The sequence below is a fragment of the Schaalia sp. HMT-172 genome (genome assembly GCF_030644365.1).
Lineage (GTDB): Bacteria > Actinomycetota > Actinomycetes > Actinomycetales > Actinomycetaceae > Pauljensenia.
In genome coordinates, this window is the sequence record NZ_CP130058.1 from 749729 (window position 1) to 806490 (window position 56762).

Consider the following 56762-nt stretch of genomic DNA (forward strand, 5'->3'; position numbering starts at 1 on the left):
CGCAGTCCGGAGACCGGGGCGCCGCCCAGTCCACCGGCACCAGCCCCTCCACCCCCGGCGCCGTCACGGTGACCGTTGGCGGACGCACCGTGTCGATTGCCCCCGGAGTGCCCACTCTCGTCGAGCTGCCCGAGGAAGCCGCTCAGATCAACGCCGATTCCCCCATCCAGGCCGCCGTCGTCGTCTCCGCCGACACGGCAGTCGGGCGCATGAGCACGACCTGGAACGTGGGCACCGAAGGCATCAGCGCGGTGCACGGATCCATCCGCACCAACAACTGACCAGGTCCGCGCCCCTCCTAGCGAGGCCCGCGCGACGGGGAACCGACGGGGCCACTGGCGAGGCCCGCGGCGCCAGCGCCTCAGCGCATCGCGTCGTCAATCTCGTCGGGCGGCAGCGCCAGGATGTGACTGATCCGCTCCACCAGGACCCGGCGGGTCACCACACCCACCTCCTCGAGCGGACAGCGCAGCGTAATGGGCAGGCGATACACGACGATTCGGTCACGCAAACCCCGGCGTCGATCCGCCGGAAAAATGCGGGCCACGACGACGTTGTGAGACTCCCAGGACGCGGGATTCGACGGGGGAACGTCCTCGACCGCGAACTCGATCGTCGCGACCTGCGGCCAGCGCCCGATCAGCTCCGACACGAGCTCGCCGACCATCAGATCAAAGTCCTCCCGGCGCGTGCGCCAGGCAGGGGTCCCCGGGAAAAAGAGGGGACCGCGAGGACCGCGACCGTGCCGGTCGCGGCTCGAAACATAGCGTCGGCTCGCACACACCCCACCAGCGTAGGACCACGGCGTGCTGGAGCGCGCGATGCGGGCACAGAGTGTCGTACTCTTAGGGGCGTGATTGCCCAACGACACTGCTCGAAGCCCGGCTGCTCCGCCGTCGCCGTCGCCACCCTCACCTACGACTACCGTGACTCCACGGTCGTCGTCGGCCCCCTCGCCACCGTCGCGGACCCCAACTCCTACGACCTGTGCGACGAACATGCCCAGAACCTGAAGGCGCCCCTGGGCTGGCAGGTCGTGCGCCTGGCCACCACCTTCGAGCCCGCCCCGCCCTCGGGCGATGACCTCGCTGCTCTGGTCGATGCCGTCCGAAGGGTCGCCCAAGAAGCCCAGCAGGCCCCGGCCTCGGCCCCAAACGCGCGCACCCCACGCACCGGGCCCTACGCTTCGGCGCGCTCCGTGGGAAACCCCGACACCTCCAGCCCCCTGGATCCCTCCAGCCCGTATGCGCGTCGGCGCGCCCAATTCACCGTCGTCGACGGCGAGGAGGGGGCCGGCCGGGACTGAGCGCTACAGGCCGAAGCGGGGCTTGGTCGCCTCGTGGAAGCGTTGCGCGCCCCGGTGACGCCGCTCGATCTCGCGCCACCACTCCCGATCCCTGCGTGCCACCAGTACGGCGGCAATCACGAGCTCAGGGTGAAGCCCCTCGGGCAGGGGAGTCTGCACGCGCCGGGAGAGGCGATCCGCCAGTGAGGTCGCGACCTGGATCCTCAGCGCCCTGTTCAGGGAGCGGTTCGTGCCCAAGAACGCGCGAGCCTCGGCGACGAGCTCATCATCCAGGGGCAGGATCGTCGCAGTGGCAGCCCACACCTCAAGCCCCGGGGGCATCACGAGCGGCGGATAGAAGACAGCGGAGCCCTGCGAACACACCATCGTCCCGGCGGCCAGGTCACCCAGACGCTTGCCCTTGGAACTCAAAAACTCCGACGCGAGGGCGATGGCTCCGAGGGACAACCAGTTTTCCACGATCCCCACCCCGACACGAACCGCACTGTGGCGCGCCGTGATGGGGCCACCGTCGTCGCGCACGACGCGCAGGTTCATCGCCCACTTGCCCAGCGAACGCCCGCCGGTGGCAACCTCGACCGCGAAGGGGACGAAGAACAAGGTGGAAGAGGTGAGGGCAATGATGAAGATGCGCAGAGCCGATTCTGAGTCGCCCGACCAGGTCTTGGTCGCGATCAAGATGAGGATGAACATGGCGCCCACATACGTCGTCCCGTCGATCGTGGCGGAGGCGATCCTCTCCATCGGAGACGCGGGGGAGACGTCAAGACTCACCGCCTCGCCAGTGCGGACGTAATCATCCTGAAAGTCGCTCGACTCGATGCGTTGCGCGCTCATATGTGACACGCTAGTCCAATGGACATCGATGTGCTGCGGGTAAGCGGAAAAAACCAGTGGAAACGTCTCGATGAGCTCACGCGCGCCCGCGTACTGAGTGGCGAGGACATCGACGAGCTCGACCGCCTCTACCGCAGCGCTACCACGGACCTGGCGCGCGTGCGCACGGTGAGTCCCGACCCCGACGTCATCGCCGAACTCTCGCGCATCCTGTCGGCCGCGCGCGGGCGCCTGGCGGGCACCGGCGGCCTCACGGGCGCCGTCATCGCCCGCTTCTTCGTCGTCTCCCTGCCGCTGGCCCTGTACCGCATCCGCTGGGTGATCCTGGGGGTGATGGCCGTCTTCATCGCGCTGTGCGCGATCCAGGCCCACTACATGATGACAACCCCCGAGGCCATGAACGAGCTGGGCAGCCCCGAGAGGCTACGCACCTACGCGCAGTCCGAGTTCGTCGAGTATTACAGCCAGGACACGCACGCGGAATTCGGCGTGTCCGTGTGGGCGAACAACGCCTGGATCACCCTGATCAGCATCGGAACCGGCATCACCGGCTTCTTCCCCCTCAAAATACTGTGGGACAACGCGGTCTCACTGGGGACCTCCGCCGCGGTCGTCATCACCTATGGGGGCGCGTGGCACTTCTTCCGCTTCATCCTGCCCCACGGCGTGCCCGAGCTGACCGCGGTGTTCATCTCGATCGCGGCCGGGCTGCGGATCTTCTGGGCGTTCCTGGTCCCGGGCCCCGCGTCGCGCTTCCAGGCCGTCGGGCAGGCGGCGCGAGCCGCGATGACCGTGGCGGTGGGGTGCGCGATCCTGCTGGCGGGTAGCGGATTCCTGGAGGGCTTCGTGACGCCCTCCGAGCTGCCCGACGCCCTCAAGATTTCCCTCGGCCTCCTCCTGACGGCGGCGGCCTGGGCCTACATCCTCCTCCTCGGGCACCGCGCCGATCGGGCCGGGCTAAGCTCCGACGTCGGCACCGACGCCGGCTACTATCAGCCGGTCTCCGGCTAGGTCCCCGCTCGCCCGCTAGAGGCGCCCGCTAGAGGCGCCCGCTCTTCTTCAGCTCGATGTAGCGATCAGCCGTGCGGGCGGGCAGCAGGTCGGCGGAGGCCTGGAGCGTGAGGGCGCCGGCGAGGCGCACGTCGGCCGCCCCGGCCTCGTCCGCGCGCTGGGAGAGGGCTGCTGAGGCCGCCAAAAAGACCTCCTCGGCGTCCGCGCGGCCACGGCGCGCGCGCAGCTCGTCCGGGTCCGTCGCCGAGGCCACGAGCACCGTGTGACGCTCGGTCAGGCGCGACAGGGCATCCGTGAACTCTGTCTCCATGCCCGCGGGTGGGATCTTCGTGGCGATAACGACGAAGGCCGAATGGTGCACCGTCTGCTCGACGGTGGCCGCGACCTGCGACCAGTCGGTCACGTCCAGGCGCGCGGAGATGTCCGTGAAGGTGCGAGCGAGCGTCTCGATGATCTTCGGGCCGCGCACTCCGGAAACGCGGGCACGAACGTGTGAGTCCACTGCCAGGACGTGGACCTTGTCGCCCGCGCGGTCGGCGAGCGCAGCGAGGAGGAACGCCGTCTCGATAGAGGAGTCCAGGCGCGGCGCGCAGCCCAGGGCGATGGAATCCACCTCCATGCGCTCGGGGGCGCCCAGCAGCGCCGACGCGGCACGCCCGCAGTCCACGACGATGACGACGTGGCGGTCGCGTTCGGGACGCCACTGGCGCACCATGAGTTCGGGCGCGCGCGCCGAGGCCCTCCAGTCGATGTCGCGGGGGTCGTCGCCCAGGACATAGGCGCGCAGCGAATCGAACTCCGTTCCGGCCCCGCGCAGCGTCGTCGGGGTGGTGCCCTCCAGCTCGTGCAGTCGGGCCAGGCGCGAGGGCAGCAGGACGCGCGCCTTGAACTCGGGCAGGACCGACAGCGTCAGGGGCGCCGCGATGGATACCTGTCGTGCGCCCAGGTGTAGCGGCCCCCAGGAACGGATCGTGACCACGTCGGCGTGACGGGTTCCGCGGCGCGTCGGCGACAGCGTCGTGGAGATCTTCTCGGCGCCTCGCCCACCGATGGACACGCGTCGGCGCGGCGGCGAGGGGCGCAGGGAGGGCGGCCACGCGTCGCGCACGTCCAGGCTCATGCGCCGCTTCGTCGTGTTGGACAGGCGCAGGGTGGCCGTGGTCGTCTGGTCGGCGCGGATCGGGCCGGTCACCTCGCGCCGCAGGCGCAGGGTGCGCGGCGAGGGGGCGCCGAGCGCGTCGAGCACGCAGGTGGCGACGATGATGCCAAACCAGCCCCACGCGAAGGCCCGCGAGGGGGCGAACGCGAGCGGGATGAGCCCGACGAGGACGAGGAGCGCGCTGCGCGCCGAGACGATCATGGAGGCCTCAGCGGGGGACCGGGGTCGCCGCGAGGACGCCCGAGACGACGTCGGTGGCCGTGATGCCCTCGAGGTTGGCCTCGGCACGCAGCCCCAGGCGGTGCGCGAGCGTCACGGGCGCCATCGTCTTGACGTCGTCGGGGGTGACGAAGCCTCGGCCCTGCAGGAACGCCCAGACGCGCGAGGTGCGCAGCAGGGCGGTGGCGCCACGCGGGGAGACCCCGAGGCGCACGGCGGGGGAGGTGCGCGTCGCGCGGCACACGTCGACCAGGTAGGCCATGACGGCGGGCGCGATCTCGACGCGAGAGGCGGCCACGGCGGCGGCGTGGATGTCGGCGGCACCCGCGACCGGGCGGATGCCGGCCTCGGCCAGGGACATGGGGTTAAAACCCGCCTGATGGCGTGCGACGATGTCGATCTCCGCCTCACGCGAAGGAAGGGGCAGCTCGAGCTTGACGAGGAAGCGGTCCAGCTGGGCTTCGGGCAGCGGGTAGGTGCCCTCGTATTCGACGGGGTTCTGAGTCGCGATCACCATGAAGGGGTCAGGCAGCGCGCGGGTCGCGCCGTCGATGGAGACGGTGTGTTCCTCCATGGACTCCAGGAGCGCGGACTGCGTCTTGGGGGGCGTGCGGTTGATTTCGTCGGCGAGGAGGAGATTCGTGAAGACGGGACCTTCGCGGAAGACGAACTCGGAGCGCCCCGCGTCCCACACCATCGAGCCGGTGATGTCGGCGGGCATCAGGTCGGGGGTGAACTGGATGCGCGCCATCTCGACGTCGAGGGCTCGCGCGAGGGTGCGCACCAGGAGGGTCTTGGCGACGCCCGGGACGCCCTCCAGCAGGGCATGCCCGCCCGCGACGAGGGCCACGATGAGGCCGGTGGTCGCCCCGTCCTGGCCGACAACGGCCTTGCCGATTTCGGCCTTGAGCGCCAGGAGCGCCCCCTGCGTGTTCTTCTCGGCTTCGCTCAGGGAACGGCCCGACCATCCTTCGCCCGTGGGGGCAGTGAACGAGGCCGGGGCCCCCTGGGCGGGCGCGGCCAGGTTGGCGCCGCCGCGGGGCGCGTACCCGCCGGGAGGGACTGCGCCGGCCCCGGTGGGACCGTACTGCGGGGTGGGCATGGGGCTAGTCATGGCGTATCTCCTTCTCGAGGGCGTCGAGGTCGTTGGCGAGTTGGACGAGGTCCGCTTCGGAGGTCGGGGGAGGTCCCCACAGCAGCGTCTCGTAGCGGGAGGGGGGCAGGCCTCGCGCTTCGATGGCGCGAACCAGCGCCTCGCGGTCGGCGCTGTGTGCGACGCCGAGCGTGGATGCGATGCGCGAGGCCGTGGCGGAGCGCAGGGCCGTGGCGGCGTGCGCGTAGGAGCGCTGGGATCGCATGAGTCGCGCCTTACCAACGAGGGTTTCCGCCGCCGGAACCTCGATGGGCAGGCGCTCCGGTGTTAGGGGGCCCAGGCGCTTGCCGCGCGCCAGGGAGGCCAGCAGAACAGCTCCGATGACCATGAGGAAGGCGGGGGCCAGGTAGGGCGACTCAGTGAGGACGGGGTCTTCCTGCGACATGGAATCGTCGGAGGTGACGACGTACCAGGCGACCTTGTCGGTGCGGCCGATCGCGTTGAGGGCGAGCGCGGCGTTGCCCTCATCCAGGATCGCGCGGTTGCGCACGCGCAGCGAATCGGGGATGACGGCGCGGAACCTGCCGGGCTCGGAACGCTCCGCGTAGGCGTATTCCTGTCCGTCGGCGGTGAAGCACAGCTGCCAACCGGAGCCGCCGTTCGAGACCGTGTAGTTGGAAGACGTCAGGGAACGGGCGCGGTTGGCCGCCTCGGAGGAACACCCCGGCGAGGTTCGTTCGGGTGCCTTCCATGCGCGCGAGGACGTGAGGCCGTCCAGGTAGGAGGGCGAGGACCCGTATTCCTGCTCGAGCCCGATGTAGACGACGTTGGCTCGCGTCGAGATCCCGGCGCGCACGGAGGGTGACATGCGGGAGGGGAAGACGACGACGAGGGTCGTGTGCTCGTCCACCGTCGTCGCCTCACGCGCACCGACCTCGCGCACCGAGACCCCGTGGCGCTCCAGCACCTGCGCCAGGGCGCGCGCACCGTCCCCCAGGGGGTTGCGTATGCCGACGGGCGTGGAGTCAAAGCCCGCGCGGGGAAGAAAAGCAATCCCGATGCACACGAGGAGGAGGAAAACGACAATCATGATCGCCGGACGCGCCGCGCTCACGCGCTCGCGGGCCGTGGGGCTCACGATCTGGACCTGCGTGGCTTTCATGCGTTCTCCTGGGCCCGCTGGCAGGCGTGCACAACGAGAGGCGCGAGTTCGCGCAGCGCGTCCACGTCTTCACGCGACACGGAGGAATGACCGTAGCGGACGCGGTCGAAGGTGCGGGCGTGGTGCCCGAGCTGTTGACCGTACTCGGTGGCGAGTCGCGTCGCCGCATCCGCGGCTTCTTTCGCCGTCAGGCCGGGCGTGGAGGAGACGACATCGGCCGTGTCCAGTCCCAGGACCAGCAGGCGGTAGGACCACACGTAGGCCAGGTTCCAGTCCCCGGCCGCCACGGCCTCGTCCAGGGACGCGCGCACGTCCTCCGCGGTGGTCTCCTCCTCGAAGACGGAGTGCGAGGCCCGCGACCGCAGGCGAATCGGGTTGAGAATCAGTGCGATGATGATGGCCGCGAGCGCGATGATGCCCAGGATGATGAGGACCAGCGAGATCGGAGGTGCGCCGGTGCCGCTCCAGGAGGTGGCCTTCGAGAGGCCATCGAGGAAGGACTGGATGAAGCGCGCGATGGGATTCGAGTCGGCGTTGTATTCCGCGCGCGACAGTTCCTCGCTCAGCCAGGACTGAGCCTCGTCGTTGTCGGGCGTCAGGGGAGCGCCGCACGCGAGCACGTGAGTCACCCCCGACCCTGGCTTGCCTGCGCGAGGACGATGGCGAAGTTTTCCTTGCGGATCTTCTGGTCCACGTACATGAGCGTCTGATACGCCGACATGATCGGTAACACGAGGCTGTAGACAAGGGTCTGCAGGGCGCTCGTGATGATGAGGAGCACGACAAAACTCCACGCAGTGTTGGGGTCGTCAAAGGACGCGGAGCTGAGGAACGCGAAGCCGGCACCCATGACGATGACGCTGATCAGCGTGCTGATGATATTGATGATCACGCCGCACACAACGCCGATGAGGAGCACGCGGCCGAGCGTCATCCAGAAGGCGCCGGAGGTCAGGGTCCACGAGCGCTTGAGGGACTGAATGGGGCCCTTGTGTTCGAGGACCGCGCAGATCGGCGCGTACAGGAAACGCACGCTCAGCGAGTACAAGGCGAGCAAGAGAGGCAGTCCGATCAAGAACATCACGCCGGCGAGCGAATACGCGATATCGGATTCGATGCCTTGGATCAGCATGGCCAGGAAGCCTACGGCCCACAGGATCATGGGGATGGCGATGATGAGGAAGAGGAGGAAGGACGCCCCGATCATTGGCAGGAGGCGGCCCCTGACCATGGACCATGCCTGGCCGAAGGTGATCTTCGTGCCGATCACCATCTGCGAGACCGTTACCGACAAGACTCCGTTGATGAGCGCTGCTCCGAGGAAGGTCGCCAGGAAGAGGACCACGTAGCCCAGGAGCATGGAGATGAGGGACAGGGAGGACGATGCGAGGACGTCGCTGTACGAGGCCTGCGGGTCAGACGTGGACTCGCTCAGTGACATGAGCGAGTAGAAAGGTATGAAAACGGCCAGGCCGTTCACGAGGGCCACGATCGCCATGATGAGGATCGTGTAGCCGAAGAGAACCTTGGGGTTGCGGCGCAGCGCGGCGAAGGAGCCGCTCATCAGATCCGAGAGGGTCAGCGGGCGCAGCGCGATGATGCCGGGTTTGGCGGCCCACGCCCAGGAGGTCGATTGGCTGTAGCCGGAGGCGCCGGGTCCCGCATCGGGCCGCGGCTGCCCGTTCTGAGGGGAGGGGAGGGGGGAAACGGGCTGGGTGCCGGGTGCGACGAAGCCGGGCTGGCCGGGCTGGGTGGGCTGGGTGCCGGGTGCGACGAAGCCGGGCTGGGCGCCGGGTGCGACGAAGCCGGGCTGGGCGCTCGACTGCTTGGAGCGCTCCCGGGCGGAGTCGGTCGGATCGGGGGACATCCACGGCGAACTCATCATTGCCTCCAGCATCTCGGTGTTGTACTAGTCTCAATCCTGCCATAGCAACGGATGGGGTGACACCTCTTGTCGGTAAAAAAATGCGGCGGCGCCGGTCGAATCTCCTGCATCCGTGACGAATTCGTGACACTATCGTGACATGAGTTCGCGCATCCTCGTCGTCGACGACGACGTCGCCCTGGCCGAGATGATCGGCATCGTCCTCGAGAATGAGGGCTTTCGCGTCGCCTTTTGTGCCGACGGTTCACAGGCGCTGACTCGGTTTCAGGAGAACAACCCGGACCTGGTCCTCCTCGACGTTATGCTCCCCGGCATGGACGGCTTCGACGTGTGCCGGGCAATCCGTCGCGTCTCTGACGTGCCGATCGTTATGTTGACCGCCCGCTCTGATACGTCCGACGTCGTCACCGGGCTCGAAGCTGGCGCGGACGACTACGTCCCCAAGCCCTTCAAACCCAAGGAACTCGTCGCCCGCGTGCGCGCGCGACTGCGCGGCCGCGAGGACGCGCAGGCCGACGAGGGCCTGACCCTGCAGGACCTGTCAATCGACGTCGCCGGCCACATCGTCAAACGTGGGGCCCGCGTCATCGCGCTGACCCCCCTCGAATTCGACCTGCTCGCCACGCTGGCGCGCTCCCCCTGGAAGGTCTTTTCCCGCGAGGAGCTCCTCGAGCAGGTGTGGGGATACCGCCACGCCGCCGACACCAGGCTCGTGAACGTCCACGTGCAGCGCCTGCGCTCCAAGATCGAACGCGACCCGGAAAAACCCGAACTGGTCGTCACCGTCCGCGGAGTGGGCTACCGTGCCGGCGCGGGAGCGTAACCACCCCCTGCGTCTCCTCACCGGGGCCGTGGCCTCGTCGAGGCCGTGGACGTTCCTGCGTTCCTCGCAGATCGTTCACCGCATCCGCCATTCCCTCTCGGCCAAGCTCGCCGTCGCGATCACGCTCGCGGCCCTCGTGCTCCTCCTCGTCTTCGGCATTATCGTCGCCTCCCAGCTGCGCTCCTCGATGTTCGAAACCCGCAAGGATGCGATCCTGGCGGACGCGTCGCTGCGCTTCTCCTCGGCCCAATCCGTCTTCTCCTCCTCGACCGCCACGTCCCCCGACCAGGTCCAGGAATCCGCGCGCGGCGCCCTGGCCTCGCTCAAGGCGTCGGCCGCCGGCGCCGGCGCGACCAACGTCGCCCTCCTGCGCTCGGAGGGCTCCACACCCTCGTTACGCATCAACCAGATCGAGGACGAACAGATGCGCGGGCTGATCACGCCCCAGATGCGCGAGGCCGTGGCTCAGGGAGGCGCCCAGTGGCAGTCCGTGGGCATCAGGGCCTCCGACTCCGACAAGGTCTCTCCCGGCATCCTCGTGGGCACACAGGTTCAGCTGCCCCGCGCGGGCACCCACGAGCTCTACATCCTCTACTCCCTGGCTGCCGACCAGCGCCAGGTCGACGTCGTCCTGCGCGTCCTCGTCCTGTCCGCCCTGCCGATCATCGTCACCCTGCCCATCGGCGTATTCGCCCTGCTGCACCGCCTCCTCCTGCCCGTGCGCCTGACCGTCTCGGCCGCCACGAAGGCCGCGGAGGGGGACCTGGACGTGCGCGTCGAGGTCCACGGCGCCGACGAAATGGCGGCCCTGGGGCGCGCCTTCAACGCGATGACCTCCTCCCTGCAGGACACAATCTCGCGCTACGACGAACTGGCCAAGCTCCAGCAGCGCTTCGTCTCCGACGTCTCCCACGAGCTACGCACTCCGCTGACCACCATCCGCATGGCCGAGGACATCGTGTGGGACAACCGCGAGGACCTGCCCGCGCACGCGCGCCGCTCCGCCGAGCTCCTACACGATCAGACCGAACGCATGGAACAGATGCTCGCGGACCTGCTCGAAATCTCGCGCTACGACGCCGCCAGCGCGCTCCTGGACGCGGAGGAACGCGACCTGCGCCCGATCGTCACCCGCGTCGTCGAGGCCTGCGCCGAGCTCGCGCAACGCCAGGGCGTCCCGGTCGAGGTCGTGGCCCCCGCCCGGGCCGCAGCCGAGATCGACGAGCGGCGCATCGAGCGCGTCATCCGCAACCTCGTCGTCAACGCCATCGAGCACGCGGACGGGACCCGGGTGACCATCACGGTGGCCACTAGCGCCACTGACGTGGCCTGCCGCGTGCGCGACCGAGGCGTGGGCATGACCCAGGAGGTCGCCGACCACGTCTTCGACCGTTTCTACCGGGCCGACACGGCGCGCGCTCGCACGACGGGCGGCACTGGCCTGGGGCTAGCCATCGCGACGGAGGACGTGGCGATCCACGGAGGCCGCCTCCAAGCCTACGGCGAGCCGGGCAAGGGAGCCTCGTTCCTGATGACCCTGCCCAAGCACGCCGGAGACGAGATCGCCAGCCGGCCGCTTGCCCTGTGGGAGGACGAATGAGGAGACATCTCGCCCTGATCGCGTGCGCCGCGCTGGCGCTCGCGGGCTGCGCGTCGCTGCCCACGTCCTCGCCGCCCGCGCCCTTCGACGTGTCCGCGCGCGACGGCAGCGGCGTCCAGTTTTCGGCGGAGGGCCCCTCGGACGGGTCGGATGCCGCGACCCTCGTGTCGGACTTCCTGCTGGCGTGCGCCGCGGGACCCCAGGACGACTACGCGACCGCGCGCCTGTTCCTGACGGCGGCCTCGGCGCGCTCCTGGCAGCCCGAAACCGAGATCCTCGTCTACGACACGGACACGGCGCCCGCCGTCAGCGCGACCTCGGAGAATGCCTCGCGCTCCGAGGTGACGGTGTCCGTCCTGGGGGTGGCGAGCATCGACCAGGCGGGCGTGCTGACGCGCTCGAACGGGGCGACAGTTACGCGCACCTTCACTCTCGTCCGCGAGGATGGGCAGTGGCGCATTGACGCTCCCGAGAACATGATTCTCATCAGCCGGGCTGGCCTGACGGCCTCGTACTCGCTCGCGAACCTGTATTTCCCGAGCACTGATGGCACGGAACTGGTCGCGGATCCGCGCTGGTACCCCTCCCGGCGCCTGGCCTCCCACCTGCTGGCGGGCCTCGTCAACGGGCCGCGAGCCGACCTCGATTCCGTGGTCGCGAACGCGATCCCGGCGGGGGCGACGCTGCCCTCCCACGGCGTGGAGGTCAACGACGGGGTCGCTCGCGTCGAGCTGAACGCCTCCATGCCGCCGGGCGAGTCCGCGCGAGAGAGCCTGCAGTGGGAGCTGACGCGCACGCTCACCCAGGCCGCCGACGTGTCGCAGGTGAGCGTGTCCCTGACGGGCGAGGTCATGGAGGTGGCTGCCCTGCCGACGCCGCCCTCGTACTCTCTCGATACGCTGGTGGGCGCGGGGAGCTCGGGCGTGGGTATCATCTCCTCCTCGGGCGTGGCGCCCCGCGCCTCGGCCACCGACGCGTTGAACCCGACCGCGTCGCCGGTCGATTCGTCCCTGGTTGCCTGGAGTGGCGCCGACGGCGTCTACGCGGAGCGGGCCGGGACCGCGGTGGCTTTTCTGCCGGGCCAGGCCCCGCTGGGGCCCTCGATCGATCGCTACGGCTGGGTGTGGGGGCCGGCCACGTCCGCGTCGACGCTGAGCGTGGGCGGGGGAGCCGATGGCGCCTTTGATGTCGCCATCGAGTCGGAGAGTGCGGGGGAGATCCGCGCGGTTCGTGTCTCGCCCGATGGCTCGCGCGCCCTGGTGGTTCGCGGGTCGACGCCGAGCGCGTGGGTGGGCGTCATCGAGCGCGGCCCGGGCGGGCGGCCGCAGGCGGTGCGATCCTTGGAGCAGGTGTTTCTCGACGGCGCGGTCATCGACGCCTCGTGGACGACGTCGACGGGCCTCGCAGTCGCTGTGCGCGGGGGGAGCGGTGAGGACGATCAGCTTGTCACGATGACGCTGGGTGGACTGCCCTCGAGCCTGCCGCTGCCGATCCGCGTGTCGTCGATGAGCGCGGGGGCCTCCTCCGCGTCGGTCGTCATCGTGGGGACGGACGACGCGGGAAAGAAGCAGGTGCTGGTGCGCTCGGGTGCCCTGTGGCAAAACGTCGTCGTCGACGTGTCGTCCGCGCGATACGCGGGGTGAGGATCGTGGTTGGCTCGCGCCCTGTGGGTGCCCTCGTCGAGGGTTTCCTCGGCGCGGTCCTGCCCGTTCAGTGCGTGGGGTGCGGCGCCTGGGACGAGGTGTTGTGCCCGTCGTGCCGCTCGTGGGCGTGCGCGCAGCCGCTGCCTACGAGCCTGGAGGGCGCGCGCGGGGCGATTCCCGGACTGGTCCTGGGGGAGTATTCTGGAGCGCTGCGCAGGATCATCCTGGGCGCCAAGCACGCGGCGCGCACGGATGTCAGCGATTTCCTCGACGAGGCCGGGGCTACCCTCGGCGCGTCCCTGTGGCGGGTGGTGGGCGGCGCCAGCTCGCCCGCGTGGGTGCCGGGCTCGGGTCGTGGGAGGGATCGCCGGGGTGGGGCAGCGGCGCAGGTGTGGGTTGTGCCGGCGCCCTCGTCGTGGGGTAGGCGCCTGCGGGGCCGCCAGGTGGCGCTTCCTCTCGCACGCGGGGTTGCTCGGGGGCTGGCGCTGGGCTCTCCGCCGGGTGTGCGCGTGCGCGTCGTGGACGCGGTGGCCTTGCGCGCGGGCGCGGGTTCGCAGTCGGGCAAGGCGGGGGCGGCGCGCACGGTGGGGCGGATGGGGTCGATGCGAGCCCGCGTCGTGGCGCCCGCGGGCGCACTCGTGATTGCGGTGGATGACGTCGTGACGACGGGGGCGACGATTCGGGAGATGGAGCGTGTGCTCGGTCGCCTGGATGGGATCGCGGCGTTGGCCCGACCGGGGCTTATCTCATGACGCAGGTCACCGGTCTGGGGTATGCTGTAGGCACGGACTTTCGATAGCGCGATGGGCACAGACGCCTGTCACGTCAGTGCGGGAGGTGATAGCTCAGACCACGGTTCGGGCAGTGAGCACCGAACAATCCCCACCCGCGGGCAACGATGCCCGCCGCACACCATGGAGGAAACACATGGACATCACCGTCGTCGCACGTAATGCCGAGATTCACCCGAATTTCCGGGCATACGTGGAGGAGAAGGTTTCGAAGATCACCCAGTTCTACCCGCGCGCGCAGCGCGTGGACGTTGAGCTGACTCACGAACGTAACCCCCGCCAGGCCGACACCGCTGAGCGTATCGAGCTGACCGTCTACGGCAAGGGCCCGATCATCCGCGCGGAGGCTCAGTCTGCGGATCGCTACGCGGCCGTCGACATCGCCGCCGGGAAGCTCTACGAGCGCCTGCGCCGCCTGCGCGATCGCGTCAAGGACCACCGCCGTCGCTACCCGCGCGACCTGGTCGAAGCCGAAATCCTCGAAGTCGCTCCTGTCGTCGAAGAAGTCGCCGAGCCCGAGCCTGAGGCCCCCAAGCCGCTGCGCAGCGCGGAGGATCTAAAGGTCGGCGAGGCCCGTGAGGAGCAGTGGGGCGACACGCCCATCATCGTGCGCCAGAAGGTACACGAGGCGCCGCCGATGAGCGTGGACGAGGCCCTCGATCAGATGATGATGGTCGGCCACCCCTTCTTCCTCTTCGTCGACAAGGAAACGAACCAGCCGTGCGTCGTCTACCACCGTCACGGGTGGACGTACGGCGTGCTTCGCTTGAACACGACGATCTGACGGTTCACTGATGCGGCTGTGCCCCGGGCCTTGGGCCCGGGGCACAGCCGCATGTTCGCTCTGAGACGTTAAATTCGTCCATGTTTGCGCGGGCGTTTCCACTTTGGGCAGTTAGTTCGTAAACTAATGGGTGGATTTGACTGTTCGCTCTACAAGGGGGCGGGCTATAGACGTCAGGAGCTATTCGTGTCGATTATTGACAAGATCCTTCGCGCGGGCGAAGGCCGGATGCTGCGCAGGCTGGATCGTCTCGCGTCGCAGGTGGATGCCTTGCAGGAGGACTTCGAGGCGCTGACGGACGAGGAGCTGCAGGCCAAGACCCAGGAGTTCAAGGACCGCCTCGAGGAGGGCGAGACCCTGGACGACATCCTGGTCGAGGCGTTCGCGACGGTCCGCGAGGCCGCGTGGCGTATCCTGCGCATGCGTCCCTTCCATGTCCAGGTTATGGGCGGCATCGCCCTGCACCAGGGCAAGATCGCGGAAATGAAGACTGGTGAGGGCAAGACCCTGGTTGCCACGATGCCCTCCTACCTGCGTGCGCTGACCGGCAAGGGCGTGCACGTCGTGACGGTCAACGACTACCTGGCGAAGTACCAGTCGGATCTGATGAGCCGCGTGTATAACTTCCTGGGCATGACGTGCGGCTGTATCCTCGTGGGCCAGACGCCGGCCGAGCGCCGCGAGATGTACGCCTGCGACATCACCTATGGCACGAACAACGAGTTCGGCTTCGACTACCTGCGTGACAACATGGCGCAGGTTCCCGAGGACGTGGTCCAGCGCGGCCACGCCTTCGTCATCGTCGATGAGGTCGACTCGATCCTCATCGACGAGGCACGTACCCCCCTCATCATCTCGGGTCCCGCGGACGGTGACCTGAACCGCTGGTACGTGGAGTTCGCCCGCATCGCGCGCCTGCTCACGCGCGACGAGGACTACGAGGTCGACGAGAAGAAGAAGACCGTCGGCATCCTGGAGCCGGGCATCGATAAGGTCGAGGATCAGCTGGGCGTGGAGAACCTCTACGAGGCGGCGAACACCCCGCTGATCGGCTTCCTGAACAATGCGATCCGCGCCAAGGAGCTGTTCTTTAAGGACCGCGACTACATTGTGGACGGTGGGGAGGTCCTCATCGTCGACGAGCACACGGGCCGCGTCCTGCCGGGTCGGCGCTACAACGATGGCATGCACCAGGCGATCGAGGCCAAGGAAGGCGTGGAGATCAAGGCCGAGAACCAGACGCTGGCCACGATCACGCTGCAGAACTACTTCCGCCTCTACCCCGAGGGCTCGCGCTCGGGCATGACCGGTACGGCCGAGACGGAGGCCGCGGAGTTCGCGTCGACCTACAAGATTGACGTCGTCCCGATCCCCACGAATAAGCCGATGATCCGCAAGGACCAGCCCGACCTCGTCTATCCGACGGAGAAGGGCAAGCTCAACGCGATCATCGAGGACGTGGTGGAGCGCCACGAGGCCGGCCAGCCGGTCCTCATCGGTACTGCGTCGGTCGAAAAGTCTGAGCTGCTCTCCCAGATGCTCACGAAGAAGCACATCCCGCACCAGGTGCTCAACGCCAAGCAGCATGCCCGCGAGGCCGCCGTCGTCGCGATGGCGGGTCGCAAGGGCGCGGTGACGGTTGCTACGAACATGGCCGGCCGCGGTACCGACATCATGCTGGGCGGTAACTCGGAGTTCATCGCCCAGGCGAACCTGGCCGCCGAGGGGCTCGATCCCAAGGAGAACCCGGAGGAGTACCGCGAGGCGTGGCCCAAGGCCCTGGAGGCCGCCGAGGAGGCCGTGGAGGCCGAGCGTGACGAGGTGCGCGAGCTGGGCGGCTTGTACGTGCTCGGTTCGGAGCGCCACGAGTCGCGTCGTATCGACAACCAGCTGCGTGGTCGAAGTGGCCGTCAGGGTGACCCGGGCGAGTCGCGCTTCTACCTGTCGATGGAAGACGACCTGATGCGCCTGTTCAACTCGGGCATGGCCCAGCGCATCATGGCGTCCGGCGCCTACCCGGAGGACATGCCGCTGGAGAATCGTCTGGTGTCGCGTTCGATTGCGTCGGCCCAGCACCAGGTGGAGGCTCGCAACTTCGAGATCCGCAAGAACGTCCTGAAGTACGACGACGTCATGACGGGTCAGCGTGAGACGATTTACGCCGAGCGCCGCAAGGTGCTTGAGGGCGAGGACATGGGGCCGCAGCTGCGTTCCTTCGCGGAGTCGCTCGTAACGGGCCTGGTCGACGAGGTGATCGCCGACAAGCCGGTGGATGAGTGGGATCTGTCCTCCTTGTGGGAGAACCTGCGTGGCTACTACCCGCCGTCGGTCACGATCGAAGAGGTCGAGGAGGAGCACGGCGGCAGGAATTCCCTGGTCCGCGACGACCTCGTGACTGAGCTCGTGGGTGACATCCACGCAGTGTATGAGGACACGGAGGAGCGCCTCGACGAGAATCCGCTGGCGCAGGCGCAGCTGGGCGATGAGCCCATGCGCACGCTCGAGCGCCGCGTCGTCATCTCCGTGGTGGATCGCCTCTGGCGCGAGCACCTCTACGAGATGGACTACCTGAAGGAGGGCATCGGCCTGCGCGCGATGGGTCAGCGCGACCCGCTCGTCGAGTACAAGGACGAGGGCGCCCAGATGTTCCAGGCGATGGTCGAGCGCATCCGCGAGGAGTCCGTCCAGCAGGTGTTCAGCTTCGCCAAGCAGTTCGAGCGCGCCTTGGCCTCGGCGGAGGAGCAGGCGGGTGGCGCGATTACGCGCGCGACCGTGGCTCCGGCAGACATGGGGGAGGCGGGCGAGCCTCGTCGCGAGGCTGACGCCGAGCCGAGCGTCGAAGAGGTGGCTTCCGCCGAGTCCGCGGCCTCCGAGGCCGCTCGCGAGGCCGTGGCGCACGCCCGCTCGGTCATGGGCACCGTGGGCCGCGAGAAGGCGCCGAGCCGCGTGAGCTACAGCTCCGCGGAGGGTGCGTCGGCCCCATCCGCAGCCGGCGGTAACCGCGCGGAGCGTCGCGCGGCGGCCAAGAAGCGTCGCCGCCGCTGACGCGCGTCGTCTCAGTGGGCGAGGGGGTTCCTGCGGGAGCCCCCTCGCTCCTTTACGGGGGTGGGGTCAGGCGAGCTCGAGGGCGGTCGTCATCCACCGTCCCCGGTACTCTTCGAGGCGCAGGGCGAGCGCGTAGGTGCGCGTCGCCGTGGCGACGATGACGGCCACCTCCGTGTGTTTCTCGTCGATTGCGCAGGTGCGCACGTGGATGGGGGTGGTGCCGCGGGCGCAGGGGGAGAGGTGGACGCCGACGAGGGCAGCGTAGAGGTCGGGGAGGAGCCACCTGCGTAGCTGGGGTGCCTGGCGGGCTCCGGTGACGACCTCGACGATGGCGCGGGCGAGGAGGGCGGCCCAGGGGCCCGGATCCGGCAGGTCGGTGCGCAGGACGTCATGTTCGGGCATCGGTCTGAGGGCTGGCCTGGGGGAGCGCGCGAGCTGGCGAGGGGTGGACCATCGGAAAGGGGCTGCGGGCGCGGGGCGTGAGGGGGTAGGCCCGGTGTGGGGGCGAGCGGGCTGCTGCGTGCGTTGATGAGTCCGGGGGTGGATGGGGGTGCTCATGGCAGGTCCTGGGGGATGGATAGTTGCTGTCCGGGGTAGATCAAGTGCGGGGTGGCGATGGCTTGGGCGTTCGCGACGTGGATGGCTTGCCAGACGCGGGTGATGTGGGCGTCGTCGGAGCCTGGCCGCAGGGAGGCGGCGATGGACCAGAGGGAGTCGCCGGGGGCGACGGTGACGGTGTCGGGCAGGTCGGCCTGGCCGAGGGGTGGCGGATCCTGGGATGTGCCTTCCCGCGGGGCCGAGGCCGGGGTCGCCTCCGTTGCGCCCGTTTGCTGCGGCGTGGGGGCGCCGGGTGCGTCCGCCCACGTGAGTGACACGCCTGGGGAAGCGGTGTCCTGCGGGGCAGCCTGGGCGGCGCCGAGGGGCGCGGAGGTGATGAGCGCGGACCCGATGAGGGCACCCGCGCCCGCCCGGGAGAGCAGGGATCTCGACAGTCGCGTGCCGTAGCGTGAGACGAGGGCGTGGGCGCCCCGGCGCAGCGTCGGTGGCGCCAGGCGCAGCGTGGCCAGGTGGGCGACGGCTGAACACAGGAGGTTCCAGAACAGGAGCGCGAGGGCGAGGATCGCGAGGATCCACACGACCAGCGTCTCGGGAGCGTTGGGCGCCAGCGTGGGCGCCGCGTAGGCGAGGTAGAGGGCGTCGAGGGCGGCCGCCGGCGCGCCGACAAGCCACAGGAGTGCGTCGGTCAGGGGCGCCTGACCGCGTAATGAACGTGAATCGTGTGTCATGGCGAACTCTTCATTGAGGAGACGGATTCGATGGATAAACTATCCGCTTCATGCAAGCAGATGTCAATCCGTATCAGTTAATACGATTAAAGTGTGATGTGCAGCGCTCCAGCCGTCGTGTGTGGCATGGTAGGTCCATGGATATGCATGCCTTCATGGACGAGCTAGAAGCGCGCTTCGACGAGGAGAGGGGGCGTGAGATCGACGAGCTCATCGATGAGCTCACCGACGCCGAAAGAGCCTCCATCACGCTGTCCGCACGGCTCGCGGGCGCCGACGGGAGCGTGAGCCTCGCGCTGCGCGGGGGGAGCGTCGTCGTGGGCGAGGTGCTCGACGCGACCCGCTCGTGGGTGCTCCTGCGAGAGGGCGCCGGAGATAGCCTCGTCATGCTGCCCGCCGTCGTCGGCGCGTGGCCGCTCGGCCGCAGCGTCGCGCGCGAATCGTCGATTCGTGGCGGCGTCGGCGTCGGACACGTCCTGCGCGAGCTGTGCGCCCGCGCGGTCAGCGTCGCCATTGACTCGGACTGTGGTGACCACCGGGGAGTCATCGACGCGGTCTACGCGGACCACGTCGATGTCACCCTCAGCGGAGCGGCCCTCGGCTATGACGGCCGCGATGAACAGGAGGGGCAGACCGTCTCGCTGGCGCTCGCGGGGCTTCGTCGACTCCGCGTGCTCGGCCAGCGCTGGTCGCCTGCCTACTGAGCGTGCTCCGCCTTCTGACGCTCGCGCGTCGCGGCGTACTGGTCCTGGATGAACTGCTCCAGGACGGACTCTTCGACCCGCCAGACGTGCTTGCCGCCCACCTGGATGGCCGGAAGCTCGCCGGAGGAAACGAGGGCGCGGGTGGCTGACATCGTGAGATTCAGGGTCTCGGCGACGTCAGCGAGAGTGAGGAATCGTGTTGCCATGGCAACATGGTATCAGTTGAGATCGTTTCGTTTGAATGGTTTGAGTCGACAATTTTTCGCTTGTGAATCCGTCGATCTGATCGGTTGGTGACGATAGATAGTCGACAACCTACCGCTTTTCGGCGGAAGCGTGCATCATGGAAGGGTGAAACGCGTCTCAGCTTCAGTGTCGATTCCGGCGCGCGCCCCCGGCTTAATGGACCGGCGACTCCTCCTCGGCGTCGTCCTCATCATCGCGTCCGTGATCGCTTTCAGCTTCCTCGGCGGCTTCCTGCGGGGAGGAAACCGCGTCTACACCGTCACGACCAGCATCGCCCCGGGAGAGGCGATCACGGCCGACAACGTCCGTGAGGTCGTCGTCCACGTCGACCCGACCGTCTACGCTCCGACCACCGAAACTCCCCTGGGCACGCGCGCGACACGCCTCCTCACCCCCGGTCAACTCGTCATGCGCACCGACCTGGCCACCGGCTCCCAGGCGGGCGCACGCGACCCCGACGGCATGTACCGCGTCGCAATCACCGTCACCGCGGGACTGCCCGACGGTGTCGCCGACGGTACGCCGATACGTCTGTGGACCGTGCCCACCCGCTCCGCCTCACCCACAGAGACGAGCGCGCGCGAAATCGAGGGCACCTTCACCTTCGTGCGCACGGTCGACACCTCGGGTTCCCAGGCGCGCAGGGGAACACGCATCGAAATCATGGCGAACGCGGCTGCCCTGCCCACGCTCCTGGCCTCCCAGACCTCGACCGACGAGCTCGCCGCCGTCCCCGTGGGGGCGCCGTGAGCGCCGTTCACGGGGTCGTCATCCTGGCCGATCAACGATACGAGGCCCCGATCATCCAGGCGATCCAGTCGCGCGCAGACGCGCTGGCCATCGTGCGACGCTGCGCTGACCTCGCCGAGGTCATCGCCGCCGCGCGTGCCGGCGTCGCAGACCTGGCCGTCATTGACGGAGCCGACCCGGACCTGACGGCCGAGGCCGTGGGCGCCCTGCGCGAGGCCGGCATGGAGGTCGTCGCACTGGCTCAGCACACCGAGCGCTTGCGCCTGTCAGCCCTCGGCGTCGCCTCAGTCGCCGCGCCCGCCAGCCCCGAACAGGTCGTCAACTCGCTCATCGCCGCGACCCGCACGCGACGCTCCCAACCGGCCACGGCCTCGTCCCCGCCACCGCCTCCCCCCACCAGCGCGGGCTCCGTTCTGGCCGTGTGGGGGACATCGGGGGCGCCGGGGCGCACAACCCTGGCCGCGGGCATCGCGACGATGCTCGCCGCGCGCGCCCCCACGATCCTCATCGACGCCGACACCTCCAACCCGACCCTCTCGCACCTGCTCGGGCTGCCCGTCTACGCCTCCGGCCTCTCCGTCCTCGCGCGCGCCGCCTCACGAGGGGCCCTGACCCCCGAGGACCTAGTCGGCGCGTGCACGAGACGCTCCGAGGGGCTGCGCATCGTCACCGGCCTGGTCACCCCCCACCGGTGGCGCGAGGTCAGCCGCACCAGCATCGAGGCGATCATCGCGCAGGCCCGTCTGTGTGCGCGCTACAGCGTCATCGACCTGGCGGCAACCTCCCTCGAGAAGGCCTCTCGCGGCGCGAACCGGGACGATGTCGCCCTCGGCGTCCTCGCACGGGCCGACCGCCTCGTCGTCGTGGCGCGCGGGGACATCGTCGGCGTCAACCGGCTCTCCTTCCTGGCGCGCTGGTGGGAGGAACACGGGCGCGACATCCCCGTCGACATCATCGTCAACCGCGTCACCTCAGACGCGATCGGGCCCCGCCCCGTCGCCGCGCTGCAGGCCGCCATCGGCGCGTTCATGCCCGGGCACATCTTCCACACCGTGAGCGAGGACGGCGGGGTGGGACGGGCGTCCCTGCGCGCCAAGGCGCTGGGAGAAAGAGGCACGGGTTGCCTCGCCGCCGACGAGTTGGAAGCAATCGTGGCCCAGTGGGTGCCTACACTGTGAGCATGCGCGTCTACATTCCCGCCCTCTTGTCCGACCTGTCCGTCCCGCTGCCGCCCGTGCGCGGCGGCGTGCTGTGCGTGCCCGACGGCGCGATGAGCGGCGAGGACGTCGAGGTTCTCGAAGACGACGCGATCACCGAGGCCGCCCTGTCCTGCCTGGAGCTGGCCCGCGAGAGTGCGGGGGCCGCGCCCGCGCGCCTCGTCCTGGCCGTCGACACGCCCACCTCGACGACGCTGACCCCCGGCGATCAGATCGAGCCCCACATTGTCGCCGCCCCCGCCTTCGAATACACGTGGTCGGACGTCGCCGCGATCCTCGCCGACCTGCCCGACGCCGCTCCGGCCGTGTCGGCCGTGCTGGAGGCTTCCACCCAGGAGGAGGCCGACGAGGCCGTGGCAGCCCTGTGGGAATCCTCCCTGGCGTGGTTCGACCGCTCCGAGCGGCCCGCCGTCCTGGCCATGCACAGGGGCTGAGATCTAGGCGCGCACGCGCAGGGTCGATCCTCCCTCCGCCAGTGGCCGCACCTGGATCTGGTCGGCGATCTGGGTCGCCATCTCTTCGACGTGCGAGATGACGCCCACCGTGCGCCCGGCGCAGCGCAGAGCCTGGAGCTGCTCCATGACGAGCGCGAGGGTGTGCGAGTCCAGCGAGCCGAAGCCCTCGTCGATAAACATCGTGCGCAGCTCGACCCCTCCCGCCTCGGCCGTCACGACGTCCGCCAGGCCCAGGGCCAGGGCCAGGGACGTGTAGAAGGTTTCCCCGCCCGAGAGCGTGCGGGGGCTGCGCACGGCATCCGTGTCGTGGTCGACGATCGCCAGGCCCAGGCCCGACTTACGCGAGGAGGTGCCGTCGTCGGAGACCGCCACGAGCTGGTAGCGGCCCGACGAGATGCGCTCCAGGCGCGGGTTTGCGGCCGCGAGCACGTCCTCCAGGCGGGTGATGAGCACCCACGCGGCCAGGGGAGTGGACGCCAGGTTCTCCGGGCCTGAGGCCGCCGCGATGTCCGCGAGGCGGCGGATGGGACCGGCCTGCTCCCTGGCGCGGGCGAGGGCGTCGAGCGCCTGCTCGAGGGACGTGCGGGCCGCGTCGAGCTGCGCGCAGTACTGCTCGAGGATGCCCGATGCCCGGGCGGCCGAAGCGGCGTCCTCATCGGCCCGGCGCGACGCCTCAGTGAGGGCCTCGACGTGGGGAGTGGGCGCCGATGCGGCGCGGGTCAGCCGCTCGGAGGCGAGGGCCTCGCGCGCCGCGAAGAGCGCCTTCTCGTGCTCGGCCACGCGCGTTTCGAGTGCCTCGAGACGGGGCAGGGGAAGCAGGAAGGAGCTCCAGGAGTCGGCCTGAAGCCCCTGTTCCTCAAGCGCGTGCGCCAGGGAGCGTTGCGCCTGCGCGTGCGCGGCGCGGGCGTTGTCCCAATCGGCGCAGGCCCCGGCCAGTGCCGCCGCCCGGTGTGCGTGCTCATCCAGGGCTGCAGCGCGCTCGGTGAGGGACGCGAATCCGGAGCGTTCGGCTTCCACGCGGGCGAGCGCGCCGCTCAGCGCTGATTCTCGTTCCTGGAGGGTGGAGGCCAGGGACGCGGCCTCCTCGCGGGCGCGAGTGAGAGCATCCGTGAGACCGTCGAGGCGTGAGCGCTCTTGCGCAAGGGCCGCCTCGATCTGGGTGATCTGCGGGGAGAGGGCCTCCAGCGTCGCCACGAGCTCGGCGGCACGATCGCGCTCGGTCTCGAGCGTCGGTGTGGGCGCGCCCGCCACCTCGTTGAGCTGGGCGATACGCCGCACGAGGTCCTGGTGGCGCGCCTGGGCGTCGCGCAGCGCGGCCTCCGCGCGGTCGCGCGCCTGGTCTAGTGCGGCGACCTGCTCGCGCGTGATCTCCCCGTCCGCGGTCGGCGCGGGGGTGGGATGGGTGGTCGAGCCGCACACGGGGCAGGGTGTGTCTTCTTCGAGTTCGCGGGCGAGGGCCGAGGCGCTCTGGGCGATCCACAGGTCGTGGCCGTCCGCGGCCGCCGCGTTCGCGAGCTTCGCCGCCGCCGTGGCCTCGCGCAGCTCGTCCGACGCGCCGAGCAGGGCGGCGCGCAGCAAGTCGGCCTGCATGGAGGCGTCCAGGCGCTCGTTGATGGCTCGCAGCGCGGACGCCGCCTCAGGCAGCGTGTCTGCGTCCGCCCGCATGAGGCGCAGGGCCTGGGCCCCCTGCTCGATGCGCTGGGGCAGTTCCTCGCGCTCTGCCTCGATGGAGGCGATGCGCGCCGACGCCTGCTCGCGCTCGGCACGCAGCGACTCGATGCCTGCGCGTGCCTCGGGCAGCGAGCGCTCGAGGGCCAGGGCCTCCTGAAGAGAGCCGCGCGTGCGCGTCGCCTCGTCGCGCATCTCCTGCGCCCGCTCGCCGAGATCGGTCACGGCCTGGGGCGTCAGGCAGGCCGGGTCGATGGAGAGCTGGTCCCCGAGGGCGGGGGACAGGGCCGCGACCTGGTCTCCGGCGGCCTCCAGGCGAGCCGAGGCCTCGGCCTCGGCCGCGTCGAGGGGCGCCACGGCCAGGGCCCGGCGGGCCTGGCGCGCGAGCTCCCGGTCGGACGCAATCGACTCCTGCGCAGTGGTCAGCTCAGTGAGCGTCGCGCTCACACGCGCGTGCTCCGCCTGCGCCTCTGCCAGGGCGCGGCCCTGTGCCAGGGCGCCCGCGGCCTCGCGAGCGGATGCCGTCGCGGCCTCGGCGAGGCGCACTGTCTGCGCGTGCGCCTCGTGTGCACGCTCGCACGCGCGGCGCGTCCACGAAGTCACGGCGCTGGAATCCTCCGCGCCCGCGTCCAGCCCGGCCTCCTCCTCGGCGGCGGCAGCCACGCCGTCGGCCTCATCCGTGGCTGCGTCATCGCCAAAGGCCGCGTCCAGCGAGCGCACCCGCTCGAAGGCGCCGAGCGCTCTCGTGCGCCGCTCCTCGATGCCACGCTTCGACGAGGCGGCCGCATCGGTCAGCGCCTTGGTGAAGTCGGAGTAGATCTGCGTGTCGAAAATGTCGCGCAGGATCTGCTCGCGCGCATCCGAGGTGGCAGTGAGGAATTGGGAGAACTTTCCCTGCGGCAGCACGATGGTCTGGAGGAACTGGTCCTTGTCCAGGCCCACGATCACGGGGATCTCGTAGCCCACGTCGCGTGGCCCCGACGCGACCGCCTCGATGGTGCGCCAGCCGTCCGGAGCGTCCGGATCTTCCACGACCCGCGCGAGCGTCGACTTCGAGTTACGCTGCGACTTCTTACCCGCCGGCGTGTACGCGGGTGTGCGCGTCACCCGGTAGATGCCCGTGGCGACCTCGAACACGAGATCCACTTCGGAGGGGTCTGAATCCGAGATGTGGTTGGAGCGCAGGCGGTCCTTCGACGCGTCCTTTGTGCGCGCCACGTCCCCGTACAGGGCGAAGGTAATCGCGTCGATGAGCGTGGACTTGCCCGCGCCCGTGGGCCCTTCCAGTAGGAAGAGCCCAGAGTCCTCAAACGACGAGAAATCGACCGTGTGTGCACCGGCGAAGGGGCCGATGCCCACAATACGTAGCCACCGAATCTTCACTGCATGTCCTTTCCTCGAAGCCCGGCCCACACATCCTGGGCGAGCTCGCGCTCCCGCTCCGACAGGGGCCGCCCGCCCACGGCCTCGTAAAACTCCTCCGTGACCTCGCGCGGATCCCTCGAGGGGCGCACCGCCCGCGTGGGCTGAAGCGAGGGGGCCCGGGCGGGGCGGTGCACGACGACCAGGGCGTGCGGGTAGGCCTCCCGGATGCGCGCCACCATACGCTCTGGGCGCGCGTCGTCCGTGACCGTGATCGACACGTACGAGGCCGTGGTGGCCTGGTCGGGATCGGTGAGCAGCTCATCCATGGTCCCCTCGAGCACCGCGATGCCCCGAAGCGTCGGGATGGGCACCACCTCGATGCCGGTCACCGAGGTGGCGTCCGTGGTCACGAGGGTGACGGACTTGGTGGCCCCGGCCTCGGAGAACGAGTACGCGATGGGGGAGCCCGCGTAGCGGATCGGGACGCACGCCCCTGACACATCCTGTGGGCGGTGCAGGTGCCCGGCCGCCACGTAGTCCAGGCCGTGGGTCAGGGGGGCGGCGCCCCCGAGCGTGTCGAACAGGTCGGCTGACACGGAGGGGACGCCGCCCACCTGGATGTCGCGTTCGGAGTCCGAGGGCTGCGCGCCCGTGATGAAGGCGTGCGGCATCGCGATGGCCGGGCGCTGGTCGCCCGCGCCGCGCCGCGCCTCCAGGTCCTGACGCAGCCTGCGCAAGGCGGCCGCCAGGACCGCCTGATGGGAACGGGGCAGGGGAGCGGGCAGAGCGGATTCCCCCTGCGCAGGCAGGTCCGACAGCGCCTGACGCACGAGGTCGGGCTCCAGGTAGGGCATCGGATACACGAGGGCGCCCCCGGCCTCGACGGGCGTGCCGATCGCCTCCGGATCCGTCACCACGTGCAGAGAAGGAGCCAGCATGTCGGCGAAAAGCCCCAGGCGCGCCGCCCCATCGTGGTTCCCCGACGTCAGGATGACCGTCGTGAGCGCGGTCAGCTCGCGCAGGGCGCGGCGCATCCGCGCGAGCGCATCAACGGGCGGAACCGCGCGGTCGAACACGTCGCCCGAGATGAGCACGGCATCCACGCCGCGCTCACGCACCAGGGCGACCAGCCACTCGATGAACGCGTCCGCGCTGTCGCCCAAAGACGCGCCGTGCAGCGTGCGCCCCAGGTGCCAGTCGGAAGTGTGCAGAATCAACATGCTCCCAGTGTGGCAGAGGGCGCCCACATCTGCGTCCGTCACACACGCTTAGAGGGCGGACACCTTCTGCATGCGCGCAGGTAATCGATAGCATGGAGCCATGACCAAGCCCTTCCTCATGCTGACCTCCCGCGACGACGGCCCGGTCCTGGCCGCGGAGAGCGCCGACCTGCCACGCTTCTCGGGACTGAGCCCCGACCAGGTGCGACAGGTGCGCATGGAGAGGGAGCTGCCCGACCTGGACCTGTCCGAGTACTCGGGCGCCTTCGTGTGCGGGTCGCCGTGGGACGCGAACGCCGACGACCACCTGAAGGACGAACGTCAGGTGCGCGCCGAGGCCTGGCTGCGTTCCTTCTACGACCGGGCGCTGGGCGAATCCTTCCCGATCCTGGGCCTGTGCTACGGGCTGGGCACCCTCACCCTGCACCTGGGCGGCGTCATTGACACCCACCACGGCGAGGAAATCAGCGGCATCGCTCTGACAAAGACTGACGCGGGTCGCGACGACCCGCTCCTGGAGGGCACTCCCGACCGCTTCCACTCCTACGTCGGCCACCACGAGGCCGTGCGCGAGCTAGCCCCCGGCATGCAGGTTCTCCTGGCAGGCGATGACACCCCGATCCAGATGGTGCGCGTGGGCGAGGCCGCGTGGGCGACCCAGTTCCACCCCGAGATGGACTTGGGCGGCGTCAACGTGCGCATCGACCAGTACGCGGGACGCTACTACCCGGCCGACAAGGCCGAGGCCATCCGCGCCCAGGTCGCGACCGTGGACACGGATCACTCGCGCGTCATCCTGCGCAACTTCGTGCGCCGCTTCCAGCGCTGAGCGCCCGCGCGCCTGACGCGCGGGCGACCGGCCCATGCCCGGCTCTAGCGGGCTGGTGGCATCTGTCCGCGGCGGCGCGCCTTCTCCTTGGAGACCAGGAGAATCGTAAAGAAACAGACGGTGGCAAGCTCAGCGCCCACGGCAACGTTCCGCGGCATGTTGTAGGGGTCGGGGCGGACTCCGTGGTCCGTGATGTCACCGACGATGACCGCCGCGGTGGACACGAGCGCGGCACCCATCACCACCCACTCGCAGGCCCGAAGGGCCCGTCGTGCGCCAGGGATTTGACGCGAATAGCCAGGGGCCATGGAAGCGAGGAGCAACGCGCTCTCGGCGACCGTGTAATCAATCAGGCGGTTGTCCCTCCCGACAAAGGTGCCGCCAATCGAATAGACGACCGCGCCGATCAACAGCGCGAAGAAGAAGTAGCGAAGGACCTTGTCGACCCGCGAAAGCCCCGCGGTGTTGCCGATAAGGTTCTGCTCAATGGTGGACATAGCGGTCACGACCTCTTGAATCAAAATAGCGACCATCGCTATTCCTCAATTATCCGCGCAGGGGGGGCTCTGTCAAGGACTTTCGACACGCACTATTCTCAGCGGGCGGCCTTGCTGGCGGCCTCCGCTGTCGCCACGGCCTCCAGCAGCCTGCGCACCGACGCCACGCGGGAGGCACGCTCGGAGCGCACCCGATCCGCATTGCCGTCCCCGGCCTCGTCAATCGCGAAGGGCCCGGTCGCGCGCGCGTAAGTGTCAAGCGCGCACGAGGGCTCCTCCTCGCCGTGCGAACACAGCGGCAGGCACCAGGCGGCGGCCTCCGCGATGTCTGGGAAGACCCCGAGCACGTCGGCGACGCTCACGTGCCCCAGGCCGAAGGATCGCACGCCGGGAGTATCCACGATCCAGCCGCCCTCATCCAGCTCGAAGGCCTCCGAGGACGTGGAGGTGTGGCGTCCGCGCCCCGTCACCTCGTTGACGTGCCCCGTCGCCCGGCCCGCGCCCGGCACCAGCAGGTTGATGAGCGTGGACTTTCCGACCCCCGAATGCCCGACCAGCACCGACCAGTGGCCGGCCAGGAGGGCCCGCAGTTCGGCGACTCCTGGGTCGGCCTCCCCGGCCTCGGCGCTGGTGAGCACGACGCGCACGTCGAAGTCCTGGTAGGCGGCGATCAGCTGGTCCGCGCTGGCCAGGTCCGCCTTGGTCAGTACCAGGACAGGATCGAGGCCCGCCTCGTAGGCGGCGACCAGGCAGCGGTCGATCATGCCGGTGCGCGGGGGCGGATCCGCCAGCGCCACGACGATGCACATCATGTCCGCGTTCGCGACGATCGCCTTCTCGCCGCGCTGATCCGGCGCGTCCTCGAGGGAGCGGCGCAGCACCGAGGAGTGTTCCTCGACGGCGACGATGCGCGCGAGCGTGTCGGGGCGCCCGGACAGGTCGCCGGTGAGGCGCACGCGGTCGCCCATGATGACGGAGCCGCGCCCCAGCTCGCGCGCACGGACTGCCACGACGCGGGTGCCGTTTTCCTCCAGGCTCACCTGGTAGCGGCCGCGGTCGATGCCGATGATGCGGCCCAGCGGCTTGGAGGACCAGTCCGGCCGGTCCTTCGTGCGCGGGCGCGAGCCCTTGCCGGCGCGCACGCGCACGCGCGGGTCGTCGGTTCCGGTGTCGCGCCGGGCCATCACTGCTCCTCCTCGATCGGCGAGGCCGGGGTGGCCAACGTGGTCCTGTGATCATCGGCGTGTGCCTGGCCCTCGGAGCTTCCCCCAGCGTCAATGCTTCCCTGGCCGTCATCGCCCACGAGCGAGGCCCACATGGCCTCGAAGGTGGGCAGCGTCTTGGAGGTGCACGCGATGTCGTCAACCGTGATTGCGGGGGTGACGAGGCCCAGGATCGCGCCGAAGGTCGCCATGCGGTGATCCGCGTAGGAGCAGATCTGCGCGGCGTGGAGCGGGCGCGGCGTGATGATCAGGCCGTCCTCGGTCTCCTCGGCCTGCCCGCCTGCGCGGTTGAGCTCTGCGGCCAGGGCCGCCAGGCGGTCCGTCTCGTGTCCGCGCAGGTGCGCGATCCCGCTCAGGTGCGACGGGCTCGAGGCGTAGGCGCAGATCGCGGCCAGGGTGGGGGTGAGCTCGCCGACCTCGGCCATGGTCGCCTTGATGCCCGGGTAGTTGCCGGCGCCCGGACCGGAGAGGGTTAGGCCCTCCTCGTCCAGGGTGATGGTCGCGCCCATGTGTCCCAGCAGCGCCCGCCAGGCATCTCCCGCCTGCGTCGTCGCCCCCGGCCACGCCGGAATCCGCACGCGCCCGCCCGTCACCATCGCGGCGGCCAGGAAGGGGCCGGCGTTGGACAGGTCCGGCTCGACGGTGATGTCGCCGCCGCGGGGACGCGACGGGAAGACGTGCCAGGTCGAGAGATCCGCGCGGCCCTCGTCCACGACCTCCAGGTCGATGCCAGCACCCGCCAGGGACTCGAGCGTCATCTCCACATGCGGCATCGACGGGACGGCGCCCGGAGCCGACACGAAGAGGGGATCGCCCACGAGGGGAGAGACGAGCAGCAACGCGGAGAGGAACTGCGAGGAGGACGAGGAGTCCACCCACGCCTGCGCGCCCAGCGGCGTGCGGATCGGGCCTCGGATCGTGAAAGGCAGGTGCCCGCGCTCACCGTGATAGGTGACGGTCGCGCCCATGCGCACCAGCGCGTCCAGGAGCGGGCCGAGCGGGCGCGCGTAGGCCTGCTCGTCCCCGTCGAAGAGGGTCTCCTCGGGGGACAGTGCCGCCAGGGGCGGCAGGAAACGCATGACGGTGCCGGCCAGGCCGCACTCGATGCGACCGCCACGCGGCGGAAGTTCCATCGGGGTGACGCGCAGGATGCCCGCGCCCCCGTCTTCGATGCGCGCGCCCATCACCTCCAGGGCGGCCGCAAAGAGTCGCGTATCGCGCGCGTCCAGGGCACCGCGAATAACGGAAGGGGAATCGGCGACGGCCGCCAGGTACAGGGCGCGCGCCGTGATCGACTTCGAGCCCGGCACCTCGACCGTGGCATCCACGGGGGAAGCGGCCAGGGGCGCGGGCCAGGGGGCGCTCACGAAGCGGCGCCGGTCAAACGCTCCGCGACGGCGGCCTCGGCCGCAGCGATCGCGCGGCGCTGATCGCGGCGCATTGCGCGAGCCACGAGAGCCGACGGCTGGCCGACGCGGTCCGTCGACGCGAGGAGGACGCCGGCAGCCAGGCCTACCTTGTTGAGCGTGCGGTAGCGGCGGCGCTTGATCTGCTCCTTGGACAGGCCGTCCGTCGTGCCCGGCAGGGGAGCGCTGACGAGCGCCATGGGCGCGCCGATCGCGGCCAGGGTCAGGGCTGCGACGCGGGGCCTGCGGCCCAGCGCGAAACGCAGGCCTGCGACGACGCTCACCGCGCCGGTCACGCGGGTCGCCAGGGCCAGCTGCTCATCCGTCAGCGGCTCCAGGCCAACAGCGTCGGTCGCCTTATCGATGAGGGGACGAACCCCCGCGGCGCGCTCCACGTGGACACGCGGATGCGTGAGGGCATCCACCCCATCGGCGATGAACGGGGCGGCGAGCAGGGGACGGGCAACAACGCGCAGCAGATTCATACCCCTATTGTTCGATACCTTTGCCCCCGGGGGAAGCCGAACTGCCCCGTCCCTCCCAAACAACGGGCCAAAAGTGGTGCAACGCACACTTATTGTGGTTGTGGAATAAAGTGGCGTGTGAGGCGTTGCCCTCAGTATGAGTGTTCGTCCGTCCCATCTTTTCGCGCTGCCCCCGCGCGCGACTACCCTGGGATGCGATGGACACGACAACCCCCCAACCGGCGGCGCAGGCGCCCGAGCCTGCCCCGGCCTCGTCGACCCCGGCCTCGTCGACCCCAGACGACGCTGCGCTGCAGGCGCGCTTCATGGACGAAGCGATGCCCCTCATGAACCAGTTGTTCGGCGCGGCCCTGGGCATGACCCGCAACCGAGCCGACGCGGAAGACCTGGTCCAGGAGACCTACCTCAAGGCCTACCAGAAGTTCCACCAGTACAAGCCCGGCACCAACATCAAAGCCTGGCTCTACCGGATCCTCACCAACACCTACATCACCAGCTACCGCAAGGCGCAGCGATCCCCCAAGCGTGCCTCCACCGACACCATCGAGGATTGGCAACTTGCCGACGCCGCCTCCCACGCGGAGGTTGGCCTGAAATCCGCCGAAGTCGAAGCCCTCGAGTCGCTGCCCTCCACGCAGCTACGCGAGGCCCTCGATTCGCTCTCAGAGGAACACCGGATGGTTGTCCTCATGGCTGACGTTGAGGGAATGAGCTACAAGGAAATCGCCGAAGAACTAGGAGTTCCCATGGGGACCGTCATGAGCCGACTGAACCGGGCGCGCAAGAACCTGCGCTCCGCGCTGGCCGACGTCGCCGCGGAATACGGGATCGGAGGAACCAAGTGAACACGCGCGTCACCTGCCAGGACGTCCTGGACGCCCTGTACGAACTGATCGACTGCGAGGAGTGTGACCGCCGCAGCGGCCTCATCGACGCCGGGTCCGTGCCCGGGCCGAACGCCCGCGCCCGAGCCCTCATGATCCAGCACGTCGCCACCTGCCCGCACTGCGCCGACGCCCTCGACGCCGAACGCCACGTCCGTGCCCTCATGCGCGGCTGCTACGAGTCCGAGCAAGCCTCGGATGCGCTGCGCGCTCGCGTCGCTGCCTCCATCATGAGTGTGTCGCTCACCTGGCGCTGATCGCGGCCTCGCGCGTGTTCGCTCCCTGCGCTCGTCGCCGAGGCCGGGGGACGCCTCCCGTTTTTCGGTGACCTTCGTCGCCGCGGTGGCGTTGTGCCTTGGTGGTTTGGGTCAATGTGTGCAAAAATGCTTCAGTCTAGACAACAAACCCAAGGAGAATGACATGTCGAAGCGGGGTCGTAAGCGTCGCGATCGTCGTAAGAACGGCGCGAACCACGGCAAGCGTCCTAACGCCTGAGCCGATTTCGTTGCGCGCCCGGACCGAGCGGTCCGGGCGCGTTTTGTATCCGCTGGTGGCAGCAACCAGCCGCAGCGGTGCGGGGTGCACGCCTGGTGTGTGGGATTCTGCCGGGGTGTCGGGTGAATACTTGCGGGGCAGTGGAGACGTCGAGGGGAATCCCGGGCATCGGACGGTGAGCGTTTCCACGAGGGGCGCTACATCTGGCTGATGTGTGCCCACCCGCGGGCCCAAGTCGTGAAGTGCGTGACGGGCCGAGGTGGGGTTTCATTGCGCTGCATCTGCATAGGAACGGCGCATCCGGATAGGAACGGCGCATCCGGATAGGTTATTAACCTATCCGCGTGTTCGTATCCTATCCGGATGTTGCTTACCTATCCGCGTGTTCGTAACCTATCCGGATGTTGCTTACCTATCCGCGTGTTCGTAACCTATCCGGATGTTGGTTACCTATCCGCGTGATAGCGTCCGATGGGTGTGATCCGTGAGAAGACGTGAGGTCAGTTGATTTTCCGCATGCGAGACGGCGTGAGCCTGGCGGTTGGTGGACTCGTGGCCTCGCATCTGGATAGGAACGGCGCATCCGGATAGGTTATTAACCTATCCGCGTGTTCGTAACCTATCCGGATGTTGCTTACCTATCCGCGTGTTCGTAACCTATCCGGATGTTGGTTACCTATCCGCGTGATAGCGTCCGATGGGTGTGATCCGTGAGAAGACGTGAGGTCAGTTGATTTTCCGCATGCGAGACGGCGTGAGCCTGGCGGTTGGTAGACTCGTGGCTGGGCGTGTTTAATTGTCTGTGTATCCGTCTTTTGTTTGAAAGGATTGATGCATGATGAATGATGATGATGTTGTTGTGGCTCGCGCTAGTGGGCGTGAGACGGTGGAGGAGCTTCGTCGCTCGGGGGCGTTGGATGCGTTGTTTGAGCGTCTTGATGCTGGCGAGGTCGAGATGACGGGTAGCGAGGGCTTGTTGCCGGCGTTGCTTAAGGAGGCGTTGGAGCGCGGGTTGGCCGCGGAGCTGACCGAGCACTTGGGGTATGAGAAGGGCCAGGCCAGTGGGCAGGCTCGCTCGAACACGAGGAACGGCACGACGAAGAAGACCGTGATGTCGGAGGTGGGTGCCTTCGAGATCGAGGTTCCCCGGGACCGGGCGGGCTCGTTCACCCCGCGCCTGGTGCGTAAAGGACAGCGGCGCCTTGATGGTTTGGATTCGATGATTATCAGCTTGTATGCCGGGGGGATGACGGTACGCGATATCCGCCATCACCTGGCCTCCACCCTGGGCGTGGAGGTCAGCGCTGGGACGATTTCTACGATCACTGACGCGGTGTGCGAGGCCGTCTTGGAGTGGCAGCACCGCCCCTTAGAAGCGTTCTACCCGGTGATCTACCTGGATGCGATCCGCATCAAAGTCCGATGCGATCACAGGGTGGAGAACCGGGCCGCTCACCTGGCGGTCGGAGTGGACATGGAGGGGGTCAAGCACGTGCTGGGCATCTGGGTCCAAGCCGATGAAGGCGCCTCCTTTTGGGCCCACGTGTGCGCCGAGCTGGCCAACCGAGGCCTACGCGATGTCCTGATCGTGTGCTGCGACGGACTTACTGGCCTGCCTGAAGCCATCGAAGCGACCTGGCCCCAGTCCATGGTCCAAACCTGCGTCGTTCACTTAATCCGCGCCTCCATGCGTTTCGTGTCCTACAAGGACCGCAAGAGCGTCGCCGCGGCTCTCAAGGCCGTGTACAGCGCGCCCAACGAGGAAACCGCCCGAGGGGCGCTGGAGGACTTCGCGGCCAGCGACCTGGGAGCGCGCTACCCCCAAACGGTTGCCACCTGGCAGCGCGCCTGGCAGCGCTTCACGCCGTTCTTGGCGTTCCCGCCCATGCTGCGCCGCGTCGTGTACACCACCAACGCTATCGAGTCCTTGAACTACCAGCTACGCAAAATCACCAAGAACCGCGGGCATTTCCCCAGCGAAGAAGCCGCCGTCAAACTCTTGTGGCTCGCCATCTGCAACATCGAAGACAAAAGAGCCGCCCAGCGCCTCACAGACGCTGGCAAACCCCCCAACAAACGAACAGGACACACCCGCCTCATCGAAGGACACACCACCACCAACTGGAAACAAGCCCTCGCCCAACTCACCACCGCCTACCCCGACCGAATCACCCCCTACCTCTAACCCCCATACACAGAAAAATTGACAGGCTCTCGTGGCTTCGCATCTGGATAGGAACAGCGCATCCGGATAGGAACGGCGCATCTGGATAGGAACGGCGCATCTGGATAGGAACAGCGCATCCGGATAGGAACGGCGCATCTGGATAGGAACGGCGCATCTGGATAGGAACGGCGCATCCGGATAGGTTATTAACCTATCCGCGTGTTCGTAACCTATCCGGATGTTGGTTACCTACCCGCGTGGTGGTGTCCTATGCGTCGGGTCCATGAGTAGAAGCGCCGCAGAGGGCCATCGCAACGTTGTGTAGGTAGCTTCCACAGGAGACGGCATTCTGGCGTGGGGTTGATCGGTCCCAGGGTTCGGCTCAACCTGATACGCAGCTGTTCCCAATCATCGTAGTCCGGCCAGCTGACTCGAAGAACCCTCCATCCCGCATCTCGCAGGTTCTCATCGCGCAATACCCAGTCGCGCTTGGCTTGTTCGAGCTCGGCGCGAGTTTCTCCGAGTTTTGCAACTCCATCGAATTCAATGATGAGGTGCAGGTCTTCAATGAGGATATCGATGTAGTAGTGGTGGCCGCGTACCCCAATATGCACCTGCGTTTTGGCTGCGAAGGGGCAGATGGATCGTACCAGCCAGAGAAGCGCAGCTTCAGCAGGGTTGGTGCAGCCTGGATCGATGGCTTTGAGGATCGCGCGAGCACGTCGGTAGCCGCGAACGTGGCCAGCTCGGTCGAGGCGAGCAAGCAGCTCGGCGCGGATCTGTTCAGCTCGCTGGCGGCCCTCATCCTGATGGAACATTGAGAATTGACTCCATGCGTTGAGTGCCATGCACCCAAGGACGAAGGACTCTAACGGCTCCTCATGAAGCGCGCATTGGACGAGAGCATCGTAGGGATGTTCCGTGATCAGGCCGTCGATCCTGCTCCGTTCTTGCGACAGAGGAGGAAATTGAGAGCATGAAACAGACGTAGGCGGAACCGTCGTGGAGCCGACGCTACACGAAGGCAGAGAAGAGGTACACCTCCGGTGTTCGCGGTAGATGGTGACAGGAGGGTTTTGGGACCACCCGTGGATCCCCAGGAGTCTCAAGCAGCTTTGCCCGACAAAGATCGGGGAGTGCTCGTGGGAATTGTTGACGGCATGCATGCGCGCGCGGGTAACGGCATCCCATACCTCCCAGGGGTCGGCATTGGTTGAATCGAGGGGTAAAACTGCGCAGACGCCACGCATGATGTGAACCGTTGTTGATGTCGACTGATTGCGAGGTAGGTCTGCTGGAGGGGCGATGATGATGGAAGTCTGTGTCATAGACGAAGTTTCCTACCATCAGCAGCGGCTAGGAAAGTGCTAGGCGAAGGCCTGTGGACACGTCCGACACGGGATATTGCCCTGTGGATAACTGTGCTTGAGGATGTGGATCGGAACTGCCCTTGTGGATAGGGGCCGCGCAACCGGATGTTGGTTACCTATCCGCGTTATAGCCCCGGTGGGTGGGATCCGTGAGAAGACGTGAGGCCAGTTGATTTTCTGCATGCGAGACGGCGTGAGCCTGGCGGTTGGTGGACTCGTGGCCTCGCATCTGGATAGGAACGGCGCATCCGGATAGGAACGGCGCATCTGGATAGGTTATTAACCTATCCGCGTGTTCGTAACCTATCCGGATGTTCGTTACCTATCCGGATGTTGGGACGGGGTGTGGCCCGTGGTGTTGCATCTGGATAGGTTCGGCGTATCTGGATAGGAACCGCGTATCCGGATAGGTTATTAAGCTATCCGGATGCTGGTTACCTATCCGCGTGATGGCCGAATCTGCTGGGTCTGGGAACAGTATGGACGCCAGTGGATTCTCTGCTCGGGAGGCGACGCGGCTGCCGGCGGGAAAGGTGAATGCGTCCTATCCTGGTGTGTGCTGGCGCGCCGGTGCGTCCCGCGCGCAGACACTGGTTCGTCGAGACGAAAGAGGCCGTCATGTCCCTTCAGATGCGCCTTGTGCACGTTGGCTTGGGGCTGCTCCCTCCGCTGCTGCATAGCGAGGAAGTGACGGAGCAGATGGCACGTCATGCGCCGCAGCCGAGCCCCATGCCCGCGCGCATGCGCTCCCGATTCACAGCGACCATCGACGCAGGAGTGACCCGCGTGTTCCCGAAGCGGGGCCAGCGCGCGGGCGGCGCGCTCATCTATCTGCACGGCGGAGCCTACGTGTACCCGATGGTCGCCGGGCAGTGGGGCGTCGTCGAGGGCCTCATCGACCGAACCGGCCTGCCCGTCATCATCCCTGACTACCCGATTGCTCCCGCGCACACTGCGACCGACGCGTTCGACGTCGTCCAGCCCATCATCGACGAGGCCCAGGCTGAGTTCGGCCGCATCATCCTCTTCGGCGACTCGGCGGGAGGCGGACTGGCCCTCTCCCTCGCGATGCAGCGACGCGACGCGGGTGTGCGGCAGGTGGACGGCCTCGTCCTGTACGCCCCGTGGGTGGACGTGACCATGACGAATCCGCGCATCGAGGAGGTGCAGCGCCGCGACCGGGTTCTGCGCGTGCCCGGGGTGGCGTGGGCGGGCCGCGCGTGGGCCGCAGACCTGGATCCGACGGATCCGCGCGTCAGCCCCCTGTACGGAGATCCGGCGGGCCTGCCGCCGATACGCGTCTTCCAGGGCGACGCGGACATACTCGGCCCCGACGCGATCGAGTTCGCCCACAAGGCCGATCGCGCCGGGGTGGACGTGCGTCTACGCGTGGAGCCGGGCGGTTTTCACGTGTATGTCCTCGGTGTTCCCACCATTCCCGAGGCCGAGGCCGCCCTCGACCGCAGCGCTCGCTTCATCTCGTGGATCCTCACCCAGGGCTGATCTGTGTTTCACGCGGCGTTTCACGACCTCGCCGATGAAGGACGAGGCCTGCGCGGGGCAGCGCCCGCCAGCGCGGGGCGAGTGTCGGTCAGTGTGCGGGGGCAGCGCCCGCCAGTACGCCCACACGGGGACAGCGCCCGCCAGCGCGGGGGAGTGTCGGTCAGTGTGCGGGGGAAGGTCCGCCAGCACGCCCGCGCACCTCAGGACAGTCGCACGTCCTCCAAGACCATGCTGTGCATGTACACGTCGATGGTGAGGGGAGTCTTGTCCGGGTTGAGGACGCACGCCTGGTAGAGCGGCTGCATGATTCCTGACAGCCGGGAAATGTCTCGGCTTTGCGTCCTGATGGAGAAGGTGTGGCGGGTGCCGTCCTCGAAACGCATGTGGAAGTGATTGTTGAAACTGGTGTCGTCGCGCGGAATCCGGGACCTGCTCACGATGTCTTGGTCATAGCTGCAGGAGGTGACCGTGCGCGTCTGCGACCCATCGAACAGGTCCCAGGCGGCGGGAACCAGGTAAAAGAAAGTGGGCGCCGCGATCATGAGAACGCCGACCGTGGCCCAGCCCATGGAGTCTCGTTTTTTACTGTAGGCGCGGCGGTCGCCGGATTGTTTCGCGGTGCGCAGGTCTCCCAGGGACGCGACGATCGCGACGATCCCGCCGACCACGATGACGAGCCCGACACAGCACAGGAGGATGATGCTTGTGAGCATGCCGGTGCCGTAGGCGTCCATGTTGGACATGATGACGTAGATGGCGGCGAACGCCGCCGGGATCGCAATAAAGGAGTACGAGGCGAGACGCCGGAGGGCACCGCGCTTGGGAGCCCCCGAGGGCGCCCCCGGAACCGAACTGGCGCCCGGCAGGGAACCGGCGCCCGGCAGGGAACCGGCGCCCGGCACCGAACCGGCGCCCGGCACCGAACCGGCACCCGGCACCGAACCGGCGCCCGGCACCGAACCGGCGCCCGGCAGGGAACCGGCACCCGGCAGGGAACCGGCGCCCGGCAGGGAACCGGCGCCCGACAGGGAACCGGCGCCCGACACAGAACCGGCCCCCGGCACCGAACCGCCAGGCGGGCCGGGGATGGGAGGCTGGGAGGGAACGTTGCGGTAGGGATACTGGGAACTCATGCGGATCCTTTGACGGGGTACAGTCGTGTTGGCGGGCGCGTCGTCAGTCGAGGCGCGCGGTCAGGATGGTCCAGGAGTGGGGCATGATCTCCAGCGTCATGCCGGTGGTGCCGGGGTTGGTCACGCAGGCCTCGTAGAGCACGTCGTAGACTGCCTGGCTGCTAGCAGTTTCGTTGTCCCGGGGGTGCAGGCGCATGTCCTGCACGCGGGTGGAGCCGTCGGCGAGCTGCATCGTGATCTCGTAGACCTCGTAGTTGATGACGCGGCTCCGTCCGCGGCTGCCGGTGCGCTGCTGCCTCTGGGCGACCGTGTTCGTGCAGCTGGTGACGGTCACGTTGCGTGAGCCGTCGGTGGCGTCGCGCACGAGGGGAGTGAGGTAGGCGATGCTGGACGCTCCGAAGGCGAGGCTGATGGCGACGCGGCCCGCCACCTTCCACAGGCGACGGCGCGGGATGGCTTTGTCGACCCCGCGTTCTCGGGCCTCGCGCGCGTCGCGGATCATGACGGGGATCGCCAGGGGGACGGTCAGGCAGGTGGCGAGGACACCGACGTTCATGGCGACGCCCGTCAGAAAGTGGAGCGGCCCGTAGTCCGCGTCCATGTACATGGAGACGGCGACGATGATGAGCGGAAAGAACGTGAAGGCCCGGATCAGGTAGTGGTGCTCGATGAGATCCCGGTAATCCTCCTTCGTGGGCGGGTAGGAGGGTTCCTTGTCGGGCTGGGGAACGCTTTCGGGCTGGGGAACGCTCGTGTTAGTCACCGGTGTGTCCTTCGGGCGTGGTATCGACGAGGCGATGGCCGGCTCGCGCGGGCACGCGGGCTCGCGTCGGCCTGGTCGCCGTGTGCCTTGCCAGGATAGACCCGTGTGCCCACGGGGTAGTCACCGTGTCCACGCACTGGCGGCCCGGTGTTGACGGGGCGTCGGTGTCGCGTGACAAACCTCCGTGCGGCGTTGCGGGCGGGGCTTGGCGGCGCCTAGTTGTTGAGCCGGGCATCCGCGATGACCCAGGTGTGAGTGTAGTAATCCACGGTCATGGACGCGGTTCCCGACCGCAGATGACACGCACGATAGAGGACACCGACCGCGCCGCCCTCATGCTCGATATCCTCTGCGCTGTCCATCTCGATGGTCGTCGTGTGGACGGTCCCGTCGTCGAAGGTCATGGTGAATTCGTTTTCGTACACGGTTGTGCTCCCGCTGCGGTAGCCCGATTTCTCCATCGAGTACTGGTCGAAGGTGCACGACGTCACCGTGAATGGCTGTGGCCCGTCGGCGAGGTCGAGGGCGGCGGACACCCCGTTGGACAGAGCGAAGTACCCGAGCAGCAGCCCCACAATGCCAACCACGACGAGTCCGGGCCGTCGTGAGACGGCGTCAGTCTCGTTGCCCTGCGCCCTGGATGCGCGCATGCGGCGCAGCACGATGACCGCGAGGGCGATGCACCCGAGCACAGCGATGAGAAGCACGCCGCTCTTGATGAGCGTCCACTGCAGCACTTCCGGGCCGACGGTGAAGGACTCGCCGATCATGTACACGAACGTGGCGATGAGGATGCCCAGCGTCGCCAGGATGCCCCACAGCCAGAAGTGTCCCTTGGGCTCTTTCTTCGGCTCGCGCGGCGCGCCGGTCGGGGATGCGCCCGGGTAGGAGCTTGCCATCGTCGAGGCCTGGGTGCGGCGCGCTTGCCCGTTGGGGCCTCCCTGCCCGCCCGCGCTCGGGGCGGTTGGGTCTGCCTCCCATGCGCCCCGGTTGCTCGTGATCGGTGGTTGGGGGACGCCGCTGGAGGGCGCGTCCTCGCGCGGAGACCACGGGTCGGGCGCCTGGGCGGGGGAGCGGCGTGCGGAGGCAGACCGGTCGAAGGCAGACGGATACGGGTTCTGGTTGCTCATGGTGGACCTGAGGGGAGGGGGAACGAGGCTGGGGCGAGTTCGTTCGTGTGTCAGTTCAGGCGGGCGTCGACGATGATCCAGCTGTGCTCGTAGACGTCCAGGGTCATGGACGCGTTGCCCGATTGCACTTTGCAGGCTTGGTAGAGCACCTCGTAGGTGCCGCCCATGGTCTGGATGGTCGTGGGCTGGTTTGTCTCGATGGTTGTCGTATGCAGCGTCCCGTCGGCGAGGATCATCGTGAAGTAGTTGTCGTACACGGTGCGCCCGCCTCCGCGTCGACGTGACTTTCGATGTGAGCCCTGCTCGTAGGTGCACGAGGTGACGGTGACGGTGTGGTGGCCTTCGACGAGGTCTTGGGCAGCCGGGACGCCGTAGGTGACGGAGAAGTAGCCGCTGAGGGGGAGGATGATGATGGCGAAGAACAGGGCGCGAACGCGCATGCGGCTGGTTGCGATGTCGCCGGCGGCCTTGGCTCGCCGCAATTCGCGGAAGGAGCGGGGGATGCTGACCAGGCACCCGATGGCGACGATGAGCCCGAGCCCGCTGGCCGCGGCCGTCCAGGTGAGTCGTTCCGTGCCGAAGTCGTATGAGCCTCCCACCACGGCGTAGATGACGATGGCCAGGACGGCCAGGACCGTGAGGATGGTCGTCGCGAGGGAACGCTTCTTCTGTTGGGTGGGGGCAGTGGCCTCTTCGTCGGGCGAGGGTTCGGGTTGGGCGTACCCGTAGGAGGCGTCGCCCGCGGGCGTCTGGTTCTGCGGGTACTGGTAGCCGGCGTGCGGGTTGTGCTGGCCCTGATACGCGCCGCCGTAGCCGTCGGGTGACGCGGCGCCGGGTGCCTGGTAGGGCTGCCCGTACTGCGGGTACTGGTATCCGGGGGCCTGCTGGGAGTCGGCGCCCTGGTTGGAGGGGTAGTTGTACTGGGAGGGACCGACGGGGGGAATCTGTCCGGGGCCGGAGGGGTTCTGCGGGGAGTTGAACTGGTTGGGGTTGCTCATGTGGGGACCTATGCTGTGAGGGGTGTGTGGCGAGGCTTGGGCTAGGAGGGTGCGCCCGCCGTGGTGGGCAGGCGCGCGGTGAGTGTCCAGCTGGCAGCCTGGGTGTCTGTGTCTACACTACCGCCCACGCTCGTCGCGAGGGCGCGGATCTCACCCATGTGTCGCGCGCCCAGGACGGGGGCGCGATCTGTGAGCGCGCTGATGGTGAGGGTGAGGGCTTCCTCCGTCGCCGAGCCGGTGACGGTGAGCGAGGCGTTCTTGTCGAGTTCGGCGATGTGGGAGAAAGCCAGGTAGAGGATTTCCGCGCCGATGGCGTCCCTGTATACGCTCAACGGCGCGTACTCGTTGAAGAGGTTGATGATGGTGAAACCGGATTGCTGAGCGTAGGTGATGGCTCCGTCGATGCTCGCGAAGTCGCTGGGCGGCTGGGGGTGGGTGGGAGGCATGGCTGTGGTGGCCCGGGGGAGTGTGGGTGTTGCGGGTGGCGTGGCGAGGTGGGCGGGTACCTCCGGGGAGGGGCGCCCGGCTGCGTGCCGCGGCGGGGTCTTCCAATCCCTGTACAGGAATCGGATGCCGGCAAAAGTAGCGACCACGATGAAGACAATCAGATAGGAGGCCGCTGCGGTGACGACGCTCGGCGACCATGAGCCAGGTGAGAAGAAAGAGCCTAGGACGATATTGAGGGACAAGAACGCGATGATGAGTGCAAAGACGAGGAGCTGCTCGCGCGCGGTGGCTTTCTGCTTGTTCATGTGCCGCTCATTCCACTCGCGTCGACGAGGACCCGGCTGTGGCGATAGACGTCCACGCTGAGGGGCGCGGAGCCGGATCGCCTCTCGCACGCGGGAATGAGTCCCACCGACAAGGCGATGCGCGTTTTCGTGCGCCCGCGAGGGGACGTTTTCTGGGGTTGGGTGGTCATGATCTCCTGTTGCGGGTGTTCGGGCGGAGGTGGGCGAGGCCTGGGCTAGGAGGGCGCACCCGCCGCGGTGGGCAGACGCGCGGTGAGTGTCCAAGTGCCGACTTGTGCGTCGGCGTCCACACTACCGCCCAGGCTCGCTGCGAGCGCCTGAATCTCATCGATGGGACGTGCCTCAAGGACGGGGGCATATGCGGTGAGCGCGCTGATGCTGAGCGAGCATTCCGATGGAGTGGATGATCCGGAGACGGTGATGGATGCGGTCTCGTCCAGCGCGCTGATGTGGGAGAGGACCGCCTCAACGATGCGTGCTCCGAGCGCTTCAATGTCGTCGGGCAGTGCGACATCGGGGATGAACAGGTTGATGACGAGGCAACCGGACCGCTGGGCGCGCGTGATGGCGCCCGCGATGGTCGCCTCGTCGCTGGTGCGCGTTGGCGTGCCCGTGAGGCGGCTGCGAGCCTGGCCCAGCCAGGAGGCCGCGCCTTCCTGAGAGGAGGGGTGCTGCGCGGAGCCCTCCCCGGCCTCGTGCTCGGAGTTCTCGGGTGGGCGCTCTGGGCGTTCCCCGGCGGACGGGGGAGTAGGGGTGGCGGAGCGTTCCTGAGCGCCGTTGTCGGACGTTGAGGAGACGTGGCGTGCCGCGTAGTACGTGGCGATGAGGATGATGCCTGTGGGGGCGAACCTGATGAGGGTGGGGATGGGCCCGGGGATGTCCAGGTCGGACACGAGGGATATGACGACGAAGCAAAGGAGGAAGAGCCCTCCCATGATTCCCAGGGTCCTCATCTGCTGGGGGCTCAGGCCGCCCGGATCGTTGTTGCTCATCTCGTCGCCTCCTCCGTCACGCGGTGTCTAGTCGACCCACATGTCGACGATGATCCAGCGGTGCTCGTAGACCTCCGGCGTCATCTCGAAGTCGTTGTCGACGTGACGGAGAATTCTATCAGTGATGTTCCGCGACGAGGAGTCACGAACGACGCGCGCGCCGGCGATGCGCACAGGGCAGGCGCGGCGTGCTCACATGTCCGTGGGGGTCGCGCCCGTCCACTCGTACCAGCCCTGATGCTGGACGATCCACGCCATGAGGGCGTAGCCGGCCTGGCCTGGCAGGGTTTGCCCGTCCGCGCCGCGCGCCATGGAGGCCGCCATGTCCTCGAACCACTGGTCGTGGGCGACCAGCGGCGTGTAGCAGTCGACGAAGGGGATGCCTCGGCGCGCGCACACTTCGGAGCACGAGGAGGCCAGCGCCTTCAGGGACCCGGAGTCGACGCCGGCCAGGGGCGGGGGACCCACCACGAAGCTGGGGATGCCCAGCGACGTGGCCCGGTCCGTGATGTTGGCGAGGTTCAGGCGCGAGCGAGCCGTCGAAATGCCCGCTGCGACGTCGCCGGGGCCCACGCCGATGACGAGGCCGTGGGGCTCTCCGTCGGCCAGGCGCGGCAGGACCTCCGCCTCCCATCGCGCGGCCATCTGCTTCGTTGTCTCCGAGGGGACGGCGAGGGTGAGGAACGTGGCGGGCAGATCGAACGTGGAGTGGGCGTTGACGCGGCCCACCCAGCCCAGGCCTCGGGGGTCGCCGACGCCGGCGACGAGGTCGTCGCCGATAAAGCAGATGCGCATGGTGGTCCTTTCCGGATGTGCCTGCGCGCGCCCGGATCGCGGGCGCGCGCAGGGAGCTCGCTAGCCTTCGAAGGCCTGCGCAATAAGAGTAGCTGCCTGCTCCTTGTGGAGCGACGCGCGTCCAGCTGCCGTCGTGGCCGACTCGGGGCGCGAGACGAGACGCACGGGGCGTCCCAGCGAGGGGAACAGGTTGAGCGCCAGGTACGGCCAGGCACCCTGGTTGCGCGGCTCGTCCTGCGCCCACGTCACCGACGCGTTCGGGTACTGGGCCAGGGCCTGGGCCACCTCGGCCTCGGGCAGGGGGTAGAGCTGTTCCAGGCGGATGATCGCCGTCGACGTGTCGCCTCGGCGCTCGCGCTCCTTGGCGAGGTCGTAGTACAGGCGTCCCGAGCACAAAACGACGCGGGTGACGGAGGCGGGATCGAGCCCAGCGGTGTCACCGATGACGGGCTGAAAGCCGCCGGAGGTGAACTCGTCGAGGTGTGAGGACGCCGCCGACAGACGCAGCAGCTGCTTGGGCGTGAAGGCGACGAGCGGCTTACGCGGGCGCTTGTAGGCCTGGGTGCGCAGCAGGTGGAAGTAGTTCGCCGGCGTGGAGGGCTGAACGATCCACATGTTGTCCTGGGCGGCCAGCTGGAGGTAGCGTTCGATGCGTGCGCTCGAGTGGTCGGGTCCCTGGCCCTCGTAGCCGTGGGGCAGGAGCATGACGAGCGAGGAACGCTGGCCCCACTTCTGCTCCGCGGAGCACACGAACTCGTCGATGACGGTCTGCGCGCCGTTCGCGAAGTCGCCGAACTGGGCCTCCCAGATGGTGAGCGTCTCGGGGCTCTCCAGCGAGTAGCCGTAGTCGAAGGCCAGCACGCCGTACTCGCTGAGCGGGGAGTTCCACACGTCAAAACGAGCCTGGTTTTCCGTCAGGAAACGCAGCGGCGTGAACTCGCGCCCGTCGTCGGCGTCGTGCAGGACCGCGTGACGCTGGACGAAGGTCGCGCGCGCCACGTCCTCGCCGGACAGTCGCACGCCGGTGCCCTCCATGAGAAGCGTGCCGAAGGCCAGGAGCTCCGCGAAACCCCAGTCGATCGGCTTGTTGCCGAGCGCCATCTCGAGGCGACGCTCGCACAGCTGACGGAGCTTGGGGTGGGGAGCGAAGCCCTCGGGGAAGCGCGTGTGCGCGCGGCCGATGCGGCGCAGCTGCTCGGCGGGGGCAGCCGACGTCCAGCCGATCATCATGCCGATGCCGGGCATCTGGGACTCCGGCATGGTCCATTCCTCGTCGGGGGACTCGCCGGCCTCGCCGACCCCGACGGTCAGGGCCGGATCGTGCGTGCGGCTGCCCGGGTTGATCTCGGACACGGAGGACGCGCCTCCCGCGCGGGTCTCCTCGAGGATGCGCCCGAGCTCCGCCTCATACTGGGTGATCGACTGGCGGGCCTCGTCCTCGGTGAGCTGACCGCGACCCACCAGGCCACGGATGTACACCGCGCGGGTGGAGGGGATGCGGTCGATGAGGGAATACATGACCGGCTGGGTCATCGACGGGTCGTCGCCCTCGTTGTGGCCGCGGCGGCGGTAGCACACCATGTCGATGATGACGTCCTTGTGGAAGGCGTTGCGGTACTCGAAGGCGAGGTGCGCGCAGCGGATGACGGCCTCGGGGTCGTCCGCGTTCACGTGCAAGATCGGGATCTGTAGGCCCTTGGCCAGGTCGGTGGCGTAGCCGGTTGAACGCCCCTGCGTCGGGCCGGTCGTAAAACCGATCTGGTTGTTGACGATGATGTGGATCGTGCCGCCGGTCTTGTAGCCCTCCAGCTGGGAGAGGTTGAAGGTCTCCTGGACGACGCCCTGGCCGATGAAGGCCGCGTCGCCGTGGATGAGGATCGGGATGATCGGCAGGTCCGGGTCGCCCAGAGCATCCTGCTTGGCGCGCACGATGCCCTCCAGGACGCCGTCGGCGGCCTCCAGGTGCGAGGGGTTGGCGCCCATGTAGACCTTCGTGGCCAGCCCGTCGTCCAGGGAGTACACGCCCCACGTTCCCAGGTGGTACTTGACGTCGCCGGACCCCTGGACGGAGTTAGGCATGTAGTTGCCCTCGAACTCGTCGAAGATCTGCGCATACGACTTGCCGGCGATGTTGGCCAGCACGTTGAGGCGGCCGCGGTGGGCCATGCCGATGGCGACCTCGTGGATGCCGCTGCGCGCCGAGTCGGCGAGGATGTGGTCGAGCAGCGGGATCAGGGACTCGCCGCCCTCGAGGGAGAAGCGCTTTTGGCCCATGAACTTCGTTTGGAGGAACTCCTCGAAGGCCTCCGCGCGGATGAGGGTGCCCAGGATGTGGTGCTGGGCGTCGGGGGAGAGGGCCTCGTAGGGGCGTTCGATGCGGCGCTGGACCCAGGCGCGCTGTTCGGGGTCCTGGATGTGCATGTATTCGATGCCGACGGTGCGCGTGTACGTGTCGTGCAGCTGCGTGAGGATGTCGCGCAGCAGCATCTGGTCCGAGCCGCCGAATCCGCCGGTGGGGAAGGGACGGTCCAGGTCCCACACGCTCAGGCCGTAGGAGGCGATGTCCAGGTCGGGGTGGCGGCGCACGCGGTAGGCGAGCGGGTCCGTGTCGGCCGCCAGGTGTCCGCGCGAGCGGTAGGCGTGGACGAGTTCCGCGATGCGCGCGGGCTTGCCTTTTTCACGGTTCGGGTCGTACTCGTAGTCGGCCTCCCACGAGTAGGGGCGTGTGGGCACGTGCAGGGACGTGAAGACGCGCTCGTAGAAGCCGTCGCGGCCCGACAGCTTCGCGTCGACCAGGCCCAGGAGGCGGCCCGACGCCGCTCCTTGGATGATGCGGTGGTCGTAGGTGGAGGAGAAGTACATCGTCTTGCCGATGCCGAGGGATGCCAGCCGCTTGGGGGAGACGCCGCGGAATTCGGCCGGGTAGTCGGTGGCGCCCACGCCGACGATGAGGCCCTGACCGACCATGAGGCGCGGCACGGAGGTGGTGGTGCCCAGCGTTCCCGGGTTCGTCAGGGTGACAGAGGCGCCCTGGAAGTCCACGGTCGTCAGCGTTGCGTTGCGGGCGCGCGCAACCAGGTCCTGGTAAGCGTCGACGAACTCGGAGAAGGTCAGGGTGTCGGCGTCGTGGATGACGGGGACCTTGAGGGAGTGATTGCCCTGCGCGTCTGCCACGTCGATCGCCAGGCCGAAGCCGATGTGCGCGAGCTGTTCGACGGCGGGCTTGCCGCCCTCGAGGGTGTAGCGCACGTTGAGGTCGGGCATCTCGCACAGCGCCTCCACCAGCGCGTAGCCGATGAGGTGGGTGAAGGAGACCTTGCCGCCGACGGTGCGCGCCAGGTGGGCGTTGATGAGGGCCCGGTTTTCGATGAGGAGCTTGGCGGGGATCTGGCGCTGGGAGGTGGCCGTGGGGATGGACAGCGAGGCCTCCATGTGCTTGGCGGTCGCGCGGGCGGCGGACTTTAAGACGCGGAGCTCGTCCTGGGTGGGGGCTGCGTGTGAGCGGGTGAAGGCGGCTCGTCCGTGCTGCTGGCGCGTGTAGGGGCTGGTGGCCTCGGCGAGCGCGGCGGGCGGGGCGGGGGGCAGGTCGGAGCGCGTGACGGAGACGACGTGTGTGGGTTCCTCCGGGGCGTGCTGAGCGTCCTCCTCGATGTCGAGGGTCGGCGGCGTGACCGATGCGGGGATCGCGTGATCAGCGGGGGCCGAGGCCTCGGCATGCTCGATGGACGAGGCCGACTCGGGCGTCGCGGGAGCGCCCTCGGGGATGTGGGGACGCTTGGCGCGCAGCTGCGGGGGAGCGGACTCGGTGGAGAAATAGGCGCGCCAGGAGGGATCCAGGAGCTGGGGATCACGGTCGTAGAGGTCTCGCATCTTCGCGATGTACCACTGCGGATCGGGCTGGGAAGCGGTGGGAGTGGGCACGTATTCCTCCGTAAGTGTCGCGCCGCGCGCGTGGGCCAATTCCCGCGCGGCCATACCTCAGCGATTCTACCGCCGCGTGATCGTCTTCACGAAACCTGGTACAACTTTGGTGTGTTTTTCAAGGGCCTTTGGTCCGTCATAGGGAGAGTGTTGGCACTGCTGCCCTTCTGTGGGGACGCGCACGCGAGGAGTTCGGCCCAGGAACGCTAGACTGGAGACACCATGGACTGCGACACTGTCGGCTCTCCCGCCGCTCTCTCCCACCCCCTGCCCGCGCGCGTGCGCCTGGCCTGCCCCGGCCTCGTCGAGGGGGCCACGCGATGACGACCGCGCTCATGCTCCTGCTCGGCGTCGTCCTCACCGCTGGCACGTTCGTCTTCGTCTCCGCCGAGTTCTCGCTGGTTGCGGTCGACCAGGCCGTCCTCGACAAGAAAGCCGAGGAGGGGGACCGCGGCGCCGCCTCCGTCCTGCGCGCCACTCGCACCCTGTCCACCCAGCTGTCGGGCGCCCAGGTCGGCATCACCCTGACCACCATCCTGCTGGGCTACACGACGCAGAGCGCGCTCGCGCAGCTGCTGGAGGACCTGCTCGGGTGGGCGGGGCTCGCGTGGGGCTTGGCCACGGGCATCGCGGCCTTCGCCGCTGCCGTGTTCATCAACGTTTTCTCGATGCTCTTTGGCGAGCTCGTGCCCAAGAACCTCGCCCTGGCCCACCCGATGTCCACAGCCAAGCGCGTCGTCCCCTTCCAAATGGTGTTCACCGCCATCGCCCGCCCCATCATCTGGGTGCTCGGCGGAACCGCGAACTGGGTGCTCGCCCGCATGGGCATCGAGCCACAGGAGGAGATTTCGTCGGCGCGCTCCGCCTCCGAGCTGGCCGCACTCGTGGAGCATTCCGTCGAGGAGGGCACCTTCGACATGTCCACGGCGGACCTCTTCGTCAACACGATCCGCATGAGCACGCTCAGCGCCGCCGACGTCATGACCGACCGCGGCCGCCTGCACACCCTGAGCGAGGGCGACAGCGCCCAGGACGTCCTCGACCTGGCCCGTGAAACCGGTCACTCCCGATTCCCGGTGATCGGCGACGACTCCGACGACATTCTCGGCCTGGTGTCCCTGCGCCGCGCGGTCGCCGTGCCCGCCGAGCGCCGCGCCGACGTGCCCGTCGTCTCCTCCTCGCTCATGACCGACGCGCCCTCGGTTCCCGAGACCGTGCCGATCGGCCCCCTCATGGTCCAGCTGCGTGACGAGGGCCTGCAGATGGCCGTCGTCGTCGACGAATACGGCGGCGTGTCCGGCATCGTCACCCTCGAGGACGTCGTCGAAGAGATCGTCGGCGAGGTCTCCGACGAGCACGACCAGCGTCGCCTCGGCATCCGGCCACGCCCCGACGGTACGTTCCTCGTGCCCGGAACGCTGCGCCCCGACGAGCTCGCGCGCCGCACCGACATTCACCTGCCCGAGGACGGCCCCTACGACACGATCGGCGGCCTCGTCATGAACGAGCTGGGTGAGATTCCATCCGTCGGCTCGCGCGTGAGCGTCGACGGCATCGGCATCGAGGTTACCCAGATGCAGGGCAGACGCGTCGCCCAGGTGGCCATCACGCCCGCGCCCGTCGGCGGCGAGGACGAGGAGGTGTCGCTGTGAGCGTCGGAGTCGGTCTCGCCATCACCGTTGCCCTGCTGGCCGTCAATGCGTTCTTCGTGGCCGGCGAGTTCGCCGTCACCTCGACGCGCCGCTCGCAGGTCGAGCCGCTCGCCGACGAGGGGGCGCGTGGAGCCAGCGCCGCTCTCTTTGCCCTGCGGCACGTCTCGCTCATGCTGGCGATCTGCCAGCTCGGCGTGACGGTCGCGTCCACGACGCTGGGCGTCGTCGCCGAGCCCGCGATCGCGCACCTCGTCGAGTCTCCTCTGGAGCGCCTGGGTGCTCCCGAGGCAACCAGTCACGTTGTCGGCTTCGCGGTGGCCCTCGTCATCGTCCTCTTCTGCCACGTCGTCTTCGGCGAGATGGTCCCCAAGAACATTTCGATCGCCGCACCCGTGCGCATGATCCTCATCCTGGCCCCCGTCCTCGTGCGCCTGGGCCACGTCCTGCGTCCCATCATCGAGGCCATGGACCACTTCGCGAACTGGTTCGTGCGCCGGGCCGGCTACGAGCCGCGCTCGGAAATCTCCGCCACCTACACGGTTGAGGAAGTGGCATCCATCGTCGTCGCCTCCCAAGCCGAGGGTGTGCTGACCGACGAACTCGGGCTGCTCAGCGGCACCCTCGAGTTCTCCGAGGAGACCGCTGGGTCGGCGATGGTGCCCCTCGACGACCTCGTCGTCCTGCCCGCGGGCGCAACCCCCGCCGACGTCGAAGAGCGCGTCGCTCACACCGGATACTCGCGCTTCCCGATCGCCGGAGAGGACGGCGTCATCGTCGGCTACGTCCACCTCAAGGACGTCCTGTACGCCTCCGGCGAGGAACGCGACCAGCCGATCACGCCGTGGCGCATTCGCCGCCTCGAGTCCGTTTCCTCCTCCGACCAGGTCGAGGATGCTCTGCGCCACATGCAGCGCACCGGCGTCCACTGCGCTCTCGTGCGCGACCAGGGCGACCTGGTCGGTATCCTCTTCCTGGAGGACATCCTCGAGCTGCTCGTCGGCGAAGTGCGTGACGTCCTTCAACGGCCCTGACGAGGCAGCGGTTGGCACAGCCCACGGCGGCGTTGCTAGAGTGGAACGATCAGAAAGCGAGAGGGGAGAGAGCGTGAGCGAGAACGAGTGCCCGCTGCCTAAGCGTTCGCAGCTGCGCGCCGCGCGCTCCCAGGGCGGCGAGGACTACCCGATCACGGGTGCCATCCCGCTCGGTGTTGAGCCGCCCCCGCCCCCGCCCGCCCGCCGCGTCGCACCCTCTCCTAAGCCCGCCGAAACCCAGGAACAGTCGCCCGTTTCCGAGGTCGATGACCCGACCCCCGTGCATGGCACCCCCGCCTTCGGGTCCGACGGCATGGACGCCATCACCGACGCCCCTGACCCCGACGCTTCCGACGAGGAAACGCTCGACGCGCACGACGAGCCGGCCTCGTCCCCGGGGAAGCGCGGACCCAACGTCCACCCCGTCGGCTACCTGCTGCGCGCCCTCCTCGTCCTCGGCCTGGCGGGTTCGACGATCGCCGTGCCGATGACCGGGCGCGTCGGATCCGACTCCTCCCTGACCGTCCCCGCGCGCACCTTCGGCACGTCCGTGGGCGGGGGCAGCTGGGCCTCCTCGCAGATCCTGCCCCAGGCCACCGCCCTGGATGCCACGCTCACCGCGAATTCACGCGCCAAGACCAAGGCTCCCGTGTCCATCACCGGCTGCGCGGTCGGCACCGGCGCGGACGGCAACCGCAGCGTGAGGGTCGTGGCCGACACAATCTACTGGCCACTGGCCGAGGGAACCTACACGATCACGTCGCCCTTCACGATGCGTATTTCGCCCGTCTCCGGGCAGCTGCTCGCGCACGAGGGCATCGACATGGCTGCCCCCCTGGATACGCCGATCACGTCCGTGTACGGCGGGGTCGTCGAGGAGGTCGCCGAGAATTCGCGCTCGGGCGCCTACGTGCAGATCAAGCACACGCTGGCGGACGGCACGGTCTTCCACTCGGCCTACCTGCACCAGTACATGAACAAAATCAAAGTGAAGGTCGGTGACACCGTCACCGCCGGGCAGGTCATTGGCGCGGTCGGCTCCAACGGCTGGTCCACCGGCCCCCACCTGCACTTCGAAATCCACGACTCCTCGGACACGCCCGTGGACCCGGAGGCGTGGATGGCCGCCCACAAAGCCGTCTATCTCGGACAGGAGTCTTGCTCATGATGCCCGTGACCATGCGTCAGGGACCCATCGTCTTCGCCCATCGGGGCGGAGGCCAGGAGGCTCCCGAGAACACGATGAGCGCCTTCGCTCACGCCTACGAGGCCGGGGTGCGCCACATCGAGACGGACGCCCACCTGACCGCGGACGGTCAGGTCGTTATCTGCCACGACGAGACCGTGGATCGCTGCTACGACGGGACCGGCGTGATCGCGCAGATGACGTGGCGGGAGCTGTCCAAGCTGCGCCACCGCGATTCGGGCGAGCAGCTGCCCCTCCTCGCGCAGGTGCTGGAGGCCTTCCCGGACGCGTACTTCAACATTGACGTGAAGGAGGCGGGCGTCGAGGGGCCGCTCCTCGACGTCGTGGCCGACCACGGTGCCGCCGATCGCGTGCTCGTGGCCTCCTTCTCGGAGCCGCGCCTGCGCGCCGTGCGCGATGCCGCCGCCTCCGACCCGGCGCGCGCCGTCGCCACGTCGTTGGGGACCGAGGCCGTGGTGCGCCTCGTGGGCGCCGCGAAGACCGCGACGAACCCCGCCTGGTGGCACGTGCCCGGCCCGCGCCAGGGGGCCATCGCCGCGCAGGTTCCCATGCGTCAGGGCCCCGTCCGCGTCGTGGATGAGCGTTTCGTGGCTACCGCCCACACCCTCGGCTTGGCGGTGCACGTGTGGACCATCAACACGGTGGCCGACGTGCTGCGCCTCCTCGAGGTCGGCGTGGACGGCATCATCACCGATCGCCCCGCGTTCCTGCGGGACTTCCTGGAGGCGCGCGGCCTGTGGACCCCGCCTCCGGTGCCCGGCGCTGTCTCGGGGCCCAGAGACTAAGGTTGTTGCGTGAATTGGCGGGCGCGCACCGGAGGGTGCGCGCCCGCCTTTTTTGTGTCCTTGAAGCGTTGACTCTATTGTTGGACGTGCAATATTCTGGCGTGTTACTGCTTACTGCGGCGTCAGGAGAAAAATTGTCCGCTTTGATCTCAGGGAGACCGGGGAGGAACTGGTGAATTCGGGTCCTACGTCACACCCGAACGGTTTCTTGCTCTTCTTCGGAGTAGCGGGGATGGCCTGCTGGTATTACAAGATGTTTCACGCCAGCGAGGACACGGCTGCGTCCAATCATTTGAGTTTCCACTGGCTCCCCAAGAATTTCTACTCCATCATGCTGCCCTCATATTCCACGTTGCTGATCCTTGTGCCAGTGGTCGCATGGTTTGGTCAGTTTGATCCTCCGAAGTGGTTGTTCACATGCGCGTCTGTTCCAGTATTTCTGCTCCTGATACTGTGCGTCGTTGGTTGTTTTCCTTTCAAATTCCCCGATTGTCTCTACCCTGAATGGCAATATGCCAAGAGACACGGTCTATTAGAAGAAGGGAAAAGCGGTAAGAAATCTCCTGGGAACCAGGGGCCCGGCGGGGACGGGAGTCTTGTGGGCACAGGCGTGACGATGCGTGTGGCTCCTGGTTGGAGGCAACTGTCGGAGGAAGAACGCGGCGAGCTCGGGGATCTCGGCCAGGATGAGAGTATTCGCTTCATTGTCGTCGGGGAGGCGACGGAGGGGTACGTGCCGAATATCGTCATCACTGAAACTGAGGTCTTCAGCGGCAAAGGGGAGAAGGAGATCCTCGACGACAGCGCTCGTCGCCTGGCTGAGCCGCATCCTGGATGCCGCCTCATTGACGACACTGCCGCGCCGTATCCCACGTCGCGCACGCGCTTCATTACGGCGGTATACACCCTCAACGACACCTCGATGACCGTCTCGCAGCTCGTGTGTCTCACCCGGCATAGAAACGAAGGGGACGAGGAGTCCCGCCGATTCCTGTGGGCTGCGACATGCTCGTGTCCGAGCCTCGCCTGCCCGTCAATCATCGAGGACTTCATGACAATGGCACGCACCCTGGAGGTGGAATCGTGACCGCCGAAGGAACCACGGCCTCGTCGCCAGAGGAGCTCGTCGTCTCCGTCGAACAGGCGAATGCGCTGATTGACCTCATTGGTATAAGGGAAGGGCACAACGCTCTATCGAGCGTGATACCGGTCAGTGGACTTATTAGCGCTGGCCTCGGCGACTCCAATGGCCTCGTGGGTGACGTCGAGGCGATCCTGGGTCCCGCGCGCACGGTCGACTCGCGTCTCGCCATCCGCGTCGTCTCGCCGAGGCCGAGCATCGGCGTGCGCAATGTGCGGATCTGGCCCTCGCAGCCGCGCTCGGTCGTCATGCGCGCCGAGGATGACGGCGTTCACTTCACCCAGGTTGATTTCTGCGACGTCCCACATATCCTCGCCGAGGAGAGCCTCCTGGCGCCCGGGCCAACCATCCATGACGGCCCGCCGTCGATCTCGGTCAACTTCGTGCAGGCAGTGCGTGACGTGGACCTTGAGAGGGCGCAGTCAGCCCTGATTGATGTGGCCGCTCAGGGGCCCAGCGAATCGCACTTCTCTCAGGACTGCTGGCACAAGCGGTGGTGCGTCGTGCTGTGTGTACGGGAAGAACGGACTCGGGACCGGTGGAAGGACGCCGGGCACGTCGAGTGCTTCGTCACCGACCACATGCATGCGCAAATACACGCACCCATCGATCCTCGCGCACTCGCCCTCATGCGGGAGCGGAACGCACCCACCCTGGACGCCCCGCCGCGCACGGCGCTGTGGGGGTTCTTGATGGAGCTGCTTGCCAAGTAGTGCCGCCCTTGGGTGTTGTTTCCGTATGACAAAACGAGGGGGCGGAGCCGGCCGGCTCCACCCCCCTCGATGCGTCCGTCAGGACCGCCCGCTCACTCGTTGCCGCTGAAGTCGGCCACGGCCTCGTCCAGGCCCGCGCGGCGGATACGCACGAGCGACAGGAACACCAGGCCGGCGGCCAGAGCGATGCCCAATCCTCGAACCAGCCACGACTCGCCCACGAAGATCATCGCCATGGCGGCCAGGACCGGCACCAAAAGCGTGAACGCGTAGCCGATGTAGCGGCCAAACGACGGCATCGGCACGCCGTCGGACTCGGCGACCGACTTGACCATGAAGTTCGGGCCGTTGCCTATGTACGTGATCGCGCCACAGAAAACGGCGCCCAGCGAAATCGGGATCAGATAGTACTCGGGCACGCCCGCGATCAGCGTGCCCTCGCCGCCCGACGCCTTCGCCATCTCGAAGAACGTCATGTACGTCGGAGCGTTATCCAGGATCGAGGACAGGCCGCCCGTGAACACGAAGTACGTCATGCGGGTCAGCGGCAGCGACGGGGCGATCTGCTCCAGGTAGCGCAGCGCCGGCGCCATCGTCGAGAAGATACCGATGAACAGGGTCGCGACCTCCATGATCGGAGCCCACGTGAACGCGTTCTCCTCGAAGCGCACCTTCTTGTCCGAGAGCTTGTAGGACAGGCCCGCGACCGTGAACATGATGATCTCGCGCCACGGAACAAAACCGGTCCAGGAGTGCACGTGGCCCTCGGCCAGCGCCTCGCCGTCCCACGACGGAGCGAAAGCGACCGACAGGATGATGATCGCGAAGAACAGCAGGTTGATTGTGCCGTGCAGGCGCAGGGGCTTGACCTCGCGGTCGTCGGCCTCGATGGAGGCCGTGTCTTCGGACGCGTAGCGCACGCGGTCAATCGAGTAGTACGACAGGAGCAGCAGCACCAGGACGAACAGCCACTCCTTCCACAGCGCGAACGTCCACGTGAAGGGCACGCCGTGCAGGTAGCCGAGGAACAGCGGCGGGTCACCGAGCGGAGTCAGTATGCCGCCACAGTTGGCCACAATGAAGATCGTGAACAGGACCGTGTGCACGCGGTGCTTACGTTCCTTGTTGGTCTCCAGGAGCGGGCGGATGAGCAGCATGGCCGCGCCCGTCGTCCCGATGAACGAGGCCAGCAGGCCGCCGATCGCCAGGAAGATCGTATTGTTGCGCGGGGTCGCCTTGATGTCGCCGGCCAGGTGAATGCCGCCGGAGACCACGAACAGCGCGAAGAGCAGCGCGATGAACTGCACGTACTCCACGCCCGTGGCGATAAGCGGGCCGGTGCCCGCCTTCATGAACATCCAGATCGTCGTCGGCACGCCGAGAGCGAGCGCTACGGAGAGCTGGGAGCATTCCTTTTCCCACCAGTGCGAGGTCTTCGGGATGATAGGCAGAAGGGCGATACATGCGAGCATCGCGACGAAGGGGAGCAGACTCCACCACGGGTAGGTCATTGGCCATTCCTTGGTAGGCGATAGAGACGCCCTTTATTTTATGTCGTGTGCGCGGGCGTGCGGGCATTGTCCGAGGTGGGGGTGGCCTCATCGACGAGGCCGGGGCGGGCAGGTGCGCGTGTGCGGGCTCGCGGTGAGCGCGACAATGCCGGCGGCCGTGATACCGCGTCTGCGCGGGCATGTGGCGGGGCGCGGGTACGCGTGGCGCCCCGAACAGGACTCGAACCTGCGACCTCTTGCACCGGAGGCAAGCGCTCTATCCGCTGAGCTATCGGGGCAGCTCCGCCAGTTTAGCAGGCTTCAAACGCCCGCGCGTGACGGTGAGGTGTGCCATACTAGTGGGCGTTGCTTGTTCGAGAACCCCTCAGGAGGATTCCATGCGCGTCCATATTGCCACTGATCACGCCGGTTTTGAGCTCAAGGAAAAGATCGTCGCCCACCTGCGCGAGGCTGGCCATGACGTCGTCGACCACGGCGCGTTCGTCTACGATGCGCTCGATGACTACCCGCCCTTCTGCATTGATGCGGCCAAGGCGGTCGCCAGCGAGCCGGGTAGTCTCGGCGTTGTCGTCGGCGGTTCCGGTAACGGCGAGCAGATGTCCGCCAACTGTGTGGAGGGCGTGCGCGCCGCCCTCGTGTGGTCGGACGCGACCGCGCGCCTGGCCCGCGAGCACAATGATGCGAACATGATGGCTGTCGGCGCCCGTCAGCACAGCGAGGACGAGGCCATCGCCTTCATCGATGCCTTCCTCGAGACCCCCTTCACCGGGGATGAGCGCCACCAGCGCCGCATCGACCTGATGGCCGCGTACGAGCGTTCCGTGCGCGCCTGAGAACTTCCGTGGAACGGGGCCGATGGGCCGGCCCCGTTCCGTGTGCTCGCCCCGGTGGCTGCCCGCCCCGGCCTCGTGGTTTCCTAAAAATGTCGCATGCAATTCCCCGGCGCGTATTTCAAACTTTGAAATCGGACTGTTGAAATTTCGCGGTTTTCTCGATACCTAACAAAACTGAGGGGAGCCAAATTGCATGCGACTTTTGAGGGAGCGCAGGGAGGTGGCTCGGGCGCGGGTTCAGCCTCGGGCAGGGGGTTGAGCCTCGGGAGCAGTGCCC

The 56762-nt window shown here is 67.9% G+C and carries 53 protein-coding genes and 1 tRNA gene (1 of these 54 cut by a window edge); 27 read left to right on the forward strand and 27 right to left on the reverse strand.

Annotated features, from left to right (window positions below):
* Positions 1–281, forward strand: partial view of a DUF5719 family protein gene (locus QU663_RS03080; RefSeq protein WP_021611588.1) — the 3' portion only. The gene continues 1255 nt to the left of window position 1, outside the view; the window shows 281 of its 1536 coding nt (coding positions 1256–1536); its start codon lies beyond the left edge, outside the window; it ends in the stop codon at positions 279–281.
* 80 nt (positions 282–361) lie between these two features.
* On the opposite strand, the gene QU663_RS03085 is transcribed toward QU663_RS03080, so the two are convergent.
* The gene (locus QU663_RS03085; RefSeq protein ID WP_021611587.1) at positions 362–667 is read right to left on the reverse strand and encodes a metallopeptidase family protein; all 306 of its coding nucleotides are present in this window, start codon (positions 665–667) and stop codon (positions 362–364) included.
* A gap of 186 nt (positions 668–853) precedes the next feature.
* Between QU663_RS03085 and QU663_RS03090 the strand changes: the two genes are divergently transcribed.
* The gene (locus tag QU663_RS03090) at positions 854–1306 is read left to right on the forward strand and encodes a DUF3499 domain-containing protein (protein ID WP_021611586.1); all 453 of its coding nucleotides are present in this window, start codon (positions 854–856) and stop codon (positions 1304–1306) included.
* Positions 1307–1309: 3 nt separating this feature from the next.
* Here the strand turns inward: QU663_RS03090 and QU663_RS03095 are convergent, their stop codons facing one another.
* Positions 1310–2143, reverse strand: coding sequence for an RDD family protein (locus QU663_RS03095; protein ID WP_009056503.1), 834 nt, complete (start codon positions 2141–2143; stop codon positions 1310–1312).
* 18 nt (positions 2144–2161) lie between these two features.
* On the opposite strand from QU663_RS03095, the gene QU663_RS03100 reads away from it, so the two are divergent.
* The gene (locus QU663_RS03100; RefSeq protein ID WP_021611585.1) at positions 2162–3154 is read left to right on the forward strand and encodes a stage II sporulation protein M; all 993 of its coding nucleotides are present in this window, start codon (positions 2162–2164) and stop codon (positions 3152–3154) included.
* Between the two features lie 28 nt (positions 3155–3182).
* Here QU663_RS03100 and QU663_RS03105 read toward each other — a convergent pair whose 3' ends face one another.
* From QU663_RS03105 to QU663_RS03125, 5 genes are read right to left on the reverse strand one after another with little or no spacing between them, the layout of a single operon-like run.
* Positions 3183–4514, reverse strand: coding sequence for a DUF58 domain-containing protein (locus QU663_RS03105; RefSeq protein WP_021611584.1), 1332 nt, complete (start codon positions 4512–4514; stop codon positions 3183–3185).
* Between the two features lie 7 nt (positions 4515–4521).
* Positions 4522–5646, reverse strand: a complete 1125-nt coding sequence (locus QU663_RS03110; protein WP_084437407.1) for a MoxR family ATPase — start codon at positions 5644–5646, stop codon at positions 4522–4524.
* A complete protein-coding gene (locus tag QU663_RS03115) occupies positions 5639–6787 on the reverse strand; it encodes a DUF4350 domain-containing protein (RefSeq protein ID WP_021611582.1) in 1149 nt (382 codons plus the stop codon). Before QU663_RS03115 ends, QU663_RS03110 begins: the two co-directional genes overlap by 8 nt.
* Positions 6784–7416, reverse strand: a complete 633-nt coding sequence (locus QU663_RS03120) for a DUF4129 domain-containing protein (RefSeq protein ID WP_021611581.1) — start codon at positions 7414–7416, stop codon at positions 6784–6786. Before QU663_RS03120 ends, QU663_RS03115 begins: the two co-directional genes overlap by 4 nt.
* Complete coding sequence (locus QU663_RS03125) at positions 7413–8672, reverse strand: hypothetical protein (RefSeq protein WP_296494461.1); 1260 nt, start codon at positions 8670–8672, stop codon at positions 7413–7415. The genes QU663_RS03120 and QU663_RS03125 overlap by 4 nt, the downstream gene beginning before the upstream one ends.
* Before the next feature lie 139 nt (positions 8673–8811).
* Between QU663_RS03125 and mtrA the strand changes: the two genes are divergently transcribed.
* The 6 genes from mtrA to secA all read left to right on the forward strand — a co-directional run bounded on the left by mtrA (position 8812) and on the right by secA (position 17358).
* Positions 8812–9495, forward strand: a complete 684-nt coding sequence (gene mtrA / locus QU663_RS03130) for an MtrAB system response regulator MtrA (protein ID WP_021612290.1) — start codon at positions 8812–8814, stop codon at positions 9493–9495.
* Positions 9476–11095 carry an MtrAB system histidine kinase MtrB gene (gene mtrB / locus QU663_RS03135; RefSeq protein ID WP_021612289.1) on the forward strand — a complete coding sequence of 540 codons (1620 nt, stop codon included), beginning with the start codon at positions 9476–9478 and terminating at the stop codon, positions 11093–11095. Before mtrA ends, mtrB begins: the two co-directional genes overlap by 20 nt.
* Positions 11092–12738 carry a GerMN domain-containing protein gene (locus tag QU663_RS03140; protein WP_021612288.1) on the forward strand — a complete coding sequence of 549 codons (1647 nt, stop codon included), beginning with the start codon at positions 11092–11094 and terminating at the stop codon, positions 12736–12738. The genes mtrB and QU663_RS03140 overlap by 4 nt, the downstream gene beginning before the upstream one ends.
* 5 nt (positions 12739–12743) lie before the next feature.
* Positions 12744–13490, forward strand: coding sequence for a ComF family protein (locus QU663_RS03145; RefSeq protein WP_051267783.1), 747 nt, complete (start codon positions 12744–12746; stop codon positions 13488–13490).
* A 175-nt stretch (positions 13491–13665) separates the two neighbouring features.
* Positions 13666–14313, forward strand: a complete 648-nt coding sequence (hpf, locus tag QU663_RS03150) for a ribosome hibernation-promoting factor, HPF/YfiA family (protein ID WP_021612286.1) — start codon at positions 13666–13668, stop codon at positions 14311–14313.
* A gap of 186 nt (positions 14314–14499) precedes the next feature.
* Complete coding sequence (gene secA / locus QU663_RS03155) at positions 14500–17358, forward strand: preprotein translocase subunit SecA (RefSeq protein WP_034480294.1); 2859 nt, start codon at positions 14500–14502, stop codon at positions 17356–17358.
* A gap of 66 nt (positions 17359–17424) precedes the next feature.
* Here the strand turns inward: secA and QU663_RS03160 are convergent, their stop codons facing one another.
* Both QU663_RS03160 and QU663_RS03165 read right to left on the reverse strand, forming a co-directional pair.
* Entirely contained in the window at positions 17425–17760 is a 336-nt protein-coding gene (locus QU663_RS03160; protein ID WP_021610897.1) for an Rv3235 family protein, read from the reverse strand.
* 152 nt (positions 17761–17912) lie between these two features.
* A complete protein-coding gene (locus tag QU663_RS03165) occupies positions 17913–18644 on the reverse strand; it encodes a LysM peptidoglycan-binding domain-containing protein (protein WP_021610896.1) in 732 nt (243 codons plus the stop codon).
* 137 nt (positions 18645–18781) lie between these two features.
* Between QU663_RS03165 and QU663_RS03170 the strand changes: the two genes are divergently transcribed.
* A complete protein-coding gene (locus QU663_RS03170; RefSeq protein WP_021610895.1) occupies positions 18782–19348 on the forward strand; it encodes a hypothetical protein in 567 nt (188 codons plus the stop codon).
* On the opposite strand, the gene QU663_RS03175 is transcribed toward QU663_RS03170, so the two are convergent.
* On the reverse strand, positions 19342–19554 hold the full coding sequence (locus tag QU663_RS03175) for a helix-turn-helix domain-containing protein (protein ID WP_009055879.1): 213 nt from the start codon (positions 19552–19554) through the stop codon (positions 19342–19344). The genes QU663_RS03170 and QU663_RS03175 overlap by 7 nt on opposite strands.
* A gap of 196 nt (positions 19555–19750) precedes the next feature.
* Between QU663_RS03175 and QU663_RS03180 the strand changes: the two genes are divergently transcribed.
* Genes QU663_RS03180 through QU663_RS03190 form a run of 3 tightly spaced genes read left to right on the forward strand, consistent with a single transcriptional unit; the run spans position 19751 to position 21995 of the window.
* On the forward strand, positions 19751–20344 hold the full coding sequence (locus tag QU663_RS03180; protein WP_021610894.1) for an SAF domain-containing protein: 594 nt from the start codon (positions 19751–19753) through the stop codon (positions 20342–20344).
* Positions 20341–21522: a hypothetical protein gene (locus QU663_RS03185; RefSeq protein WP_021610893.1), complete on the forward strand. Its 1182-nt coding sequence runs from the start codon at positions 20341–20343 to the stop codon at positions 21520–21522. Before QU663_RS03180 ends, QU663_RS03185 begins: the two co-directional genes overlap by 4 nt.
* Positions 21523–21524: 2 nt before the next feature.
* The gene (locus QU663_RS03190) at positions 21525–21995 is read left to right on the forward strand and encodes a hypothetical protein (RefSeq protein WP_021610892.1); all 471 of its coding nucleotides are present in this window, start codon (positions 21525–21527) and stop codon (positions 21993–21995) included.
* 3 nt (positions 21996–21998) lie between these two features.
* Here QU663_RS03190 and QU663_RS03195 read toward each other — a convergent pair whose 3' ends face one another.
* Both QU663_RS03195 and QU663_RS03200 read right to left on the reverse strand, forming a co-directional pair.
* Entirely contained in the window at positions 21999–25067 is a 3069-nt protein-coding gene (locus QU663_RS03195) for an SMC family ATPase (RefSeq protein ID WP_304990672.1), read from the reverse strand.
* Positions 25064–26269 carry an exonuclease SbcCD subunit D C-terminal domain-containing protein gene (locus tag QU663_RS03200; protein ID WP_021612154.1) on the reverse strand — a complete coding sequence of 402 codons (1206 nt, stop codon included), beginning with the start codon at positions 26267–26269 and terminating at the stop codon, positions 25064–25066. Before QU663_RS03200 ends, QU663_RS03195 begins: the two co-directional genes overlap by 4 nt.
* Positions 26270–26369: 100 nt before the next feature.
* On the opposite strand from QU663_RS03200, the gene QU663_RS03205 reads away from it, so the two are divergent.
* Positions 26370–27098 (forward strand): gamma-glutamyl-gamma-aminobutyrate hydrolase family protein, encoded by a 729-nt coding sequence (locus QU663_RS03205; protein WP_021612153.1) that lies wholly within the window; start codon positions 26370–26372, stop codon positions 27096–27098.
* Between the two features lie 44 nt (positions 27099–27142).
* Here the strand turns inward: QU663_RS03205 and QU663_RS03210 are convergent, their stop codons facing one another.
* The 4 genes from QU663_RS03210 to QU663_RS03225 all read right to left on the reverse strand — a co-directional run bounded on the left by QU663_RS03210 (position 27143) and on the right by QU663_RS03225 (position 30709).
* Entirely contained in the window at positions 27143–27631 is a 489-nt protein-coding gene (locus QU663_RS03210) for a hypothetical protein (RefSeq protein ID WP_021612152.1), read from the reverse strand.
* A 62-nt stretch (positions 27632–27693) separates the two neighbouring features.
* The gene (gene rsgA, locus QU663_RS03215) at positions 27694–28779 is read right to left on the reverse strand and encodes a ribosome small subunit-dependent GTPase A (RefSeq protein WP_021612151.1); all 1086 of its coding nucleotides are present in this window, start codon (positions 28777–28779) and stop codon (positions 27694–27696) included.
* Positions 28779–30185, reverse strand: a complete 1407-nt coding sequence (gene aroA / locus QU663_RS03220; protein WP_021612150.1) for a 3-phosphoshikimate 1-carboxyvinyltransferase — start codon at positions 30183–30185, stop codon at positions 28779–28781. The genes rsgA and aroA overlap by 1 nt, the downstream gene beginning before the upstream one ends.
* Positions 30182–30709, reverse strand: a complete 528-nt coding sequence (locus tag QU663_RS03225; protein ID WP_021612149.1) for a DoxX family membrane protein — start codon at positions 30707–30709, stop codon at positions 30182–30184. Before QU663_RS03225 ends, aroA begins: the two co-directional genes overlap by 4 nt.
* A 197-nt stretch (positions 30710–30906) precedes the next feature.
* Here QU663_RS03225 and QU663_RS03230 point away from each other — a divergent pair, with 197 nt between their 5' ends.
* The 6 genes from QU663_RS03230 to QU663_RS03250 all read left to right on the forward strand — a co-directional run bounded on the left by QU663_RS03230 (position 30907) and on the right by QU663_RS03250 (position 37128).
* Positions 30907–31554 (forward strand): sigma-70 family RNA polymerase sigma factor, encoded by a 648-nt coding sequence (locus QU663_RS03230; RefSeq protein ID WP_021612148.1) that lies wholly within the window; start codon positions 30907–30909, stop codon positions 31552–31554.
* A complete protein-coding gene (locus tag QU663_RS03235) occupies positions 31551–31850 on the forward strand; it encodes a mycothiol system anti-sigma-R factor (protein WP_021612147.1) in 300 nt (99 codons plus the stop codon). The genes QU663_RS03230 and QU663_RS03235 overlap by 4 nt, the downstream gene beginning before the upstream one ends.
* A 163-nt stretch (positions 31851–32013) precedes the next feature.
* The gene (locus QU663_RS10610) at positions 32014–32088 is read left to right on the forward strand and encodes a 50S ribosomal protein bL37 (RefSeq protein WP_370465157.1); all 75 of its coding nucleotides are present in this window, start codon (positions 32014–32016) and stop codon (positions 32086–32088) included.
* An 835-nt stretch (positions 32089–32923) separates the two neighbouring features.
* Positions 32924–34273, forward strand: coding sequence for an IS256 family transposase (locus tag QU663_RS03240; RefSeq protein ID WP_304990534.1), 1350 nt, complete (start codon positions 32924–32926; stop codon positions 34271–34273).
* 476 nt (positions 34274–34749) lie between these two features.
* On the forward strand, positions 34750–35076 hold the full coding sequence (locus QU663_RS03245; protein ID WP_034480548.1) for a hypothetical protein: 327 nt from the start codon (positions 34750–34752) through the stop codon (positions 35074–35076).
* Positions 35077–36243: 1167 nt separating this feature from the next.
* Positions 36244–37128 (forward strand): alpha/beta hydrolase, encoded by an 885-nt coding sequence (locus tag QU663_RS03250; RefSeq protein ID WP_034480550.1) that lies wholly within the window; start codon positions 36244–36246, stop codon positions 37126–37128.
* A gap of 200 nt (positions 37129–37328) precedes the next feature.
* Here the strand turns inward: QU663_RS03250 and QU663_RS03255 are convergent, their stop codons facing one another.
* From QU663_RS03255 to QU663_RS03295, 9 genes are all read right to left on the reverse strand, one after another.
* A complete protein-coding gene (locus QU663_RS03255) occupies positions 37329–38261 on the reverse strand; it encodes a hypothetical protein (protein ID WP_304990673.1) in 933 nt (310 codons plus the stop codon).
* Positions 38262–38304: 43 nt separating this feature from the next.
* Positions 38305–39024 carry a hypothetical protein gene (locus tag QU663_RS03260; protein WP_021611170.1) on the reverse strand — a complete coding sequence of 240 codons (720 nt, stop codon included), beginning with the start codon at positions 39022–39024 and terminating at the stop codon, positions 38305–38307.
* A 215-nt stretch (positions 39025–39239) separates the two neighbouring features.
* Complete coding sequence (locus QU663_RS03265; protein WP_034480555.1) at positions 39240–40154, reverse strand: hypothetical protein; 915 nt, start codon at positions 40152–40154, stop codon at positions 39240–39242.
* 50 nt (positions 40155–40204) lie between these two features.
* Positions 40205–41152 (reverse strand): hypothetical protein, encoded by a 948-nt coding sequence (locus tag QU663_RS03270; RefSeq protein WP_021611173.1) that lies wholly within the window; start codon positions 41150–41152, stop codon positions 40205–40207.
* A gap of 41 nt (positions 41153–41193) precedes the next feature.
* Complete coding sequence (locus tag QU663_RS03275; RefSeq protein ID WP_021611174.1) at positions 41194–41904, reverse strand: hypothetical protein; 711 nt, start codon at positions 41902–41904, stop codon at positions 41194–41196.
* A gap of 215 nt (positions 41905–42119) precedes the next feature.
* Entirely contained in the window at positions 42120–42896 is a 777-nt protein-coding gene (locus QU663_RS03280) for a hypothetical protein (protein WP_021611175.1), read from the reverse strand.
* Positions 42897–42923: 27 nt separating this feature from the next.
* Positions 42924–43070: a hypothetical protein gene (locus QU663_RS03285; protein ID WP_021611176.1), complete on the reverse strand. Its 147-nt coding sequence runs from the start codon at positions 43068–43070 to the stop codon at positions 42924–42926.
* Positions 43071–43088: 18 nt separating this feature from the next.
* A complete protein-coding gene (locus tag QU663_RS03290; RefSeq protein ID WP_021611177.1) occupies positions 43089–43691 on the reverse strand; it encodes a GDSL-type esterase/lipase family protein in 603 nt (200 codons plus the stop codon).
* A gap of 60 nt (positions 43692–43751) precedes the next feature.
* Positions 43752–47666 (reverse strand): multifunctional oxoglutarate decarboxylase/oxoglutarate dehydrogenase thiamine pyrophosphate-binding subunit/dihydrolipoyllysine-residue succinyltransferase subunit, encoded by a 3915-nt coding sequence (locus tag QU663_RS03295; RefSeq protein WP_021611178.1) that lies wholly within the window; start codon positions 47664–47666, stop codon positions 43752–43754.
* A gap of 266 nt (positions 47667–47932) precedes the next feature.
* Between QU663_RS03295 and QU663_RS03300 the strand changes: the two genes are divergently transcribed.
* The 6 genes from QU663_RS03300 (at position 47933) to QU663_RS03325 (ending at position 54141) form a co-directional block, all read left to right on the forward strand.
* Entirely contained in the window at positions 47933–49264 is a 1332-nt protein-coding gene (locus QU663_RS03300) for a hemolysin family protein (protein ID WP_021611179.1), read from the forward strand.
* Complete coding sequence (locus QU663_RS03305) at positions 49261–50295, forward strand: hemolysin family protein (protein ID WP_021611180.1); 1035 nt, start codon at positions 49261–49263, stop codon at positions 50293–50295. The genes QU663_RS03300 and QU663_RS03305 overlap by 4 nt, the downstream gene beginning before the upstream one ends.
* 73 nt (positions 50296–50368) lie before the next feature.
* Positions 50369–51463 (forward strand): M23 family metallopeptidase, encoded by a 1095-nt coding sequence (locus tag QU663_RS03310; protein WP_304990674.1) that lies wholly within the window; start codon positions 50369–50371, stop codon positions 51461–51463.
* Positions 51460–52287 (forward strand): glycerophosphodiester phosphodiesterase, encoded by an 828-nt coding sequence (locus tag QU663_RS03315; protein WP_291464119.1) that lies wholly within the window; start codon positions 51460–51462, stop codon positions 52285–52287. The genes QU663_RS03310 and QU663_RS03315 overlap by 4 nt, the downstream gene beginning before the upstream one ends.
* Before the next feature lie 232 nt (positions 52288–52519).
* Positions 52520–53374 carry a hypothetical protein gene (locus QU663_RS03320; RefSeq protein WP_021612561.1) on the forward strand — a complete coding sequence of 285 codons (855 nt, stop codon included), beginning with the start codon at positions 52520–52522 and terminating at the stop codon, positions 53372–53374.
* A complete protein-coding gene (locus QU663_RS03325) occupies positions 53371–54141 on the forward strand; it encodes a hypothetical protein (RefSeq protein WP_021612562.1) in 771 nt (256 codons plus the stop codon). The genes QU663_RS03320 and QU663_RS03325 overlap by 4 nt, the downstream gene beginning before the upstream one ends.
* 92 nt (positions 54142–54233) lie before the next feature.
* Here the strand turns inward: QU663_RS03325 and QU663_RS03330 are convergent, their stop codons facing one another.
* Positions 54234–55652 (reverse strand): sodium:proton antiporter, encoded by a 1419-nt coding sequence (locus QU663_RS03330; RefSeq protein ID WP_021612563.1) that lies wholly within the window; start codon positions 55650–55652, stop codon positions 54234–54236.
* A 202-nt stretch (positions 55653–55854) separates the two neighbouring features.
* Positions 55855–55930: transfer RNA gene (locus QU663_RS03335), tRNA-Arg, on the reverse strand.
* Positions 55931–56029: 99 nt separating this feature from the next.
* Between QU663_RS03335 and QU663_RS03340 the strand changes: the two genes are divergently transcribed.
* Positions 56030–56485, forward strand: a complete 456-nt coding sequence (locus tag QU663_RS03340) for a ribose-5-phosphate isomerase (protein ID WP_021612564.1) — start codon at positions 56030–56032, stop codon at positions 56483–56485.
* The last annotated feature ends 277 nt before the right edge of the window (positions 56486–56762 follow it).

Excerpts from the sequence above, each read along its gene's own strand:
- QU663_RS03085 (WP_021611587.1), bottom strand. The coding sequence starts at position 667 with ATGGTCGGCGAGCTCGTGTCGGAGCTGATCGGGCGCTGGCCGCAGGTC.
- QU663_RS03095 (WP_009056503.1), bottom strand. The coding sequence starts at position 2,143 with ATGAGCGCGCAACGCATCGAGTCGAGCGACTTTCAGGATGATTACGTC.
- QU663_RS03100 (WP_021611585.1), top strand. The coding sequence starts at position 2,162 with ATGGACATCGATGTGCTGCGGGTAAGCGGAAAAAACCAGTGGAAACGT.
- QU663_RS03105 (WP_021611584.1), bottom strand. The coding sequence starts at position 4,514 with ATGATCGTCTCGGCGCGCAGCGCGCTCCTCGTCCTCGTCGGGCTCATC.
- QU663_RS03110 (WP_084437407.1), bottom strand. The coding sequence starts at position 5,646 with ATGACTAGCCCCATGCCCACCCCGCAGTACGGTCCCACCGGGGCCGGC.
- QU663_RS03115 (WP_021611582.1), bottom strand. The coding sequence starts at position 6,787 with ATGAAAGCCACGCAGGTCCAGATCGTGAGCCCCACGGCCCGCGAGCGC.
- QU663_RS03125 (WP_296494461.1), bottom strand. The coding sequence starts at position 8,672 with ATGATGAGTTCGCCGTGGATGTCCCCCGATCCGACCGACTCCGCCCGG.
- mtrA (WP_021612290.1), top strand. The coding sequence starts at position 8,812 with ATGAGTTCGCGCATCCTCGTCGTCGACGACGACGTCGCCCTGGCCGAG.
- QU663_RS03140 (WP_021612288.1), top strand. The coding sequence starts at position 11,092 with ATGAGGAGACATCTCGCCCTGATCGCGTGCGCCGCGCTGGCGCTCGCG.
- hpf (WP_021612286.1), top strand. The coding sequence starts at position 13,666 with ATGGACATCACCGTCGTCGCACGTAATGCCGAGATTCACCCGAATTTC.
- QU663_RS03160 (WP_021610897.1), bottom strand. The coding sequence starts at position 17,760 with ATGCCCGAACATGACGTCCTGCGCACCGACCTGCCGGATCCGGGCCCC.
- QU663_RS03165 (WP_021610896.1), bottom strand. The coding sequence starts at position 18,644 with ATGACACACGATTCACGTTCATTACGCGGTCAGGCGCCCCTGACCGAC.
- QU663_RS03170 (WP_021610895.1), top strand. The coding sequence starts at position 18,782 with ATGGATATGCATGCCTTCATGGACGAGCTAGAAGCGCGCTTCGACGAG.
- QU663_RS03175 (WP_009055879.1), bottom strand. The coding sequence starts at position 19,554 with ATGGCAACACGATTCCTCACTCTCGCTGACGTCGCCGAGACCCTGAAT.
- QU663_RS03180 (WP_021610894.1), top strand. The coding sequence starts at position 19,751 with ATGGACCGGCGACTCCTCCTCGGCGTCGTCCTCATCATCGCGTCCGTG.
- QU663_RS03190 (WP_021610892.1), top strand. The coding sequence starts at position 21,525 with ATGCGCGTCTACATTCCCGCCCTCTTGTCCGACCTGTCCGTCCCGCTG.
- QU663_RS03200 (WP_021612154.1), bottom strand. The coding sequence starts at position 26,269 with ATGTTGATTCTGCACACTTCCGACTGGCACCTGGGGCGCACGCTGCAC.
- QU663_RS03205 (WP_021612153.1), top strand. The coding sequence starts at position 26,370 with ATGACCAAGCCCTTCCTCATGCTGACCTCCCGCGACGACGGCCCGGTC.
- QU663_RS03210 (WP_021612152.1), bottom strand. The coding sequence starts at position 27,631 with ATGGTCGCTATTTTGATTCAAGAGGTCGTGACCGCTATGTCCACCATT.
- rsgA (WP_021612151.1), bottom strand. The coding sequence starts at position 28,779 with ATGGCCCGGCGCGACACCGGAACCGACGACCCGCGCGTGCGCGTGCGC.
- QU663_RS03225 (WP_021612149.1), bottom strand. The coding sequence starts at position 30,709 with ATGAATCTGCTGCGCGTTGTTGCCCGTCCCCTGCTCGCCGCCCCGTTC.
- QU663_RS03230 (WP_021612148.1), top strand. The coding sequence starts at position 30,907 with ATGGACACGACAACCCCCCAACCGGCGGCGCAGGCGCCCGAGCCTGCC.
- QU663_RS03240 (WP_304990534.1), top strand. The coding sequence starts at position 32,924 with ATGATGAATGATGATGATGTTGTTGTGGCTCGCGCTAGTGGGCGTGAG.
- QU663_RS03250 (WP_034480550.1), top strand. The coding sequence starts at position 36,244 with ATGTCCCTTCAGATGCGCCTTGTGCACGTTGGCTTGGGGCTGCTCCCT.
- QU663_RS03255 (WP_304990673.1), bottom strand. The coding sequence starts at position 38,261 with ATGAGTTCCCAGTATCCCTACCGCAACGTTCCCTCCCAGCCTCCCATC.
- QU663_RS03265 (WP_034480555.1), bottom strand. The coding sequence starts at position 40,154 with ATGAGCAACCAGAACCCGTATCCGTCTGCCTTCGACCGGTCTGCCTCC.
- QU663_RS03270 (WP_021611173.1), bottom strand. The coding sequence starts at position 41,152 with ATGAGCAACCCCAACCAGTTCAACTCCCCGCAGAACCCCTCCGGCCCC.
- QU663_RS03275 (WP_021611174.1), bottom strand. The coding sequence starts at position 41,904 with ATGAACAAGCAGAAAGCCACCGCGCGCGAGCAGCTCCTCGTCTTTGCA.
- QU663_RS03280 (WP_021611175.1), bottom strand. The coding sequence starts at position 42,896 with ATGAGCAACAACGATCCGGGCGGCCTGAGCCCCCAGCAGATGAGGACC.
- QU663_RS03290 (WP_021611177.1), bottom strand. The coding sequence starts at position 43,691 with ATGCGCATCTGCTTTATCGGCGACGACCTCGTCGCCGGCGTCGGCGAC.
- QU663_RS03295 (WP_021611178.1), bottom strand. The coding sequence starts at position 47,666 with ATGGCCGCGCGGGAATTGGCCCACGCGCGCGGCGCGACACTTACGGAG.
- QU663_RS03300 (WP_021611179.1), top strand. The coding sequence starts at position 47,933 with ATGACGACCGCGCTCATGCTCCTGCTCGGCGTCGTCCTCACCGCTGGC.
- QU663_RS03315 (WP_291464119.1), top strand. The coding sequence starts at position 51,460 with ATGATGCCCGTGACCATGCGTCAGGGACCCATCGTCTTCGCCCATCGG.
- QU663_RS03320 (WP_021612561.1), top strand. The coding sequence starts at position 52,520 with ATGGCCTGCTGGTATTACAAGATGTTTCACGCCAGCGAGGACACGGCT.
- QU663_RS03330 (WP_021612563.1), bottom strand. The coding sequence starts at position 55,652 with ATGACCTACCCGTGGTGGAGTCTGCTCCCCTTCGTCGCGATGCTCGCA.
- QU663_RS03340 (WP_021612564.1), top strand. The coding sequence starts at position 56,030 with ATGCGCGTCCATATTGCCACTGATCACGCCGGTTTTGAGCTCAAGGAA.